The sequence below is a fragment of the Bifidobacterium lemurum genome (assembly GCF_014898175.1).
GTDB lineage: Bacteria > Actinomycetota > Actinomycetes > Actinomycetales > Bifidobacteriaceae > Bifidobacterium > Bifidobacterium lemurum.
The window spans coordinates 2,420,724-2,478,394 of sequence record NZ_CP062948.1 but is presented as its reverse complement, the minus strand read 5'-3'; the positions used below and the strand labels follow the sequence as shown (position 1 = coordinate 2,478,394).

Here is a 57,671-nt window from a genome sequence, read left to right as displayed (position 1 = left end):
ATCGTCAGGCCAAGAAGATGCAGGCCGTCTGACACGACTATCCGCGCGCTCCGGCTCGGTATACCACTTAGGGTCGTAGGGTTGAATCCTACGACCCGTTTTTACTTAGCCGACCATTACGTAGTATGGTGTGAATGCGAATGGAGGTGCATGATGGCGACTGCTGAGATCGAGCAACAATGGATCGACAAGTTCCAAGAGAACCTCGCCATCATCCGTAAGGTCGCAGGCTGGACCACGCAGGAGCTTGCCGATGAGATCGGCGTAGCGCGGCAGACGATATCCAATCTCGAAACCGGCAAAAGTCCGATGACCAAAGTCCAGTATCTTGCGCTTCGCACCGTATTCAACGCCGAAATCGTCAAACGCGAGGACCAAGATCTGGCCAAAGTCATCACCACGTTGGTCGACGAACCTTTCGAGCGTGATTTCGACAGCGACGACACGGCAGACAAACATTCAGATGACGGCCAAATCAACAAGGACAGGCAGCCGCTCAATCCTCTGAAGGAAAACGCGCTGGCCAAACGTCCCATCAGCATCGCCATGCAGGCACTCGCCATCATCACCGGAGCGTTGGCAAGCGGCACGGCGGCGGGTCTTATCACCTACCTGATGTTCCCGGATAAAGGTTCATCCGCGCGCTAAGGTCACAGGCCAAGGATTTCCTTCTTTTTGACGTCGAACTCTTCTTGGGTGAGGATGCCTGCATCCACAAGCTCCTTCAGTTTTTTCAGCGCTTCCATCTGCTCGTTCAACGACATGGACGGCGTTGCGGGCGAAGCCGGCGGAACAGCGGAAGCAGCCGCGGAGACATCCGGTAGGGGAGCCTGCGGTGAGGCGGTGAGGGGATTGAGATTCTGCGCCAGATTCGCACCGAACAGCATGCCTCCGACGTCGCCCAAACCATTGTCTTGAATACCTTGGGCGACCTTCTGCTGCGCCGCGACGTTCGCCGCATGCTGGGAGACATCCTCGTAGGCGCGCAAATCCATCTTGTTCTGAGAATAGCGTTTGACCAATTCGCGGGATTCGGGGGAAAACTCGATGTTCTCGATGGCAACCTTGACGATGTCGAATCCGAAGCGGTCATGCCAAGTGCCGGCATTGGCCGAATCTTCAGCAATTCGACGCGCCAGGCTATTTGCCTGAGCAGGCAGCTCAGAGATGCGGTGCTCTTTTGATAGCGAATTGACGGCGACGATGAACGACTGGAGGAATTCACTGGTGATCTGCGAGCGCACCTTGGGATCGTCAAACGTATACGACATGACGTTCGCCGGAACGAAATTACGCACGAAACGTAAGGCATCGGTCACTTTGATGGTGAACGAGCCATAGGAGTAGATTTCCAAATCGGTGCCGTAGTAAAGATCGTTGTACATCAGCGGCCCGCGCGTTCCGAACTTGATGTCCCTGATCTCACGCAGGTTCACGAAGGCGATTTGCTTGTAATCGTCGGTGATGCCGCCGTAGCCGATACGATCGCCGATCTGCTTGAAGATCGCCGATCCGATGCCGTCTCCGCTGAATACCGATTCCTGTCCGTCATGGTATTCGTAGCCGCCGGGCGTGGTGATGATGTTCTCGATGCCGGACTGGTCGAAGATGAATGCGGCGGTGTTCTCCGGAACAAAGATCTTCGAACCATTGGAGATCACCCCCTCCGAACCTTTGTAGTTCGTGCCGCGTCCGTTGTCGGTGCTTTTCTGAATTCCGGGGGATACCACGGTACGCTCGTTGAAAGGACCAGCCGTGATGATGTCCTTCCACTGGTCAGCAAAAGTGCCTCCAATGGCTCCGCCCAATGCAACGAGAATTCCCATGGTTCCTACTCCTTGAAATATTACGGTTTATTCCGACTTCACAGCACTTGATCGGTGTCGCAGTATTGGCAATGAGTTCGCTGTCCTTTGAAGCCGGTTAAAGGGGCTCTGCAGCCAACGCATCTTGTTGTTGTCGCATCAGCTGTGGATTCCGTTTTCGCAACACTTTCCCCAGCAAACGTCTGCGCGAAAATCCCAAGTGTGCCTTTGATTTTGTCTGCGACCAAGGCCAGCCCTGGAATCGATTTCCTAACCTGTTCCGCTTCCTGTGATGGCTGTCCGATCGCCTGCATGCTAATCGCATCCATCCATTCCGCGATGTGCTTCTTCTTCGAAGCTTCATCAGCATCCTGAAAACGGAAGGTCAGGTTCTCGTGATTCAGAAACACGCAAAGGCATGGTTCATCGCGTTTCTTCAACATCCGCGCCTGCACCTGTCCGCTGACGACGACAATGTCCGTAAGCGGATAACGATCAACACGTGCCGGCTCTTTAGAAAAAATCCGTTGTATGCGCCAAATATGGATAATGGCCTGATTGGTGAGCATAAGTTCAATCGTGGATTGTCCGCTGCTGTCGTTGACGATGGAAACTTCTTCTGTTCTCAGGATTATTGACTCGCCATTGCGAAGATGGTAATCGGGCATCGTTATCGTTCCATCCCTTCATAAGGTAAGCAGGATATCCACAATGCAATGTCGTGGATATCCTGCCTGGATTAAGTGAGACATCACTGTGCGACAGAAGCAATCTTCTGGTTACAGCGATTCATGACCTCGGTGTAGTAGGCAAGATCATCAACACTGAACGAGTTCTGGTCAAAACTGGCAAGCTGCTGGTTGTACTCGTTGAGACGTTGCATCATACTCCCGTAATCCGCAAGCATCGAAACGGAATCGCCAGATTCCTTATACTTCTGTATGAACGCTACATACTCGTCCACGAACTTTTCGTAACTATCCATGGTTGAGCGAAAATCCGCATTGCCTGAAGGCTGCTGCTCTGCAGGTGTCTGATCTTCCGTATTATTCTCTGTATTTTGCGACGGTTCCGTGGTCGAAGACTGCTCATCGCCAGATGTGTCGGAATCATCAGAATCAAAGTTGTAGATATCGATGTTCATGACATCATCTTCATCGTTATATCCGTAATAAATGCTCAGTGAATCACCTTCAGCATTCTCTGCAGAGAAATTATCGTCCGACTTGTAATAGTCCACCGTGAAGCCAGCGGTTTTGACCGACTCAACATAGGCGTTGAATTGATCTTTGCTCACATCGCAGATACTCACGTCGAAACTGTCAGAGCTGTCGACATTGATTGTTCCCGACAACGACTCCGGTGCCGGCAACTTTGATCCGATTCCCGCAGTCGGCCATATGATCGTTTCGCATTGAGTAGGTTCTGGCTCGGTTTGTTGGGTGGAAACATCTCCAGTGTCTGTTTTCTCCGATGCGTTCCTCACTGCGTCAATGCCAACACCGACACCACCAATTATTAATCCGAGGATAGTTAAAAGGACAGCAATCGAAGCAAGAAGCCTTCCTCCAACTGTGCCTGTGGGACGAGTCGCATAAAGAGCTGCCGCACAAAAAACAGCTGAAAGAAAAGTCATGGACAGCAGTGCTCCGAGATTCTCAAATCCAGAGAATCCGGCAAGGACGAACAAGGCGCTAAATACAATTGCGGTAATCGCCAGTTTGGATGTCTTTTTCCCTTGCTCGTCCTTCGGGGCGATGAACGCGAAAATGGTACCCACGATATCCGCTGTGTTAGGAGACGAATCTTCTCCCTTTTGTTTCTTTGCTGATGCTACGCCCAATGCGGCATCAATGGAGGCAAAGAACTCATCGAATCGGTTACTTCCAGAACCATCGGTCGATTGCAGGCGAACCGACGTTCCGGTTGTTTTGTGAGGATGAATCGAGGCGATGAATTGGAATCCATCAAACGAATGGAACGTGAACACGCCGGTTTGCGTGTTTTCGCTGTCCAACGCAAATGTGGCGCCTGTGGTTAATTGCGTGCGAATAGCCTGGTATAAGTGCTGTGGATCCACCGCGTAATCACGTTCCGCCGCAGTATCCTGCATGTCATCGGAAAGGCTATTGGATTCAGCGACTGATGGCAACGGCGTGGTGGCCGTTTCCGCGATGGGCTGCTCGTCCATCGGCTGCTTGACATCGTCGTCGTTTCCGTTGGGATGGTTGGACTGCGGTGTCCAATCCGAAGGTGAAGTCATCGGTGTCCCTTTCTCTCAGTGGCAAGCATCACCAAAGTGGAGACAATAAGGCTGACTATGGCGACGGCCAAGCCAATCGTGATGGCGAACCGACGGCGCTCGTTCATACGGTTGCCCTCCTCAAAGCCCTTTCGGCGTAATGCTGATGTTTAGTGTATGTCGATGTGAAAATGTATGCAAATTGGCGTTATGTACATAATATGGATGTTGGGTCGTCGCGACACGACGACCCAACACTATTTGACATCGACTGGATCAAAGCCAGTCCAAGTATCATTGCGTGATGGAGGCGAGCTTCTCATTGCAACGGTTCATGACCTCGGTGTAGTAAGTAAGATCGTCGGCGTCCAACGAGTCGCCGTCGAATTCGGAGAGATTCTGGCCATAGTCGTTCAGACGCTGCATCATATCGCCGTATTCGGCAAGCAACGATGTGGGGTCATCGGATTCGTTGTACCGTTGCATGAACGCCACATACTCGTCCACGAATCGTTCATAGTCATCCATCACGGTTTTGAAATCGCCTGACTGATTCTCCTGAACATCCGTCTGGGGCTGAGCGTCCGCATCCGTCGATTGCGATGACTGGTCAGAGCCGCCCTGTGTAATCTGCGACGACGAATTTCCGCACGCGCCAAGCGTCAACGTCAACGCCGAAGCCACCAGTAGCGCCGTGATTTTGGTTCGTGTTGTGCTGATCATCCGATTCTTCTTTCTTCTAAGCGAATTGCTTCGCGGGTGGGGTTATGGATAATTGTGGTGTGAGCACATTCGCGAATATTCAGTTGGTAACTGAACCGTGCCAGCAGTCGCATCTGGTAGCCTTGGCGGCCATGCCTGAAGAAGAGAAGGAACATCTGACCGAAGAGCTGCTGGATCGGCTCCTCGCCAGCTCCAACGTCGAGACCTACCTCGAGGAAGAACACGTCACGGACCGCAAACTCACCGACTACCTGTATGAGATCATGGATGAACGCGGTCTCAAACGAGCCGACGTCGTACGAGACTCGGGACTCAACCCCACCGTCGTCTACGACATCTTCTCGGGGAAAAGCAGGCCCGGTCGAGACAATGCGATCATGCTGTCATTCGGCCTCAACTGTTCGCTGCGTCAAACGCAACGTCTGCTACGGCTTGCGGGAGTATCGGAGTTATGGTGCAAGCAACGGCGAGACGCCATTCTCATCTGGTGCGTGCACCAAGGCTTCGATCGAACGGCAGCCGACGACGAACTGCGACGCATGGGAGAGAAGCCACTGCTGGCATAACCGCCGGGAGTGCGCCATGCACGCGGTCGAATACGCAACGGCGACAGACAGACGATACGGTTCGACGCCGCGCGCCATATCAGCGTCAGTCATGACTGCACATACCATGGCATAAGCTGAACACATCCGAACGAAACATCACGCGCAACGACGACGAGCAGGGGGAGAGGCATGGACGACAAGCAGACCATGCATGCGATGAGCATCGACGACTCCTATCATGTCGAACGTGTGCTCGCGCGAGGCGCGGCCGGCGTCACCGAACTGGTCAGCATCGCAGGGGCCGGCCCCTTCGTCCGTAAGAAGATTCCAACGCAGCTTGCCCGACGCCGCGTATGGTCGGCGCTCGCGGATTGTCGGAGCGCGCGGCTGCCGCAAGTCCAAGCCACATATGAGCTGCCCGACTGCTTCGTGGTGGTCTACGACTACGTCGAGGGGCCAACCCTTGATCAGGTCGTCAACGAACGGGGACGCATGCCCATTGAACAAGCCGTCCGCGTCATCGAACAAGTATGCGAAGCCGTACAGGAGCTGCATAAGCACGGCATCGTGCATCGCGACATCTCGCCGTCGAACATCATCCTCGCCGCCGACGGCGCGCATCTCATCGACCTAGGCATCGCCCGCATGAAAACGGAACAGGCGACTCATGACACCACCACGTTGGGCACTTGGGGCTTCGCATCCCCGGAGCAATACGGGTTCGCGCAGACGGACGCCCGTTCCGACGTGTATTCCATCGGACGTATGTTCGGATACCTGCTCACGGGCGTTTATCCCGACGATGCCGCATACGAAAAAACGCTCGCCGACGAATCGATCGTGCCGCCCCATCTCCGCGCCATCATCCTGAAATCATGCGCCTTCGAGCCGAGCGCGCGACAGCAAAGCGCCGAGGATCTGCGCCTGGAAGCACTCGGACTGCGGAATCCTCGCGCGGAAGCGCATACGAAAGTCAGCAATTCCCGGCACAGCGCGACACAACAACACGACAAGCGCAAACCTCGCTGGAGCATCCCGCGAATATTCGCGGCATCCGTTGCGCCGGTATTCATCGCATCCGTGATCGTCATCGTCGCCGCCGTCGCATTCTCCTTCTATGCCGCAGAACGTTTCGATGGCGGCAATGGCTCCGACGCGACACCGCAACACTCCGATTCCGCGACCACGGATGGCGGCGAAGCATCCGACAATGGAGAATCGCAAACCGCCAATGCGGAAAACCCTCTGAAAATCGTCGAATCGGGCTGGTCCGCCGAGAACGGTTACACCATCTACGCCTTCGGCATCACCAACACCAGCGACACATTACAGATCCTGTACCCATCGGTGTCCGTCACTGGCCGCGACGACAAAGGATTGGTGATCTTCTCCGACACCGCGACCCTCAACGTCATCTCACCAGGCCAGACCCTGCATATAAGCGGGCAGGCCGGCGACGGCGTGGCGCCCGACACCGTCGATTTCGCGACAATCGCCCCCGATGACTATCAGATAAGCGAATCGCAAGGCAGCATCACATTGACGCCTACGGGAGTGAACGCCGTGGCGTACGACGGCGGGGTCACGTTCGCGGGCGAAGTCAAGGCGCAGATCGAAGGAACGGTCGACACCGCGTTCACCATGGCCAACGTCACCGTCGTCCTACGTGACGACGACGGCACCATCATCTACGGCAAAAGCACATACGTCGACATGCCGGAGAATGGCGGCAGCACGCCGTTCTCCATCCCCATCCACGACCCTCCGCGTTACGCGTCCTACGAGGTGTATGCGCAGTCTTGGTGATGCCCGAATATACGGCAACACGCTCGAACAGGTGTTCGATTGATGGGACGGTGTGCGGTATCCTGTAAGTCGGTTATTTGACGAGCGGAGGATGACGTGGCAGCTCAGACGACAACGCACGCGGGTGCGAGCGGCGATACCCGAACCATCAGCAACACGGATTCGACGGCGACGGCGGAGCGCGTGCTCGACAGCGACTCCTTCCTCGCCAAGGAACTCGCCAAAGCGCCCCTGACCGAAACGAACGACGGGCGCTCGCTGGTCGCCGATATCTCGCATATTCCCAACGATCTCAAGGTCGTGATCCAAGGCGCCCGCGAGCACAATCTCAAGAACGTGGACCTTGCGGTGCCGCGCAACCGTATGGTCGTGTTCACCGGCCTGTCCGGCTCGGGCAAGTCCTCGCTCGCGTTCGACACCCTGTTCGCCGAGGGCCAGCGCCGCTATGTCGAATCGTTGTCCGCGTACGCCCGCCAGTTCCTTGGGCAGATGGACAAGCCGGATGTGGATTTCATCGAAGGTCTGTCGCCGGCCGTCTCCATCGACCAGAAGACCACGAATCGCAATCCGCGTTCGACCGTCGGCACCATCACCGAGGTGTACGACTATCTGCGTCTGCTGTTCGCGCGCACGGGCGTGCCGCATTGCCCCGAATGCGGCGGACTCGTCACCGCGCAGACCCCGCAGCAGATCGTCGACGCCCTGCTCGCCAAACCGGAGCGCACGCGGTTCCAGATCCTCGCGCCGGTGGCGAAGGGCCGCAAGGGCGAGTTCGTGGAGCTGCTTGAGGTGCTGCGATCCGACGGCTACGCCCGCGCGCTCATCGACGGCGAGATGCGCCAGCTGTCCGACGAGATCAAGCTCGCCAAGCAGAAGAAGCACACCATCGAAGTGGTAATCGACCGACTGGTCGTCAAGGACGGCATCCGCCAGCGTCTGACCGATTCGATCGAGACGGCGCTGCGCTTGGCAAACGGCGTGGTCGTGGCCGATTTCGTGGACGAGGCGGAGGATTCGTCCGAACGCCGCCAGCCGTTCTCCGAACACCGCAGCTGCCCCAACGGGCACCAGCTGGAACTCGACGAGATCGAGCCGCGCACCTTCTCCTTCAACGCGCCCTACGGCGCATGCCCGGTATGCACCGGTCTGGGATTCAAGCTGGAGATCGACCCGGAGCTCATCATCGCCGATCCGGAGAAATCCTTGGCCGACGGCGTGATCGAGCCGTGGTCGAGCACGAAAACCACCTCGCAGTACTACAGCCACGTGCTCGAAGGCCTCGCCGACGAGATGGGCTTCTCGATGCGCACGCCCTGGAAGGACCTGCCCGAGGAGGCGCGGCAAGCGGTGCTCTACGGACGCGACTTCAAGGTGAAGGTCTCCTACCGCAACCGGTGGGGGCGTCTGCGTGAGTATTCCACAGGCTTCGAGGGCGTGGTGCGCACGCTGATGCGCCGGCACGACGAAACCGACTCCGACGCGATGAAGCAGTACTACGAGTCGTATATGCGCGAGGTTCCGTGCCAGGAATGCCAAGGCCGGAGGCTGAAGCCCGAAGTGCTGGCCGTCACGGTGAACGACAAGTCGATTTTCGACGTGTGCGACATGCCCGTGGTGCGCGAGCTGGAATGGGTGAACGGGCTCAGGCTCGAAGGCGCCGCCGCGCAGATCGCTGGGGAGGTTCTGAAGGAGATCAAAGCGCGGTTGGGCTTCCTCAACGACGTGGGCCTCGACTATCTGACCCTGTCGCGCGCGGCCGCCACGCTGTCGGGAGGCGAGGCGCAGCGCATCCGACTGGCCACGCAGATCGGCTCCGGCCTGGTCGGCGTGATGTACGTGCTCGACGAGCCGTCCATCGGCCTGCACCAGCGCGACAACGAACGTCTGATCGAAACACTGCACCATCTGCGCGACCTCGGCAACACGCTGATCGTCGTCGAGCACGACGAGGAGACCATCAAGGAGGCCGACTGGCTGGTGGATATCGGCCCCGGCGCGGGCGAGCACGGCGGCGAGGTCATCTACTCCGGTCCGGCCGCGCATCTGACCGACGCGACGCGTTCGATCACCGGCGACTACATCGCCGGCCGCCGTGAGATCGCCGTGCCCGAACACCGCCGCAAGGTGCGCAAAACCAAAACGCTGAAAGTGGTGGGGGCGCGGGAGAACAATCTGAAGAACCTCACCGTGAGCTTCCCGCTCGGCGTGATGACCGTGGTCACCGGCGTCTCCGGTTCGGGCAAGTCCACGCTGGTGAATTCGATCCTCTACCCGGTGCTGGCGGACAAGCTCAACGGCGCGCGCATCGTGCCGGGCAAGCACACGCGCGTCGAAGGCGTCGACCAGGTGCGCAAGGTGATTCACGTCGATCAGAATCCGATCGGCCGCACGCCGCGTTCCAACCCCGCCACCTACACGGGCGTGTGGGACAAGATCCGCACGCTGTTCGCCAAAACGCCCGAGGCGCAGGTGCGCGGCTACGGGCCGGGCCGTTTCAGTTTCAACGTCAAAGGCGGACGGTGCGAGGCCTGCCATGGCGACGGCACCCTGAAAATCGAAATGAACTTCCTGCCGGACGTATATGTGGAATGCGAGACCTGCCACGGCAAACGTTACAACCGCGAGACCTTGGAGGTCAAATACAACGGCAAAACCGTCTCCGACATCCTCGACATGCCCATCGAGGAGGCGGCGGGATTCTTCAAGGCGTATCCGTCGATCGCGCGCTATCTGGACACTTTGGTGGACGTCGGCCTCGGCTACATCCGTCTCGGACAGCCCGCGCCCACGCTTTCGGGTGGTGAATCGCAGCGCGTCAAGCTCGCCACCGAACTGCAGAAGCGCTCCGACGGCAAAACCGTGTACATCCTCGACGAGCCGACCACCGGCCTGCATTTCGAGGATGTGAGGAAGCTTTTGAAGGTGCTGGACGGACTGACCGACAAGGGCAATACGGTGATTGTGATCGAACACAACCTCGACGTGATCAAAACCGCCGATTGGCTGATCGACCTCGGCCCCGAGGGCGGCGACGGCGGCGGCACCATCGTCACCGAAGGCACGCCCGAACAGGTGGCCGACTGCGCCGACTCCTGGACGGGCCGTTTCCTCAAGCCCATGCTCGGCTGACGGACTCACAAGCATAACGCAATGGCCCCGCCTAAGTTAGGCGAGGCCATTTTCGTTGACGTAAGGTTTTATTTTTACGTCATCCTGAGCGGAGCGAAGCGGAGTCGAAGGATCTCGCTGCATTGTCGCAGACGTGAGATCCTTCGACTCCGGCCTAGCGGCCTCCGCTCAGGAGGACGGGTGTCATACGCCGCTTTGCCGGGATAACGGATGCCATACGCCGCGCTCCGCTTGGGGTGGCGGCGCGGGGAGTCCGCTACTGGATGGCGGCGAGCGCCTGGTCGAGGTCGGCGATGATGTCGTCGGCGTTTTCGATGCCGCAGCTCAGACGCACGAGGTCGATGCCGACGCCGGCCTCCTCGAGCTGTTCCTCGCTCAGCTGGCGATGCGTGGTGCCGGCCGGGTAGAGGGTGCAGCTGCGCGCGTCGGCCACATGCGTGGCGATCGACACCATCTTCAGTCCGTCAAGGAAGGCGGAGACCTTCTCGCGGCCGCCGGGCACACCGAAGGAGATGACGCCGCAGGTGCCGTTCGGCATGTACTTCTCGGCCAGCGCATGGTACTTGTCGCCGGGCAGGCCGGGGAAGTTCACCCAGCTGACGCGCGGGTCGGCTGCGAGGAATTCCGCGACCTTCTGCGCGTTCTCGCAGTGGCGGGCCATACGCAGGGCGAGCGATTCCAGATGCATGCCCATGATCCACGAGTTGACGGGCGCGGGGGTGGAGCCGAAGTCGCGCATGAGCTGCGCGGTGGCTTTGGTGATGTAGGCGGCGGGGCCGAAGTCCTTCGCGTAGGTCACGCCGTGATAGGAGTCGTCGGGCGTGGTGAGCCCTGGGAACTTGTCGGCGTGGGCCATCCAGTCGAAGTTGCCGGAGTCGACGATCGCGCCGCCGACGCAGGAGCCGTGGCCGTCCATGTACTTGGTGGTGGCGTGGGTGACGATGTCGACGCCGAATTCGAACGGGCGGCAGTTGATCGGCGTGGGGAAGGTGTTGTCGACGATGAACGGCACGCCGTGCTTGTGGGCGGCGTCGGCGAACTTCTCGAAGTCGAGCACGATCAGCGCGGGGTTGGCGATGGATTCGCCGAACACGGCCTTGGTGTTCGGACGGAACGCGGCCTCAAGCTCCTCAGGCGTGCAGTCGGGGCTGACGAAGGTGCAGTCGATGCCCATTTTGCGCATGGTCACGTTGATGAGGTTGAAGGTGCCGCCGTAGATCGCGGAGGAGGCGACGATATGGTCGCCGTTGTTGCAGATGTTGAACAGGGCGAAGAAGTTCGCGGCCTGGCCGGAGCTGGTGAGCATCGCGGCAGCGCCGCCTTCGAGCTCGCAGATCTTCGCGGCGACGGTGTCGTTGGTGGGGTTCTGCAGGCGCGTGTAGAAATAGCCGGATTCGGACAGGTCGAACAGGCGGCTCATCTGTTCGCTGGACGTGTATTTGAACGTCGTGGCCTGGATGATCGGGGGAGTGCGGGATTCTCCGTTGCCCGGCTGATAGCCTCCCTGCACGCATGTGGTATCGATCGCGCTCATGTACGGCTCCTTTGCGTTTGCGACATCAAGATGTGGAACATGCATACTCTAGCACCACGAAGGGCTCACCGAGGCGTGATCCGCCGCGACAGGGCCCGTCATCCGCAGGCGGAACGCACGGCAGACGCTAGCATAGGCTTCATGGAATCCGCAATGATCGAACGACATGGCCCTGAAACGTGGAGGAAGACGGCCGAGGCGTTGCATGACGATATATCGGCCGGCAACGCGGAGGCAGGCCTCCGGAACGCCGCCGGCCACGTCCGGGCGGACGACGATCCCTCCGCCGGGGTGAACGCGAACGGCGCGCCGCTATTGGGGGACAGCCGCGACCTGTTCCGGCCGAAAACCTCCGATATTCCCGCCAAGCCGGGCGTCTACAAATGGCGCGACGGCGAGGGCCGTGTGATCTACGTGGGCAAGGCGAAGAACCTGCGCAATCGTCTGTCGAACTACTTCCAGCCTTTGTATCTGCTGCATCCGCGCACGCAGACCATGGTGCTCACCGCCCGAAGTCTCGAATGGACGGTGGTCGGCACCGAATTGGAGTCGCTCACCTTGGAGTACACGTGGATCAAGGAGTTCGATCCGCGGTTCAACGTGCAGTTCCGCGACGACAAGACCTACCCGTATCTGGCGGTCAGCGTGGGCGAGGAGATTCCCCGCGTGTGGGTGACGCGCAGCCGCAAACGCCGCGACACCCGCTATTTCGGACCGTATGCGAAGGTGTGGGATCTGCGGCATGGGTTGGACAGGCTGTTGAAGACTTTTCCGGTGCGCACCTGTTCGACGAATGTGTTCCATAAGGCGCAGCTGACCGGCCGGCCGTGTCTGCTCGCCTCGATCGGCAAATGCTCGGCGCCGTGCGTGGGCGGGATCGATCCGCGGGAGCATCGCCGCCAATGCGAACGTCTGGTCGGCGTGATGACCGGACGGCTCGGCAAATCGTATATCGCGCAGCTGACGCGCGAGATGAAGGAGGCGAGCGCCGAACTGGAGTTCGAAAGGGCCGCCCGACTGCGCGACGAGATCCAGATGCTCGCCACCGTGGTGGAGCAGAACGCGGTGGTGCTCGACAGCCAGGTGGACGCCGACGTGTTCGGCATGGATTCCGACGAGCTGGAGGCGTCGGTGCACGCGTTTTTCGTGCGGTCCGGCACGATCCGCGGCGAACGCAACTGGAGTGTGGAACGCGTGGAGGATATCGCCGACTCCGAGCTGATGGCCGATCTCATCATGCAGGTGTACGCGGAGGCCACCGGCACCACCTACGCCGATCACGACCTTCCGTCATCCGCCGACGGCGTGGGAGACGCGGATGTGGATGCGGGGGCGGAGGAGTCCGTGGAACAGGCGGCCGATTCCGCCTCGTCCACGCTTATCGCCACCAGCCGCGATGCGTTCGGTTCCACGCAACGGCTTACCGCCGTGGACGCGCAGGCCCGCGCTCAGGCCACCAAAACACGTAACGCCCGCCAGGAGCAGACGGGCCGGGACGACCTGCTGGCGCCGATCGCGCCCGTGCCGCGTGAGGTGATCGTGCCCGTGGAGCCCGCCCGTCGCGAGGAACTCGAACAGTGGCTGTCGGGATTGCGCGGGGGCGCGGTGACGATTCGGGTCGCCGAGCGCGGCGACAAGCGCGCGCTGATGGACCGCGCGGCGGAGAACGCCAAGCAGGCGTTGCAGCGCAGCAAGATGAGCCGCATATCCGATATGGGCGCGCGCACGCAGGCCATGAACGATGTGGCCAAGGCGTTGGGATTGGACGAAGCCCCGCTGCGCATCGAATGCTACGACATCTCCAACACGGTGGGGGGCGCGTTCCAGGTCGCCTCGATGGTGGTGTTCGAGGATGCGATGCCGAAGAAGTCTGAATACCGCCGTTTCGCGATCCGCGGCAAGGACGGCCAAGGCGCGGTGGACGATCTGAGCGCCCTGTATGAGACGCTGACCCGACGGTTCCGCCACGGCAACATCGCAGGAGACTCCGGCGAAAGCATGGAAGCGGAGCGCCGGGCCAAGGCGGCTGACGAAAGCGAAACGGCCGTGGTCCAGCAGAACACGGAACGCCACCGATTCGCCTACAAGCCGAATCTGGTGGTCGTCGACGGCGGCTATCCGCAGGTGCGGGCCGCGGCCAAGGCCTTGGAGGACTGCGGCGTCACGGATGTGGCGCTATGCGGTCTGGCCAAGCGGCTTGAAGAGGTGTGGGTGCCGGACGACGAGTATCCGATCATTCTCAAACGCCAGTCGCAGGGCATGTATCTGTTGCAGCGCGTGCGCGACGAATCGCATCGTTTCGCCATCACCTACCACCGTCAGACCCGACGCAAGGGAGCGCTTCGCAGCGCGCTCGACGAAATCCCCGGCATCGGCGAAACCCACCAGAAGAACCTGCTCAAACACTTCGGCTCCGTGCGGGCCATGCGCGAGGCGAGCGTCGAACAGCTCACCGAAGTGCCGGGCATCGGATTGAAGAAGGCGCGGACCATCTACGACGCGCTTCACGCCCGGTGAACAAACGACGATTCAACCGCCCGGCATGACTGGCGTCGAGGAAACCGCGCGATGGCGTCATCGCGTTGAAGCCGATGGTTCAATCGTCGTACGGTTCCGGCTAATGCATCGTTGTTCGCAACGTGGTCTCCGCAGCGTCGACCGGGTGGCGGTAGCATAGGGGGAGTGATGACAGGAGGGGTTATGACGACGACCAACCACCGTTGCGCCGTGCTGGGCAAGCCGATCGCCCATTCGCTTTCGCCGGTGCTGCACAACGCCGCCTACCGCGCGCTCGGATTCGACGATTGGGAATACACCAAACACGAGGTGGGGGAGGACGATCTCGACGCCTTCCTCGCCAGGCTCGACCCGTCATGGCATGGACTGAGCCTGACGATGCCGCTGAAGCAGACCATTCAACCCTACGGCACGCCTTCCAATCTGTGGGCGCGCGAACTCGGCGTGGCCAACACCGCGGTGTTCGACTGGAGCGGGACACGACCGGATTCGCCGACGATCAAGTTGTACAACACCGACGTGGTCGGCATCCAACTCGCCTTCGACCACGCCTCGCTCATGCACGGCATCGTCGACGCGGACGCCGGACAGGGCCATGCGGTGGTGATCGGCAACGGCAACACCGCGTCCTCCGCGGTGGCCGCATGCACGATGATGCCCGAAATCGGCCGTATCACCGTCATCGCCCGCAATCCGGACAAAAACCCGTCGCTGCGTCCGTTGGCCGAGAAATTCCTCCGCCATGGCAACGCCCTGCGCGCCATCGCCATGGCCGACACCGAGGCGGTGGCGCATGCGCTGGTCCAGGCGGATGTCGCCATCAACACCATTCCCGGCCTTGCCGCCGATCCGCTGGCCGGACTGCTTCTCGAATCGCACGCCACGTTGCGGACCGGCGCACGGCTGCTCGACGTGGTCTACGACCCGCGGCCGACCAAACTCATGACCGCCTGGCGGGAACGTGGGGGAGCCGCCATCGGCGGCGAGGAGATGCTGCTGTATCAGGCGCTGATCCAAGTGCTGCTGATGACCGGCATCTGGGACGGGGACCCGCCCAGCGACGCCGACGAACGTCTGCAGGACGTCACCACGGACGACGACCAGTTGGAGATCGCCATGAGACAGGCTCTTGAGGAGGCATTATGACGATTCGGAACGTTTCCGCGCAAGACTCCGCACCGGAGCCCGCCAACGAGTTCGAGGTGCTGCTCATCACCGGCATGAGCGGCGCCGGCCGTTCGCACGCCGCGGACAGCATCGAGGACATGGGCTGGTATGTGGTCGACAATATGCCGCCCAAACTGTTGATTCCGCTGGTCGATATGATGACCACTTCGGGCACGCACGACGGCGGCGTGCACAAACTCGCCGCGGTGATCGACGTGCGTTCGCGCGCCTATTTCGACGATTTGGCCGAAGTGTTCAGCCATCTGGACGATCTTGGGGTCAAAACCCGCATCCTTTTCCTCGACGCCAGCGACGAGGTGCTGATCAAACGCTACGAGTCGGTGCGCCGGCCGCATCCGCTCCAGCAGGGCAACCGCCTGATCGACGGCATCAGGGAGGAACGCGAGCTGCTCGCCAACCTCAAGGAACGCGCCGACATGATGATCGACACCTCGCTGTTGAGCATCCACCAATTGTCCACCAAACTCTATGAGGCGATGCTCGGTTCGGGACCGTCCACGGTGAGCGTGCACATCTTCAGTTTCGGATTCAAATACGGAACCCCCACCGACGCCGATTTCGTGGCGGACGTGCGTTTTCTGCCGAACCCGTTCTGGGTGCCGAACCTGCGCGAGCTGACCGGCATGGACAAGCCCGTCAGCGACTACGTGCTGTCCAGCCCGGGGGCCACGGCCTTCCTCGACGCCTACGAACAGGCCATCGCCACGGCGTTGGAGGGCTATGCCCAGGAGGACAAGCATTTCGTCACCATCGCCATCGGCTGCACGGGCGGCCAGCACCGTTCGGTCGCGATAAGCGAGGAGCTGGCGCGAAGGCTGCGTGCGCGCGGCCTGTCGGTCACGGTTTCCGCGCGGGAGTCGGCAAAGCATCATACGTGACGGCGCACGCCGGCCCAATGACCATATCGCGAACAGAATGTTTCCAAAAAGGCCATATGAGGCGGTAAGTTGTCCACTAGGTTAGGTATCACAGAAAGCCGGTGACTTCGTCGGCAAACCCAATGGGACCGCATCGGATCATTGGGAATAACGGGAACATAGGAGGTGTGCCCCTTGGCACTTCTGGATGACGTGAAAAGCGAATTGACCGCTCTGGAGGGCGATTCGCCGGCAGCCATCAAAGCGCAGGCTGCGGCCATGATCCGCTTCGGCGGCGGCCTCCGCCCGGTGCAGAACACCTACGTGATCCAAGCGTCCTTCACCTCCCCTGACGCCGCGCAATGGCTGCGCGACACCATCAGGGCGGTGTACGGCCATGAGGCGGACGTCAACCACATCACCCGACAGACCCCCAACGGCGTCATCGAGCAGTACGTGGTGCTCGTCACCCGCGGCGTGGCCGCTCTGGCGTTGCAGACCGGCCTGCTGGACCGCCGCAAGCAGCCCGTTCACGGTCTGCCCGCCGATATCGTCAACGGCAGCATCGCCCAGATCAAGGCGGCCTGGCGCGGCGCCTTCCTGACCCGCGGCTCGCTGTCCGACCCGGGCAAGGCCAGCTATATGGAGATCGTCTGTCCGACCGAGGAGGCCGCCATGGCCCTGTGCGGCGCCGCCCGCCGCCTCGGCATCTCGGCCAAGCACCGCCAGCTGCGCAGCTCCGAACGCGTCACGCTGAAGGATCCCGACGCCATCGAACGCATGCTCAAGCTGATGGGCGCCCCGCGTTCGGCCCGCGAGTGGACCGGCAAGCGTTCCGACGGCGAGGCGCGCGGCAAGGCCAACAGGCTCGCCAACTTCGACGACGCGAATATGCGCCGCAGCGCCAAGGCCGCGGCCGAAGCCAGCGAGAAGGTGCAGCACGCCTTCGAGGTGCTCGGCGACAACATTCCCGACAATCTGCGTCAGGCCGGCCAGCTGCGCATCGAGCATGTGGACAAGAGCCTTGAGGAGCTCGGCAAGCTCGCCGATCCTCAGATCACCAAGGACGCCATCGCCGGTCGTATCCGCCGCCTGCTGCAGCTTGCGGAGAAAACCGAGAAGGCGCGTGCGTTGAAGGGCTGAGCGCCCATCCGTTCCATCCGTGGACCCGGTCGGCTTCCCGACCGGGTTTTTCGTTGCCCGGGAAGCGAACATGCCCGCCAGCGCGCACGGTGAAAAGGCAGAAGGTGTTGTATGCTGTGAAGTGGCAAAAACGGCCACTTTCCCGCGTATCGCGGTCAAGGAAAGGATATTCATGAAGACACTCAAGGATCTTGGAGACCTCAAGGGCAAGCGCGTGCTGGTGCGTGCGGATTTCAACGTCCCGCTGGACGGCACCACCATCACCGACGACGGCCGCATCAAGGCCGCCCTGCCCACCATCACGGCGCTGCGCGACGAGGGTGCGAAGGTCATCCTGATGGCCCACCTCGGCCGTCCGAAGGGACAGGCCGTTCCCGAGTTGAGCCTGGCCCCCGTGGCCGCCCGCCTCGGCGAGCTGCTCGGCGTCGAGGTTCCGCTGGCCGCCGACACCTATGGCGAGGACGCCCAGGCCAAGGTCGCCGCGATGAACGACGGCGACGTGGTGCTGCTGCAGAACGTGCGCTACAACCCCGAGGAGACCAGCAAGGACGCCGCCGAGCGTTCCGCCTACGCCAAGAAGATCGCCGCCCTCGGCGACGCCTTCGTCTCCGACGGCTTCGGCGTGGTCCACCGCGCCCAGGGTTCCAACTTTGACGTGGCCGCCGATCTGCCGGCCGCCGCCGGCCTGCTGGTCGAGAAGGAGGTCACCGCCCTGTCCAAGGCCACCGTGAACCCGGAGCGTCCGCTCACCGTGGTGCTCGGCGGCTCCAAGGTCTCCGACAAGCTCGGCGTGATCGAGAACCTGCTCGACAAGGCCGACCGTCTGGTCATCGGCGGCGGCATGGTGTTCACCTTCCTCAAGGCCAAGGGCCTCGAGGTCGGCACCTCCCTGCTCGAAGAGGACCAGATCGACAAGGTCAAGGGCTATATCGCCACCGCCGAGGCCAACGGCGTCGAGCTGGTGCTCCCGACCGACATCGTCGTCAACCCCGGCTTCCCGGCCGGCGACACCCCGGTCGCCCCCGAGGTCGTGGCCGCCGACGCCATCCCGGCCGACAAGATGGGTCTTGACATCGGCCCCGACTCCCAGAAGCTGTTCCACGACAAGATCGTCGACTCCAAGACCGTCGTGTGGAACGGACCGATGGGCGTGTTCGAGATCGCCGAGTTCGCCGACGGCACCCGCGCCGTGGCCCAGGGCCTGGTCGACGCGACCGCCGCCGGCGCGTTCACCATCGTCGGTGGCGGCGATTCCGCCTCCGCCGTGCGCAACCTCGGCTTCCCGGAGGATGGCTTCTCGCACATCTCCACCGGTGGCGGCGCCTCCCTCGAGTTCCTCGAGGGCAAGGAACTGCCCGGTCTGACGGTGCTCGCCTGAACGATTCGATGATGTCATCCGCGAACGGCGTGGAACGGATTTTGTTCCATGCCGTTCGCGGATGACATTTTCACTTGTGCGACAAACGTCCGCATCTTAAGGAGGAACCCATGGCGTCCACGCGCATCCCACTGGTGGCCGGCAATTGGAAAATGAATTTCGACCATCTCGAAGCCACGTATTTCGTGCAGAAGCTCGCGTGGCTGCTGCGTGACGCCCGGTTCGAATACAAGCGCTGCGAGGTGGCGCTGTTCCCCGCCTTCACCGCCCTGCGCAGCGTGCAGGTGCTGGTCGAATCCGAAAAACTCAATATCACCTACGGCGCGCAATCCGTTTCGGTGACCACGCAGGGCGCGTTCACCGGCGATGTCTCCGCCGACATGCTCACGCGTCTGGGATGCTCCTATGTGATCGTCGGGCATTCCGAACGCCGCAAATACCATCCAGAGGACGATGCGAACATCGTCGACCAGGTCAGGGCCGTGCTCGCCGCGGATATGATTCCGATCCTGTGCGTCGGGGAAAGCTACGAGGAACGCCGCCAAGGCATCGAACTCGACTTCGCCGTAAGCCAGGTGCGCGACGTGACCCGCGATCTGAGCGACGAGGAGGCGGCCAAGCTCATCATCGCCTACGAGCCGGTCTGGGCGATCGGCACCGGCATGGTGGCGACTCCGCAATCCGCGCAGGAGGCGGCCAAGGCCATCCGCGACGACCTGACCGGCTCGTTCGGCGCGAAGGTCGGCAACGCCGTGCGCATCCTCTACGGCGGATCGGTCACCTCCGGCAACGCCGCCCAGCTCATCGGCGAGGCCGATGTGGACGGGTTCCTGATCGGAGGCGCCTCGCTCGACGTGGACGAACTGGCGAAGATCGCCCGTCTGACGGCCAAATCGGCGCGGTAGTTTTATAGCCAAAACGGTATTTCTTATAGATAATCCGGCAATTCTCAAAGCCTTGGACTATACTGGCCAGCAGTGTCATTCGAATCGGAGGTAACCCGTGACCGCTCTTAAGCTCGCCCTGGAGATCATCGTCGTCATACTCAGCTGCCTGCTGACCCTGCTCATCCTCATGCACCGAGGCAAGGGCGGCGGCCTGTCCGATATGTTCGGCGGCGGCCTGACCCAGAACGCCGGAACCTCCGGCGTGGCCGAGAAGAATCTGAACCGTTGGACCGTGATCATCGCACTGCTGTGGGTCGCGATCATCATCGCCCTCGGTCTGATGACGAAGTTCGATCTCGTCTGAGATATCGTAGAGCCAATCGCCCCATGATCGACACGGTCATGGGGCGATTGCTTTTGAACGGACGAATCCAACCGATCACGGAACCGCGAGTCCATACACGGTATCGAGGCGCATGCGCGGCCCACACAAGGAGATACGAGATGAGCGAAACCACCCGTCTATTGGTCGCCGATCTGGACGGCACCCTGCTGCACACCGCACCCACCTTCGAGGAGCGGTTCATCACCCAACGCACGGTGGACGTGATCAACCGCGCCCACGATGCGGGATACACCTTCGCCATCGCCACGGCCCGCCCGGTGAGCACCGGATACGAGTTCGCGCGGAAGCTTCCGGTGGACGCCTACATCTATCTCAACGGCGCGCTGATCGACTTTCGTCCCGGCGAATCCGACTATGATCTACTCACCAGCGGGCGGATTCCCGATGACGGGCATCTGCTGAAAATCGGCTTCTCCTCACGCCGCGCCTGCGAGGTGTGCCGGTTCCTGCTTGACGAACTGGGCGGCGACCTCAAACTCGGCATCGTCATGGATGACGTGCGATACACGAATTTCGACGTGAGCGTGTATTGGAAGACGCAGACCTGGCGGCTCACCGACTTCACCGACGTGCCCGACGGCGTGGCCGACAAGCTCATCATCTTTCCAGAACCCGAGCAATGGACCACCTTAAGGCGGCTGATCCCTCCGGATTTCGACGTGAGCATCTCCGAAGGGACGATGTGGATGCTGATGAATCCACTGGCCAACAAGGAGCACGCGCTACGCCTGCTATGCGAACGGATGGACGTGCCGCTGGAGGCCACCGCGAGTTTCGGCGACGATCTGATCGACATCGAGATGCTGCGCGCGTCTGGCAGGGGAGTGGCCGTGGCGAACGCCAATCCGAAGGTGTTGCAGGTGGCCGACGAGATCTGTCCGGCGAACGATGAGGACGGCGTCTCACAGTGGATTGAACATCATATACTGAACTAGTGCTACACTTTGAACCAGTGTTCAATTAAATTGAACTTTTGGGCGGAGGTGCGATGTCGAGTTCAATATTCGCGGAACGTTTGCGCGAGGCCATGGAGCGACGCGGCTTCAAACAGGTCGATATCGTACGGGCCGCGCAATCCTCGGGGCTCAGCCTCGGCAAAAGCCACGTCAGCCAGTACGTCGCGGGGAAGACCATGCCGCGCGAGGAGACGTTGAACTTTCTCGCCGACACGCTTGAGGTCGGCGCGGACTGGCTGCGTGGAGCGGATGCGGACTGGGTATCCGCGCAGTCGGATCCGGACGAGGACCAGACGGGCCCGGCCACATCAACAATATCGTCGAACCCAACGAACACCAACCAAACAACCCGATCCAATCCATCCCTCTCACTGCAAGGAGCGGCTCCCATGCGTACCTTCGGCAAATCCCACAAGCTCGACAACGTGCTGTACGACGTGCGAGGACCGGTCGCCGACGAGGCGATGCGCATGGAGGCCGCGGGCACGCATATCCTCAAATTGAACATCGGCAATCCCGCGCCATTCGGTTTCCGCACCCCGGACGAGGTGGTGTACGACATGGCGCAGCAGCTGATCGAAACCGAAGGCTATTCGCCGGCCAAAGGCCTGTTCTCCGCGCGCAAGGCCATCATGCAGTACGCGCAGCTCAAGCATATTCCCAACGTCTCCATCGAAGACATCTACACCGGCAACGGCGTGAGCGAGCTGATCAACCTGTCGCTGTCCGCCCTGCTCGACGACGGCGACGAGGTGCTCGTGCCGTCTCCCGACTATCCGCTGTGGACGGCGTGCGTGAACCTCGCCGGCGGCACCGCCGTGCATTACACCTGCGACGAGGAATCCGAATGGTTCCCCGACATCGAGGACATGCGTTCCAAGATCACCGACCTCACCAAGGCGATCGTCATCATCAATCCGAACAATCCGACCGGCGCGCTCTACCCCAAGGAGATCCTCGAGCAGATCGTGCAGTTGGCGCGTGAGCACCAGCTCATCATCTTCTCCGACGAGATCTACGACCGTCTCGTCATGGACGGACTGGAGCACATCTCCACGGCGTCGCTCGCCCCCGATCTGTTCTGCGTGACCTTCTCCGGCCTGTCGAAATCGCATATGATCGCCGGATGGCGTGTGGGATGGATGATTTTGTCGGGCAACAAACGCATCGCCAAGGACTATATCGAGGGACTGACCATGCTGGCCAACATGCGCATGTGCTCGAACGTGCCGGCGCAGTCCATCGTGCAGACCGCCTTGGGCGGCCACCAGAGCGTCAAGGACTATGTGGTGCCGGGAGGCCGCGTGCACGACCAGCGCGATCTGGTGTACGACATGCTCAACGAGATTCCCGGCGTCACGGCGGTCAAACCGAAGGCGGCCTTCTATATCTTCCCCAAGCTCGACGTGAAGAAGTTCAACATCCACTCCGACGAGCAGTTCGCGCTGGACCTGCTGCACGACAAGCATATTCTCATCAGCCATGGAAGGGCGTTCAATTGGAAGAGCCCCGACCACTTCCGTGTGGTCTATCTGCCGCGCATGGGCATGCTGCGCGAGACGATAGGGGAGATCGGCGACTTCCTCAGCTACTACCGGCAGGTATGAGTCCGATTGACAACGATTTAACCACCCGAACCAATCAGGTGACGCCATTATGCGTTTTTTGGAGAGGTCAGGCCCGAAAGTGGTTAAATCGTTGTACTTGACACACTGTTAATTACAACGCTTTAACCACCCAAGCCGATCAAACAACGCCATTATGCGGTTTTCGGGCCGATAACATCCGCAGATGGTTAAAGCGTTGTAATTCGAAGACGAGAATGGCCCCGCACCGTGAGGTGCGGGGCCATTCTCGTCTTATCCTAGCGTGAGACTAGCAGGCGGTCTCAGCCGTTGACGCGGTCGATGCCGGCCTGGACGTCGGCGAGCACCGAATCCCAGGACTTGATGAAGGCGGCGACGCCGTCGGCCTCAAGCTTGTCGGTGACGGCCTTGAAATCGATGCCCAGCTCGGCGAGCTTGTCCATGATGGCGTGGCTCTCCTCGTAGGTGCCGGCGATGGTCGGAGCGCCGTTGCCGTGATCGGCCAGGGCGTCCAGGGTCTTCTCCGGCATGGTGTTCACGATGAACGGGCCGACCAGCTCGTCCACGTACAGGCAGTCGGAGTAGGCCGGGTTCTTGGTGCCGGTGGAGGCCCACAGCGGACGCTGCTTCTTGGCGCCCTTGGCTTCGAGGGCGGCCCAATCGGCGGACTCGGCGAACTTCTTCTCGAACAGCTCGTAGGCGAGACGGGCGTTGGCGATGGCGGCCTTGCCTTCGAGGGCCTTGGCCTCATCGGTGCCGATCTCCTCGAGCTTGGCGTCGATGGCGGAATCCACGCGGGACACGAAGAAGGAGGCTACGGAGCCGATGTGCTTGAGGTCATGGCCGTTGGCGTCGGCCTGCTTGATGCCCTCGATGTAGGCGTCGATGACCTGCTCGTAACGCTCGAGCGAGAAAATCAGGGTGACGTTCACGGAGATGCCCTTGGCCAGAGTGGAGGTGATGGCCGGCAGGCCTTCGAGGGTGGCGGGGATCTTGATCATCGCGTTCGGGCGGTTGACCTTCTCCCACAGCTCCACGGCCTGGACCTCAGTGGCCTCGGTCTCGTGGGCCAGACGGGGATCGACCTCGATGGAGACGCGGCCGTCGACGAAGTCGGTGGCCTCGGCGATCTCGCGGAAGATGTCGGTGGCGTTGCGCACATCGGTGGTGGTGAGCTCGCGGATGGCGGTCTCGACGTCGACCTTGCCCAGTTCCTTGAGCTGCGCGTCGTACGGGCCGACCTGGCTCAGGGCCTTCTGGAAGATGGAGGGGTTGGTGGTCACGCCGACGACGTTCTTCTCGGCGATGAGCTCCTGCAGGTTGCCGGACTCGATGCGGGTGCGGGACAGGTCGTCCAGCCAGATCGAAACGCCGGAATCGGACGTGCGCTGAGTTGCTGCGGTCATTATTTCTCCTTAACTATTCCGTTATGGAATAAAACTGATGTGTGGACACGGGGGAGGGCGTCACCTTGCGATGACGCCCTCGATGAGGTCACTTGGCGGCGGCGATGGAGGCCTTGGCGGCTTCCACGACATGCTCGGCGGTGATGCCGAGGTCGATCATGTTCTGCGCGCCATCGCCCTGCAGACCGAACTGCTCGATGGAGACGGGCTTGCCGTAGGAGCCGAGGTACTTGTACCACGGCATCGCCAGACCGGCCTCGACGGAGACGCGGGCCTTGACGGCGGCGGGGAGCACGGACTCCTTGTACTCGTCGCTCTGCTCCTCGAACCATTCGACGGACGGCATGGAGACGACGCGGGCCTTGACGCCCTCATCGGCCAGGGTCTTGGCGGCGGCGACGGCCCACTGGACCTCGGAGCCGGTGGCCATGATGATCACATCCGGGGTGCCCTCGGTGTCGACCAGCACGTAGCCGCCCTTCTTGACGCCTTCCTTGGCCTTGGCGGCGGTTTCGGCGAGCACCGGAACGCCCTGGCGGGTCAGGATCATCGCGGCCGGCAGCGTGTTGTCCTTCTCGAAGAAGGCGCGGTACGCTTCGGCGGTTTCGATGGCGTCGGCCGGACGCACGACCTCGAGCTGCGGGATGGCGCGGAAGGAGGCCAGGTGCTCGATCGGCTGGTGGGTCGGACCGTCCTCGCCGACGGCGACGGAGTCGTGGGACCACACGTACAGGTTCGGGATCTCCATCAGGGCGGCAAGACGCACGGCCGGACGCTCGTAGTCGGAGAACATGAAGAAGGTGCCGCCGAACGGACGGGTGTGGGAGCCGAGCAGGATGCCGTTGGTGATGGCGCCCATGGCGAACTCGCGCACGCCGAAGTGCAGCTGACGGCCGTACTTGTTGCACACCGGCCACTGCTTGGTGGCGCACTCCTCGGGGGCGAAGGTGGCCGCGCCCTTGAGGTCGGTCTTGTTGGAACCGCCGAGGTCGGCGGAGCCGCCCCAGAGTTCCGGCATGACGGCAGCGATCGCGTTGAGCACGGTGCCGGAGGCGCCACGGGTGGCGACGCCCTTGCCGACCTCGAAGGAGGCGACGGCCTCGTCGATGGCCTTGTCGAAGCCTTCGGGCAGCTCGCCGGCCTTGATGCGGTCGTACAGGGCGGCCTTGTCCGGGTTGGCCTCACGCCAGGCGTTGTACTGCTCGTCCCAGGCCTTGTGGGCTTCCTGGCCGCGGTCGGCGACCTTACGGGCGTGGGCGAGGGCCTCCTCGTCGACATGGAAGTTCTCTTCGGGATCGTAGCCGAGGAGCTTCTTCATGCCGGCGACGGCCTCGGCGCCGAGCTTGGAGCCGTGGGCGGAGGGGTCGTTGGTCTTGCCCGGGGCCGGCCAGGCGATCAGGGTGTCGATCTTGATCAGCTTCGGCTGGTTCGGGGCGGCCTGCTGGGCCTTCTCGATCACGGCGGCCAGACCGTCGACGTCCTCCACGTAGGAGCCGTCGGGCTGGATGAAGCTGAACTCGTCGGTATACCAGCCGTAGGCCTCGTAGCGCTTGAGCACATCCTCGGCGAGCACCAGGTTGGTGTCGCCTTCGATCTGGATGCGGTTGGCGTCGAAGATCACGGTCACGTTGCCGAGCTGCTGGTTGGCGGCGAGGGAGGCGGCTTCGCCGGAGATGCCCTCTTCGATGTCGCCTTCACCGCAGATGACCCAGATGTTGTGGTCGAACGGGGAGGTGCCCTCCGGAGCCTCCGGATCGAGCAGGCCGCGCTCGAAGCGCTGGCCGTAGGCGAAACCGATGGCGGAGGCGACGCCCTGGCCCAGCGGGCCGGTGGTCATCTCGATGCCCGGGGTCAGGCCGTACTCGGGGTGGCCCGGGGTGCGGGTCTCGGCGCCGCCGCGGAAGTTCTTGAGGTCGTCCAGAGTCAGGCCGTAGCCGGACAGGTACAGCTGGACGTACTGCGTGAGGGAGGCGTGGCCGCCGGAAAGGATGAAGCGATCGCGGCCTTCCCAGTTGGGATCGGTCGGATCATGCTTGATGAAGTGCTGGTAGAGGGTGTAGGCGATGGGAGCCAGCGAGACGGGGGAGCCGGGGTGGCCGTGGCCCGCCTTCTCGACTGCATCGGCCGAGAGGACCTTGGCCATCGTGATGGCGCGCTTGTCCAGTTCGGTCTCCTTGAATTCAGTCATAGGTGTCAACTTTCCTTCCAATAATTCGGGCGGTCTGCCACCGGCTTGTGCCGGGCCACACTCGCCCTCACATTGCTCTATCATGCTACCCATTCGAGCAGACACCGTGTTGTATTTTGAGCGTGTTTTGGTAGCTTCTGTTTCGTTAGCGCTCACATTCGTTTGGCTTGATCGCCCACGCATTAATCCACAAGCGTACTTAGCACTCATACACTCCGAGTGCCAATACAATGGTCGAAAGACCAGGAGCGGGATCGACGGTACGAAGGAGGCGCGCATGACGCAATCACGACGCATGGTGGTGTTGCGCGCCGTGGTCGAGGATTACATCCGGTTCCAGGAGCCCGTCGGCTCGTCCGCGCTGACCAAGCAGCACGATCTGGGCGTCAGCTCGGCCACCGTCCGCAACGACATGGCCGCGCTCGAGGATGAGGGCTATCTGATCCAGCCGCATACCTCCGCCGGACGTGTGCCCACGGAGAAGGGATACCGTTATTTCGTGGACCGTCTGGCCACGGTGGTGCCGCTGTCCGCCGCGCAGCGACGCGGCATCGACAGCTTCCTCTCCGGCTCGGTCAGCCTGCAGGACACCCTGCAGCGCGCCGCACGCCTCCTGTCCGAAATCACCGGGCAGGTCGCCGTCGTCGCGGCCCCGTCCCTGGCGAAATCCACCCTGCGTCATGTCGAGCTTGTGCCGGTGGCGACGAACATCCTGCTGGCGGTCGTCATCACCGACACCGGGCGCGTGGCGCAGCATACGATCGTGGCAAATCCCATGCCCGAACAGGACGGCGCCGCGCGGTTCACCAATGCGGTGAACGCCGAAGCCGCGTCATTGCCTCTGACGTCGGCGGCCCGCAAGGTTCGCGCCATGGCCGCCGCGCCGCAATGGAAAGAGCTCGCCCCGCTTGCCGAATCGCTGGCCGTCGCCTTCGAGAACATGGCCGACAGCGAACGCACCAACGAACTGTATATGTCCGGCACATCCCGCCTGGCGCATCAACATGCCGCCATCGCCGACCTGGCGCCCTTGTTCGACGCGCTGGAGGAGCAGGTGATGCTGATGCGGCTGATGAGCGCGATGCCTCGGCATGACGGCGTCGGCGTGGCGATCGGCTCGGAAACGCACACGCCCGGGCTGATGCACGCCTCGGTGGTCGCCAGCGGATACGGACAGACCAAAACGCGAACCGGCGAGGGGGGAGAACTCGACATCCCCGGCTGGGGTTCCCCCGATTCACATGATTCGAATCCCTCGAGGACGTCGAAACATGGCGGCGATATGATCGACCGGCACGCGGCATACGACGAGCAGTCCGACCAGACGGACGATAGCGGACAGAACGACGCGGAACCGGTGGCGTTCGTGGGTTCCATCGGGCCGACCCACATGGACTACGCCGCCACCATAGCGGCCGTCCAAGCGGTCGCGCGCTATCTGACGGCATCGCTCGCCCATGAGGGGGATGGCGACTGACCCCGCCTTGTGGCACAATATCCCGCGGTACTTTACGGCACAACAGAACAAACAGAAGGACACGATCTGTGGCAGATTACTACGAGACGCTGGGCGTGGACCGCGCCGCGAGCGACGACGAGATCAAAAAGGCATATCGCAAGCTCAGCCGCAAATACCATCCCGACATCGCCGGTCCCGAATTCGAGGACAAGTTCAAAGAGGTGAACAACGCCTACGAGGTGCTGTCCGACCCCGACAAGCGGCGCATGTACGACCAGGGCGTCGACCCGAACAACCCCAACGCCGGCGGGTTCGGCGGATTCTCCAACATGGGGGATATGGGCGACATCTTCGGCCAGTTCTTCGGCGGGGCGTTCGGAGGAGGCGCGTCCGGCCCCGTTCCGCGCACCCAGCCCGGCCGCGACGCGCTGGCGAGCGCCAGCATCGACCTGAAGACGGCCGTGTTCGGCGGCACCGCGCATGTGAGGATCAACACCTTCTCCCTGTGCCAGGAATGCTCCGGCGCGGGCACGAGCAACGGCGCGCAGCCGACCACCTGCCCCGACTGCAACGGCCAGGGCTTCCGACAGAAGGTCGTGCGCACCATGCTCGGCCAGATGATGACCTCCGCCCCCTGCGAGCGCTGCGAGGGCCACGGCACCGTGATCAACAATCCCTGCCCGAGCTGCATGGGCCACGGCCGCGTGCGCACCACGCGCAACGTCGGCGTGACGGTGCCCGCGGGCATCAACGACAACTCCCGTCTGCGCCTGGCCAATCAGGGCGAAGTGGGTGAGGGCGGCGGCGCGGCCGGCGACCTGTACGTCGATGTGCGCATCCGCGCCGACAAGCAGTTCACGAGAGACGGCGACGACCTGCACTGCTGGATCCAGGTGCCGATGAGCTGGGCGGTGCTCGGCCATGACCTCACCATCGACACCTTCGACGGGCAGCAGACCATCTCCGTGCCCGCCGGATGCCAGCCCGAGGATACGGTCACGATCAAGGGCCTGGGTGTGACGCGCATGCGTCAGTCGGATGAGCGCGGCGATCTCGTGGCGCATGTGGCCGTGCAGGTGCCCACCAAGCTGTCCGATTCGGAACGCGCGCTGATGGAGCAGTTCGCCGCCAGCCACGACGCCGATGCCGCGCATGTGGCGCAATCCTCGCGTCCCTCCGTCACGGGATCCAAGAAGGGCTTCTTCTCCAAGCTCAAGGACGCCCTAAGCTGATTCCACCCACCCTGCACACATCAAACGTACTTCCCATTGATGATCTCAAGGTCCGCCGATAGACCCGTAACGGACCTTATTGCGAGTTTGGTGTGCCGGGGTTCTGAGCCTCGCTCAGTTAAAACGATTGATTCGCGAGTTTGGTGTGCGAAATCGGGCTCGTCGCGAGAACCCGACACACCAAACTCGCTTTCCTCTATTTTAAGGACGACCGAGCGCCGTGCCGCGTTATAGCAGGGAGCGGCACATGGCGCGGTATTCGCTCACGTAGCCGCCGCCGAAGAACACGCAGTGGCCGGCGATGGGGTAGAGCTGCCACAGGGTGGTGCGCTCCTGATAGCCGGCTTTGAGCGGATGCACGGACTGGTAGCCTTCGATGATCTGCGTCAGATAGCTCATGCCGAACAGATGCAGCATGGCGAGGTCCTCCTCGCGGTGGCCGCCGTGCGCGGCAGGGTCGATGAGCACGGCCTCGGTCTCGCCGGTATCGGCGGTCCACATCACGTTGCCGCTCCACAGGTCGCCGTGGATGCGGGCCGGTTTGTCGTCGGCGGCGCGCCCCATGATGTCCGGCAGCGCGTCGACCACACGCTGGGTGAGTTCCAGGTCTCCGCGGTCGAGCGTGCCGCGGCGGATGCCTATCTCGACCATGGGCAGCAGTCGTCCTTCGGCCAGATAACTGATCGGATCGGCCCATTCGCCGGTGTCCATCGGCACGGGATCCTGCAACGGGCCGAAATAGCACACGCCGTCGTACCCTTCGGGCGCGGAGCCGAAATACTCGGCGCCGGCGTCATGCATGCGGGCGAGCGCCGCGCCGAACGCGGTGGCTGCCTGCGCGGTGGGAGAGGTCGCCGCGATGCGTTCGATGTCGAGATGTCCGTCGCCCCAACCGTAGACCTCGGCCACACGGGGCCCTCCTCGCGCATGGGCCGCGCCCAGCCATTGCAGACCCTTGCCTTCGCATTCGAAGAACCCCGCCGGGGAAAACGCCCTGCTTTTGCGATATTTCACCATAAACGCTCCTTGCTTCCATCCGTAAAAACCGCTTTTATTGTGGGCATTGTGCAAGACAAGAAGTCCGGTGATTCCATTCTTAGACCCCCTTGAGTAGGCTGGGGTCGGCAAGAACATCATCGAGCACTTGAAGAGGGGCTATGAATTTCTTTCAGGCGATTATTCTGGGACTGGTGCAGGCGTTGACCGAATACCTGCCGGTCTCGTCGAGCGCGCATATCCGCATCATCGGCGATCTGATGATCGGCTCGGATCCGGGCGCCGCGTTCACCGCCATCATCCAGTTGGGCACCGAGCTGGCGGTGATCCTGTATTTCCGGCATGACATCATCCGTATTCTCACCCATTGGTTCGGCAGCCTGTTCGGCAAGGACGGCAAGGATTGGAAAAGCCGTCTGGGCGCGAAGGACCGCGACACGCAGATGGGCTGGTTCATCATCGTGGGCACGCTGCCGATTCTGGTGGCCGGCCTGCTGTTCAAGGATATGATCGAGACCTCGCTGCGCAACCTGTGGATCACGGTGACCGTGCTCGCCGTGTTCGGCGTGCTGCTGTGGGTGTTCGACGCGCGTTCCAAGCAGATCAAAACCATGAACCAGATGACCATGAAGGACGCGCTGCTGTTCGGCGTGGGCCAGATGCTCGCCCTGATTCCGGGCGTCTCGCGTTCCGGCGGCACCATCACCTTCGGCCGCGCGCTGGGATACACCCGTGAGGCCGCGGTGCGCGTGAGCTTCCTGATGGCCATTCCCGCCGTGTTCGGCGCGGGCATCCTTGAAACCGTCAGCGCCGTCAAGGACGTCGCCGCGGGCGAGGCCGGCATGTTCCCGGGCTGGGGCCCGACCATCGCCGCCGCCATCGTCGCCTTCATCGTGGGGTATATCGTGATCATCGGCTTCCTGAAGTTCGTGAGCACCTTCTCCTACAAGGCCTTCGCCATCTACCGCATCGGTCTGGCCGTGGTCGTGGCGCTGCTGCTCATCACAGGCGTGCTGCCCGCCATCGACCCCTCCGTGGCGTAGCGGATTCCGCCGGCGCCTTATACGCGAACGCCGCGTTCCCTCACCGATTCGTTTCGGCGGGAACGCGGCGTTTTCTTGAAGTGGAGGCGCGTCGGGCATGGACACGGCGATAGGTTTCGGTATACTCTGAGCCGATTCACGCACACATCCGTCCGCGAGCGAAAGGGGAGTCCGCATATGCGCCAGGGATTCGATAACGATAAGTACATCGAGCTGCAGGCCAAGCACATCCGCGAGCGGATCGAACAGTTCGGCGGCAAGCTCTACCTCGAGTTCGGCGGCAAGCTCTTCGACGACTACCATGCGAGCCGCGTGCTGCCCGGCTTCGCCCCCGACTCGAAGTTCCGCATGCTGGAGAGCATGACCGACGACGTGGAGATCGTCATCGCCATCAACGCGAACGACATCGAGAAAAGCAAGGTGCGCGGCGACCTGGGCATCACCTACGACGAGGATGTGCTGCGCCTGACGGACATCTTCCGCGGCTACGGATTCTATGTGGGATCCGTGGTGCTCACCCAGTACGCCGGACAGAGCGCGGCCGATGTGTTCCGCCGCCGCCTGGAGGAGTTGGGCATCACCTGCTACACGCACTATCCCATCAAGGGATATCCGCATGATATCGACCTGATCGTGTCCGACGAAGGCTATGGCAGGAACGACTACATCGCCACGACGCGGCCGCTTGTGGTGGTGACGGCCCCCGGCCCCGGTTCGGGCAAGCTCGCGACCTGCCTGTCGCAGCTCTACCATGAGCACCAGCGCGGCAGGACCGCCGGCTACGCCAAATTCGAGACCTTCCCCATCTGGAACCTGCCGCTGAACCATCCGGTCAACATCGCGTACGAGGCCGCCACGGTGGATCTCAGCGACGCGAACATCATCGACCCCTTCCATTTGGAGGCGTACGGCAAGACCACGGTGAACTACAACCGCGACGTCGAGGCGTTCCCGGTGCTGCGCGCCATGATGGAGAGGATCCAAGGGGAGAGCCCCTACCAGAGTCCCACCGACATGGGCGTGAACATGGCCGGATACGCCATCGTGGACGACGACGCCTGCCGCGAGGCCGCCAAAATGGAGATCGTGCGCCGCTACTTCCAGACCGCCGTGAACCTGAAGCGCACGGGTGTGGGCGGCGAGCAGGTCGACAAGCTCAAGCTGATCATGAAGAAAGCGGGCGTGGACAAGGATTTCTCGCCGGCCCGCTCCGCAGCCCTGCTCAAGGAGGAGACCACGGGCGCTCCGGCGGGCGCCATGATCCTGCCCGACGGCACCGTGGTGACGGGCAAGACGTCCACACGCCTGGGTGCCGCGAGCTCGCTGCTCATGAACGCCCTGAAGGCGGTCGCCGGCGTGGATATGGAGCTCGAGGTCATCTCGAACGACGCCATCGAGCCTATCAGCCGTTTGAAGACCCGCCAGCTGGGCAGCAAGAATCCGCGACTGCACTCCGACGAGACCCTGATCGCGCTGTCGATCACCAGCGCGACAAGCGAGGACGCGGCGCGCACCCTCGCCGCGCTTGAGCGGCTGCGCGGCTGCGACGCGTTCTTCTCGGTGATCATTTCGGCCATCGACGAGCAGATCTACCGCAAGCTGGGCATCAACGTGTGCTGCGAGCCCAAATACGAGCGCCACGCCCTGTACCACCGTTAAACGCGCGAACCACGCAGAACATATCCAACGCCATTCCTGGGCATATCGGAATAGGAATAGGCTTGCTCTTCCATCGGACGGCGACCGGTCGCGAGAAGTGACGGCGTCGCCGGACAGGTCCGGACAGGCCAGTGGTGTTGGCCCTATACTTGCGGGTATGGTTGAGCGAATTCGGGTGGCGGTGGCGGACGATGACGGCTGCGCGCTGATGGGGCTTATGGCGGTGCTGAGGCGGAGGCTGCCGCGGGTCACGCTCGCCTGGTCGGAGACGACGGGGCATGGGGCGGTTCGGCGTGCTTTGGATCCGATGAACGATGCCGATATTCTGCTTATGGATATGAGGATGGGTGATATGTCGGGTCTGATGGCCTGTCGTGCGATCCGGTCGCGCGACGGGAGTCTTCCGATATTGGCCGTCACGGCGTTTTCGCTGGCGTACTACGCGCGCCGTGCCGCCGAGGCGGGAGCTCAGGGCATCGTGGGAAAAAACGATTTCGATGGCATGGGCGCCGCGATCGGCGATATCCTCCATCACCAGGCGATGAGCGTTCGTTTGGACGCATCCGAGTCCGTCTCGTTCGATTCCGCGCGACGGGCGCATCTTCGGTTGGCGGGGGACATGGAGCCGACCGTCGTTGATCTTTCCGCGCGTGAGCGGGAGATCGTCGAACAGTACGCCCAGGCGAACAAGCCCGCCGTTATCGCGCGGAATCTCGGCATTTCGGCGGGGTCGGTCAAAACCTATCTCGATAGGGCGCAGAACCGTTTGGGATTGTCGTCTCGGGCGGATCTTGTGGAGTATTGGTGGCAGCGTTCATGACGGAGGGCCATATGGGGAATATCCCGAGGCGGCTTTTGCCTGATATGCGACGTTGGAGAGACCGCGGTCCGGGTTCGACCGCGGATTGGGTCATCGTCTGTCTGGCGATGGCAGTGCTGTGCTTGGCGATCGCCGATTGGGTGATCAATCCTCCCCGCACTTGGTTCGGTATGTTGTGTTCGCTGGGGTATTGCCTTGCCGTGGCGCTTTTGCCGTGTTGTGGATTCAAAGCGGCTTGGGCGGTCGTGGTTCTGGTGTCCGTCGGCAATCTCGGCGCGGGGCTCGACTCGTCCGGCCCAAACAGCACATGGGGACTGCTGCTGGCGATTGTGGCGTTGGGGCGGAACGCGCGGTATTGGGAGGGCGTGGTCGCGATCGCGTCCGTTGTCGCAACCGTGACCGTTGCGACGATTCGGTTCCCCGACGCTATGGGATTCAGCGTGCCCGATGGGATTGTGAACTTCGCCATCGGATTGTTCGCCACGTATTTGGTCGGGGTGGCGGTCCGACGGTCCGACGACAAACGGAAACGCGACGAGACGGAACGGCTGCTTGCCCGGACTCGTCGTGATATCGCTACGGCTTCATACTTCCACGATGCGGTTTCGGGAAGACTGACGCATATTCTCGTGGCGGCCGAAAAGGTCAGACGGGAACACCCCGACGAATACGATCGGATGGGATGGCGGGAAGTGGAGCGAGAGGCATCCGACGCCCTGCATGAGCTACACCGCGCAATCGACGCGATGAACCGCGAATCCTCATCCGTTGATGACGGGCTTTCCCTGCCATTGGCTGACGCCATCGAATCCGTCACTGCGGCATGCGACAAACGGCTCAAGGAGTTGGGATACACCGGCGATACACAGATCAGAGGAGTGTGTGCGGCCGTCCTTGACGAGCGTGCGGATGAGATCATCGCATTGTTGCGGGAGTTGTACATCAACATTGAGCGGCATTGCGAACCGTCCGGCACGACGTACCGCATGCGCATCGGCCTCCGGCCTGAGGCGGTGACCATCACGCAAAGCAACGATTGCCCGCGAGGGCCGTCTCGATGGGTTTCCCCTCCGGCGTCGGGCAGTGGTCTGAGGCTGCACCGCGCTCGGATCGAATCCTTCGGAGGTGAGATGCGAACGAATCGGGACGACGGGCAGTGGCACGTGTTCTGCAGAATGCCTCTGGCATAGATGCCCGATGGTTAACGACCGCAAAGCCACCAAAGAAATGTAGGGCAGAGGAAATTACTTTACGCATAAACGGGTTTCTCCTCTGAAGGCCCACTTTCTTAGGTGCCCACAGTATTGACCAATAACGGAATCATTAATGCCGTCCCCTAAACAGGGGACAAAGATGGCGGCGGCCTTGCCGAATTTGGACAATGAGTGAGGCTTTCAACTCCACAGTTGAACGCCGGCGACATCAGGAATGATACGCTACGGCACTGGTGCTGGTGCATTGTTCCGCCGTACAAACTATCTCGAAGAGGAGATGTATCATGGCCAAGAGTAGGAGTCTCATGACGCTTGCTGGCGAAGAAGCCGGCACGCATCCAAACGCGTAAGAGGATGATTATGTACAGGTCAAGGCGAAATCTGGTGAGTTGCTGGCTTGATATCCACAGTGTGCTGCGTCGTATGGCCGCGGTGGTGTGCGCTGTGGTGTTGTCGGTGGGGTTGTGTGGTTGCGCGGGGTCGTCTGATGGGGCGGATGGCGGTGGCGATTCCGGTGGTGCGAGGTTGGCGTCGTCGTTGCGTGCGTATGCGGCGCAGTTGTTGGAGGAGGATGATGGTTCGATGGGCGCGGAGCAGCGGGACATCTTGCAGCGGGCGGCTGAGAGCGGTGAGGTGTCCGTGTCGGATTACGAGGCGGCGTGGCAGCGGTATCAGACCTGCGTGGTCGACAAGGGGTACGACCGGCCGGAATTGGCGACCTACACCAACGGCATCCATCATACGATTGGGAGTACTTTGACAGAAGAGCAATCCACTGATCAGGCATACCTCGAGAAAATGGGTAGAGATGATGGTTCGTGCCGGGATACCTATGTGAGAGCGGTGAATGAGATATATATGGCCCAGGTCGGCAATCCGAACCTGTATGCCGATCATGACGAGGGTGCCGTGGATTGTCTGCGGCGTGGCGGTCTGGCACCGAAATCGTACACGGTTGAGGATTATCGCGAGGATCAGGATAAAGCGGCGCATAAAAGCGATGGGGAAGAGCTCGATACCGGCATCGACATGGATGATCCGGAGGTGATGGCCTGTATGGCCGCCAACGGGTACATGTTCATCGATCCGTCGGCCATTGGAGGCGCGTCGTGAGCCGGCGGAATCGTGGGGCTGGTTCCGCGGATCATCCCGTGGCGGGTCGTCGGGTTGGTTCGTGGACGTGGATGTTGGTCACGGTGGTGATTGCGGCGTGTGTGTCGGTGGGCGCGTGCGCGTTGTGGTTGCCGGATCGGGCGCCCGCGTTGTTGGATGCGCCCGCCGAGACGACGAGCGCTCCCGCGAGTGTGCAGGAGTATGCGGGCGGTCAGCAGGTGACGTTGGTGCCGTCGATGTCGCAGGCGCGCGACCTGTTGTCGAACACGTCGGGCCTGGTGACGGCGGACTGGTCGGCGCAGGGGCTTTCGTCCGGCCGTGGCGTGATGCGGGTGGGCGAGCGTTCCGTGGTGGCGTTGGCCACGGCCACGCCCCTGTACCGCGATCTGAGGACCGGCGACCGCGGGCAGGATGTGCTGGCGTTGAACAACGAGCTGAACCGTTTGGGATACAACAGCGCGCCGGAGTCCGACGTGTTCTCCTGGGCCACGTCCGACGGGTGGCGGCAGTTGATGGTCGACAACGGCAACGAGTCGGATGGGTCCCTGTCTTTGGCGGACACGTTGTGGATCCCGCAGGAATCCGTGGCGGTGGGGTCGTGGACGGCGGTCCAGGGCGCGCAGGTCACGGCCGGAACCGCCGTGGGCGTGGTGCCGGGCGCGATGACCCGGCTTTCGATCAAAGGCGGCCAGGCGTCCGAGCGGGACCGCGCGCTCACCGTGGCCGGCGTGAGCGTGACGCTGCCGGCCGGGGCGACCGAGATCACGGACGCGGGATTCCTCTCGCAGGTCGCGGCCGTTCCCGAAATCGCGTCGTTGGACGGGGATCAGTTGGCGGTCGGTCTTGATGGCACGCTGTCGTTGGCCGAGCCGGTCGAGGTGTTGCGCGTGCCGGCGGGCGCGGTGTTCGGCATCGCGGACGGAATCGGATGCGTCGCCCCCGCCGACGGCGATTCCGAAGGAGAGCCGGTGAGGGTGTCGATCATCGGCGGCGAGTTGGGTGTGAGCCTGGTCGTTCCTGAGGATATGGCTCCCGGCGACATCTCCAGCGTGCTGTTGGGCAGCCGGCTCGACGGCCTGACCTGCGGGTAGGGAGACGGGCATGGCTGAGGCTTGCGTGCGCGCCGTCGGTTTGGCGCACCGGTTCCTGGGCACCGACGTGCTGTTCGAACGGTTGGATGCCGCTTTCGTGCCCGGCGAGACGGTCGCCGTGTGCGGGCCGAGCGGTTCGGGCAAAAGCACACTGCTGTCGATTCTGGCGGGATGGGAGAAACCGTATGCGGGCCATGTGGAGCGGGAGAACATCGAACGCGTCGGCTGGGTGTTCCAGAACCCGTACGGGGTGGCCGAGCGCAGCGCGTTGGACCATGTCGTGTTCCCGCTGCTGGCCAAGGGCCTGACGCGCCGCGAGGCCGAGCCGCGGGCGTTGGAGACGATGGGCCTGTTCGACTTGGGGTACGCGGCCGGCCGCCGGTTCTCCGACCTGTCGGGCGGCGAGGCGCAACGGCTGATGCTGGCCCGTGCGGTGTGCTCACGGCCGGACCTGCTGTTGGTGGACGAGCCGACCGCGCAGTTGGACACGCGCACCGCGCATTCGGTCAGCCACGTGTTGGGACGGCTCGCCGGACAGGGCATGATCGTCGTGATCGCCACGCATGACCCGGACACGCGCGACGCCTGCGACCGGGTGATCGACTTGGCCGACTACGCGCCGGCGGACGCCGACGGAGGGGGCGAGCGGCTATGAGATTGCGTTCCATCATCTCGGAAAGCCTGCGTAACATCTCGTGCGGCGCCTCACGCGCGTTCGCGCTCATGCTCGCGGTGGCATTGGCGGGGGCTCTGCTGGGCGGGGCGGAAGCCGTGTCCGTGGTCGCGTTGGAGAACGAGGCCGTAACCCGCATCCGCGCCAACGCGGACGTCGCCACCATCGTCGGCGGTGTTGTCGACGGCGTGGCCTGCGAACGGCTGTCCGAGGCCGGGGGAGGGCCGTCGATATCCGGCGCGATGCGCGATGGATCCGAAGTCGAGTTTCTCGCCACGCCTGGCAAAACCCTGGGCTCCTACGAGGTGACCGGCGGCGTCATCGACCTGCTCGCCTCGGGAACCACCGGCATGCGATCCGACACGTCCGGCGCGTGGGTGTCCCGGGAAGTGGCGCAGGACTTCGGGCTGACGGTCGGCAGCCGGATCCAAACCGACCAAGGGGATATCTCCATCGCGGGAGTGTTCGACTGGCCCAACGACGGACGCGACACCCGTTTCGCCTACGCGCTCGTCATCCCCACCTCCGCGTCCGACGGCGACTATCAGGAATGCTGGGCCAAACAATGGCCGACAAGCGACGGACTGGACACGCTGCTGTACACCACGGCCGGCTCCGCCACCGCGTCCGACGGCACGCGGTCGCAGCCCGGCGTGACCCGGCTCAACAAAGGCTTCGACACGCATTACGACGCTCAAGCGACCTACCTAACGCGCATAACCCGGATCATGCCCTACCTCGCATTGGCGGTCGGCATGCTGATCGGCGTCGTGGCCGTGAGACGCCGACGGCTCGAATACGCCGGCGCTTTGCATTCGGGGCAATTCAAAGGCGCGCAACTGCTCGGCATGCTCACCGAAACCCTGATCTGGTGCGGGGCGGGCAACATATGCTCATGCGCGCTACTCACCGCCTACTGCGCGCGCGCCGTACCCGCCGACACCGCCACGGTGCTGATGGGATCCATACGCATGCCGCTGGCGTTGCTCGCCGGCACGGTCGCCGCCGTATTCGCCACCGGCCTGACCATCCGCGAATCCCAACTCTTCCGCCTCTTCAAACACCGGTGAATTACACCTACAAGTGTCTCCGATGAGGTATGGAAGCAGTCCGTCGTATTGGCCAATAACGGAACCATCACGCGCTGTCCCCTAAATGGGGGACAAAAATATCGGATGCCTTGCTAAATTAGGATGATAGAAAAGGTTTTCGATTCAACAGTCGAAGGCCAGTGTTGTCAGGGAGAGTGCGCCGCGGCACTGATACCGGTGTATTTATTCTGCCGCTACGAGCTATCTCGAAGAGAGACTACGGCAAGTCCAAGAGTCAAAATGAGATGAAAGATGGGATTGACTCCATGAAGAGAGGAGCGAATATGCACGGCATCATCGCACATACGCAACGCAGCGCGTATCGCACTGCGTTCAAAGGAAGCGCCGCCCTACTGGCGAGTCTGTGGATGGTCGCGGCGTTGTCCGGCTGCGGTGGCGGCGATGGTACCGCCAGTCCGGCAGGGGAGCAGACATTCGAGGAGGAGGTGGCTTCGGCGGAGCGGTATGGTCCGCTGGTCGATGATTGGAAAGCTGAGCTTGAATCGGGGGATTTGAGCGATTTCGAACGCGGGGTGTTGCAGCGGGCGGTCGAAACCGGCCGGATCTCGCAGGATGATTACGAGCAGGCCCAGGCGTTGTACGTGCGGTGCATGGAGACCAGCGGATACGACCATCTGGTGTTCGACAAGCTGCCCAACGGGTTGTATTCGTTGTCCGACGAGTCGCAGACCGATGACGGGTATTTCGACGCGGTGATGACATGCTCGCAGGGCACCACTTCCGTCATCGAGGCGGAATACCGCGACCAGCAGGACAATCCTGATCGATACAAGGACAGAGGAATCGTGGCGGTGCAGTGCCTGCGCGAGGCCGGAATCGTGGATGATTCCTATACCGCGGCCCAGTTCAACAGCGGTTTGGACCGTCTGTCATCGTCACGTTCCTCGGGATCGGGAGGAAATCCGTCGGCGGCGTTCGGCTTCCCCGTGGATTCGGATGACGAGCAGACGCTGTTCTGCATTTCGTTGGGCGGATTGAGTCTCGGCGGCGATTTCGGCTCCGACTCCGACGAATAGGGGGAATTCATGGTGGGGAAGAAAGAAGGACGGTCCGCAAAGTTCGGTGGGGATTCGCGGCTCCGGGTTCGGAATCGCCCGGCGTTTCTGGCGTTGTTATGCGTGGCGTGTCTGGTCGTCGGACTGGCGGTCGGTTATGCGCTGGTTCCGTCTCCCGTGCCGGACGCGCTTCGCGCGCCGTCTGATTCGGGGAGCGTGCCCGTTGTGGAGGAGTCGTTCGATGACGAGCGGACGGTCGTGGCCGTTCCCCAAGTGAATCAGGGACAGAGTCTTGCCTGGCAGGGCGGCGGCACGGTGACGTCGCTTTCCGTGGGCGATGGATCGACGATCGAATCGGGGTCGTCCCCGTTCGCGGTCGATGGAACGCCGGTGGTCGCCTTGTACACCGAGGTGCCCTTGTACCGCGATCTGCAGGCCGGCATGTCCGGCGGGGACGTCGGCGCGCTGCGTGACGAATTGGTCCGTCTGGGCTATGCCGCGCAGGTGGACGGCGCGTCGCACGACGTGTTCGATTCCTCGCTGTGGTGGGCGGTGGCCGCGTTGCAGGAGGCCCACGGGCTGGAACAGACCGGTGTGGTGTCGTTGCAGGGCGTGCTGTGGTTGCCGCGGCAGTCCGTGGTGTTGGAGGATTGCATGCTGGTCCGGGGCCAGGCCGCGCCGCAGGAGATCGGCGTGATGGCATCGTCCATCCAATCCATCGACGTCACCTTGCCGGACACGCTGGCGCAGGGGGAGCGTGTCATCACGATCGCGGGGGAGGAGACCGCTCTGCCTGAGGACGGTCGGATTGTGGACGAGGCGTTCCTCGACAAGGTCGAGGGGACTTCGCAGTTCGCCGTATGGCTGATGACGGACGAAGGGCAGCGTTCGGGTCTGGATGCGACCATACGACTCAAAGAGCCGATAACGGCGTTGAAGGTGCCCGCAGGTTCGGTGTTCTCGATTCTCGACGGGGTCGGTTGCGTCAGGCATGACGGCGAGGCGGTACCCGTCCGGCTGTACGGTTCGCAGAACGGATATGCGATGGTCGGACTATTGGACGGTTCCGATGCGTCCGGACTGCGGTCGGTGGATGTTTCCGACGGGAGCTCCGACATCACCTGTCCCGCGACGGTGGGGGAGACGGATGACAAGGGCGACGCCGCCGGGGAGGAAACCTGATGGCGGGCGGTGGCGAGGCGACCCGCGGAGTCGAGGTCGACGATCTGGGGCACCGGTTCGCGGGCTCGCCGTTCCTGTGGCGGCATGTGTCGTTCGCTGTGCGCGACGGCGAGATACTGGCGTTGTGCGGACGGTCGGGCTGCGGCAAATCGACGATGCTGTCGATTATCGCCGGTTGGGAGAATCCGACGGAGGGCGTGGTGCGCAGGGGAGAGCCGTGCCGGATCTCCTGGGTGTTCCAGAACCCGTATGGGGCGGCGTGGCGCACGGTGCTCGACATCGCGGCCTATCCGCTGCTCGCGGCCGGACACACGCGCTCATATGCCGAGGAGCAGGCCAGAAGCATATTGGATTCCTTCGGCCTGTCGGCGCTGGAGAACCGTCTGTTCCAGGAATTGTCGGGTGGTGAGGCGCAGCGGCTGATGCTGGTGCGAGCCATCAACGCGCAGCCAAACGTGTTGCTGGTGGACGAGCCGACCGCGCAGTTGGACACGCGTACGGCTGATTTGGTCAACTCCACGTTGTCGCAGCTCGCGCGCTCCGGAGCCGCGGTCATCATCGCCACACACGACCCGCGCACCCGCGAAGCATGCGACCGCGTCATCGACCTTGACCTGTACGCCAGATCGGAGTGAGCGATGAGGCTGAGAGAGATCATACGCGAGGCGTGGAGGGATATGACCTCCGGCATGGCCGGTGCCGTGCCGCTGGTGTTGCTGTCGTTTCTTCTGGTGTTGTGCTGCGCGGGATTGGATGTCTGGCAGATACTCGACGTGGAGAGTCAGGCGATCGAATACCGGGAGGCCAAAGGGAACGTCACGCTTATCAAGAACGAGGATGGCGTCGATGGGAGGGCCTGCGCGCAGCTGACGTCGCAAGACGGCATCGAGGCGTCCGGCGCGTTGCGTCAGGCCGGGGAGATGACCCTGAACGTGCTGCCCGACAATCGGTTCGTCATCTATGAGGTCACGGACGGTCTGCTCGACGTGGTGGACGCCGGCAACGACGACCATCAGGGGGTGTGGCTGCCGCGAGCGGTGGCCGAGAAGCTAGCGGTGTCGCAGGGCGCGGTGTTGGAGACGACGCAGGGTGAGATTCGGGTGGCCGGCGTGTACGACTGGGCCGAGGACGGGCGCGACTCCCGCATCGGCTATGCGGTGCTGATGCCGGTGGCGTCGTATGGTGCCTTCGACGAATGTTGGGCGTCGGTGTGGCCGTCCTCGGATATGACCGACACGCTGCGTCTGAGCGTGTTCTACAGCATGGACCCGTCGCATTCCCAGACCGGTCAGGTGAACTACACCTTGGGGGACACGATGGATGCGTATGGGATGTTCTCGTCCCGTCTGACCAGATTCGCCGTGCCCGCGGCCGGCGTGCTGATGGCGTTGGCCGCCGCCGCGTTCTGCCGAAGAAGGAAGCTGGAATTATCGGGCAATATGCATGCCGGTGCGGGCAAATCGGCCGTGGTGCTGCAGATGGTGGTGGAGCATCTGGTTCCCGTCCTGATCGGCTGGGCCAGCGCATACGCCGCGCTGTACGTCATGATCCGCCTGCAGGGCATGACAAGCGCTCCCGACGTGTTCATGATCGAACTCAAGGAAGGCCTATGGGTGCTCTTCGGCGCATGGGCCGGAACCATGGCCGCCGCGCTGACCATCCGGGAACGAGACCTGTTCACCCACTTCAAAACCCGCTAGCGGTCATGAATTCGCTTCAACCATCTTTCTCGCGTCCCTGTTGGCCACCAATACGGGCGGTTACCTTATCGTCCGGGCGGTCAGCAACCCATTCGGGCGGTTACCTTATCACTTGGGCGGTTTCATCGGTCTACGGGCGGTTTGTTCTCCTGCTGAATTAAAGCCGATACGGCTGGAATGAGAATGCTGGATTCGTAGAAACGGCTATTTTCCAACGATTTGATGATTATGCTCATCGTACGCGGGATGACTACACCACAAACGGCTACCGCCCGAGACCTGATAAAACCGCCCGAAGCTTGACGAAACCGCCCGAACGTGCGTGCAGCCGCCCGTTGGATCTCTTGTATCCTGACCAACATGGCGGAAATGATAGATATACGAAAAAACCTCGCCGTTCGGCGAGGCCTCATGGAGCGGACAACGGGACTCGAACCCGCGGTCTCAACCTTGGCAAGGTTGCGCTTTACCAACTAAGCTATGTCCGCGAAGGATTCCCGCCGTGAGAAGCGGGATTCCGGTGGGCGATGTAGGAATCGAACCTACGACCCCTTCGGTGTGAACGAAGTGCGCTAGCCGCTGCGCCAATCGCCCGTAATAATACGGTATTCAGTTATCACCGGCCGGATTGCTCCGACCTGAGTGGGCGATACAAGATTCGAACTTGTGACCCCTTCCGTGTCAGGGAAGTGCGCTACCACTGCGCCAACCGCCCGGGTCTGCGTCTCAGTCGACTGGTTGCCCAGTCACCTGAGAGGTGGGTACGAGAGTCGAACTCGTCTATACGGCTTTGCAGGCCGCTGCCTAACCGCTTGGCTAACCCACCATATAGGTTCGTCAACTCTTCGGACCTAGAGCGGACAACGGGACTCGAACCCGCGGTCTCAACCTTGGCAAGGTTGCGCTTTACCAACTAAGCTATGTCCGCATGTGTTCCCAGCGGTTTGTACCCGCCGAAGCACGAGTCACTACTATAACCACATCGGCGTAATTTGCAAAACAGGGCGTGTCGCGCAGCCGATACAGTGGGTTTTCCGCATCGTTCCGCCATTCCTCGCTTACGGCTGAAGCGGATGCGCAAGCGGAAAAACCGCTACTGTAGAAAACATGACAGAAGATACGAAGCAGCGGTCCGGCCTGGTGATGGTGGCCGCGTTCGATGGCTGGAACGACGCGTGCCAGGCGGCCACCAATGTGATCCGCCATCTGGTCAAACACTATGAGTCGCGCGAGATTCGCCATATCAGCTGCGACGGGTTCTACGATTACCAGGTGTCGCGTCCCATGATGTGCCATGTCACCGGCCGCGCCCGCATCATCTGGCCTCAGACGACGTTCTATGAGATCGCGCTTTCGCGCAGGCAACGCATCATCGCGCAGATCGCACCGGAACCCAACTACCGTTGGAGGGAATACTGTCGGCAGAGCCTGCATATCGCCGAGGAGCTGGACGTCGACCATGTGGTCACTTTGGGCGCCATGTTCGCCGACTGTCCGCATACGCGTCCGTTGCCGATAAGCATCAGCAGCGGAAGCCGCGCCTGCGAGGACGACCGGCAATACAACGGTCCGATCGGCATTCCGACGGTATTGGACGCGATGGCCGACGAAGCGGGCTTCGCCACGACCTCGATGTGGGTGTCCCTTCCGCAGTATCTCGGCAGCGAGGAATGCGCGCAGGGCACTTTGGAACTGATGCGTGGACTCTCATGCCTCACCGGCATCGAATTCGACGAGAGCGGCTTGGCGGAGAAAACCAGACGATGGGAGGCGCAGGCCTCCATGCTGCTTCGCTGCAACGACCATCTCGCCGATTACGTGCGTCATCTGGAGCGTGAATACGACCTCAACGCCGAAGCCGAACGCGACGCCTCCATCGGCGCGCCGCAGGCCGAGCAACTCGTGAAGGAAACCGAGGATTTCCTGCGCAGCATGGGGTGATAGCAGCTTACCTTTTAGCGTCCTAAGAGAAGGAAGTCAAGAGGGAGTATCGATAGATGGCGTTATGCGCAGGATTGTCTCCGCACGACTTTATCCTTGCCTCTGTTGCATATAACCAGTCCAGGTCTGTTTTAGTAACGCGGACCCCGAAAGATAGGACATTATCATGGCTGCAAGCCCCATCTCCATTACGGTCAACGGCGAAGCGAAGGAGGTGGAGGCAACCACCACCGGCACCGAGCTGTTCGCGGACGACAAGAACATCATCGCCGTGCGTCTCAACGGCGAACTGCGCGACCTCTACACTCCGCTGAGCGACGGCGACACGGTCGAATCGGTGGCCCTCGACTCCGAAGACGGCCTGAACATCATGCGCCACTCGGCCACGCACGTCATGGCGCAGGCCGTGCAGGAGATCTACCCGAACGCCAAGCTGGGCGTCGGACCGGTTATCGAGAACGGCTTCTACTACGACTTCGACGTGGATACGCCCTTCACTCCGGAGGATCTCAAGGACATCGAGAAGCGCATGCAGCGCATCATCAAGTCCTCCCAGTCGTTCCGCCGCCGCGTGGTGACTAAGGAAGAGGCTTTGGCCGAGGAGGCCGACCAGCCGTACAAGATCGAGCTCATCAACGACAAGCAGGCGCATCTCGACCCCGAGGCCGCCACCGAAATCGATGAGAAGGAGCTGAGCTTCTACGACAACGTGGACCGCGACGGCAATGTGGTGTGGAAGGACCTGTGCCGCGGCCCCCACCTGCCGAACACCCGTTTCATCAAGGCGTTCAAAATCGAGCGTTCCGCCGCGGCCTACTGGCGCGGCAGCGAGAAGAACCCGATGCTGCAGCGCATCTACGGCGTGGCGTTCTTCACCAAGGATGATCTGAAGGCCTATCAGACCCGTCTCGAGGAGGCCGCCAAGCGCGACCACCGAAAGCTCGGCGCGTCCATGGACCTGTTCTCCTTCCCGGACGACATCGGTCCCGGCCTGGCCGTGTTCCACCCCAAGGGCGCCGCGATCATCAACGCCATGGAGGACTATTCGCGCGAGATGCACCGCAAGCACCACTACAGCTTCGTGCAGACCCCGCACATCACCAAGGGTGGCCTGTACGAGACCTCCGGCCACCTGCACTGGTACAAGGACGGCATGTATCCGGCCATGCACCTCGACGAGGAGCGCGACGCGGAAGGCAACATCACCAAGCCGGGCGCGGACTACTACCTGAAGCCGATGAACTGCCCGATGCACAACCTGATCTTCAAGGCGCGCCAGCGTTCCTACCGTGAACTGCCGCTGCGCCTGTTCGAGTTCGGCACCGTGTACCGCTACGAGAAGTCGGGCGAGGTGCACGGCCTGACCCGCGTGCGCGGCCTGACGCAGGACGATTCCCACATCTACTGCACCCGCGAGCAGATGAAGGACGAGCTGGCCAACCTGCTCACCTTCGTGCTGAACCTGCTCAAGGACTTCGGCCTGACCGACTTCTATCTGGAGCTGAGCACCAAGGACGAGCACAAGTACGTCGGCTCCGACGAGATCTGGGAGGAGGCCACCAACACGTTGCGCGAAGTGGCCGAGGCGTCCCATCTCGACCTCGTGGCCGATCCGGGCGGCGCCGCGTTCTACGGTCCGAAGATCTCCGTGCAGGCCCGCGACGCGATCGGCCGCACCTGGCAGGTCTCGACCATCCAGCTCGACTTCAACCTGCCGGAGCGCTTCGACCTCGAATACATCGCGGCCGACGGCACGCACCAGCGTCCGGTGATGATCCACCGCGCCCTGTTCGGTTCCATCGAACGTTTCTTCGCCGTGCTGCTCGAACACTATGCGGGCGCGTTCCCGGCGTGGCTCGCCCCCGTGCAGGTGCTCGGCGTGCCGGTGACGGACGAGGTCGCACCGCATCTGGCCGGTTTCGTCAAGTCCCTCGAGGACGAGATGGTGCGCTGCGAGGTGGATTACTCCGCCGACCGCTTCGGCAAGAAGATCCGCAACGCATCCAAGTCCAAGGTGCCGTTCATCCTCATCGTGGGCGACGAGGACATGGCCAACAACGCGGTGAGCTTCCGCTTCCGCGATGGCAGCCAGCTCAACGGCGTGCCGGTGGACGAGGCCCGCGCCAAGATCCTCAAGGCGATCGCCAAGCGCGTGCAGGTCAACTCCGCCGACGATTTCACCGCCGCCACAGCGGAATAAACACCCATTATTCCGTCATTCCGAGCGGGACTTCGTTTCGCCCGTCATCCCGAGCGGGGTTTCGTCTCACCCGTCATCCCGAGCGGAGGCCGAAGGACGAAGTCGAGGGATCTCCTCGCGTGATCATGAGAAGAGATCCCTCGACTCCACTTCGTTCCGCTCGGGATGACGGGTGAACGAAGCTGAGCTCGGGATGACGGAATAATTCGTATAAGCACACAGCACGAAGGAGCGAATATGACCGACGAACACGTGCGTGTCGATGATCCGGCGGGGTTCCCTCCGCAGGAGGACACGGTGGAACGGCTGTGGACGCCGCAGCGCATGACCTATGTGCTGCGTGATTCCTCCGACCGCCCCGCCAAGCCGAAAGCCAAGGAGTGCCCGTTCTGCGCGGGACCTGCCAAGTCCGACGAGGACGGCCTGATCGCGTGGCGCGGCACGCACGTGTTCGCCATCATGAACCTCTACCCATATAACGTGGGTCATCTTATGATCTGCCCGTACCGTCATGTGGGGCTTCTCACCGATTTGGACGACGCCGAGCTCTTCGAGTTCGAGAAGGCGACCACGCTGTCCATGAAGGTGATGGAGACCGTCTCGCATCCCGACGGATACAACATCGGCATCAACCAAGGCGAGGTGGCCGGCGCGGGCGTGGCCGCGCACCTGCACCAGCATGTGGTGCCGCGGTGGAACGGCGACGCCAACTTCATGCCGATCGTCGCACAGACCCGCACCATGCCGATTCTGCTCTCCGACCAGCGGACCGCCTACGCGGCGGCCTTCGCGGATCTCGCGCCGCGGTTCGACCTGCCCGCGTCTTCCACTATCTGAGGAAACGCCGGCGTTTGTCGGCGAACCGCTTTAAAATCAATTCGTTTGTCTTATCGTCTAGCCTGAACGGAGCAATATGTCAGGGCATTCCAAGTGGGCGACCACCAAGCACAAGAAGGCCGCCATCGACGCCAAGCGCGGCAAGCTCTTCGCCAAGCTCATCAAGAACATCGAGATCGCGGCCCGTATGGGCGGCGGCGATCCGGACGGCAACCCGAGCCTTGCCGACGCCATCTACAAGGCGAAGAAGGCCTCCATGCCGGCCGACAACATCAAGCGCGCCGTCAAGCGCGGCTCCGGTGAGGAAGCCGGCGGCGCCAACTATGAGGACATCGTCTACGAGGGCTACGCTCCCGCCGGCGTGGGCCTGATCATCGAATGCCTGACCGACAACCGCAACCGCGCGGCCGCCGACGTGCGCTCCACCCTGACCAAGGGCAACGGCTCGCTGGCCACCACCGGTTCCGTGAGCTTCAACTTCGAGCGCAAGGGCCAGATCGCCATCCCGTCCGAGGGTGTGGACTTCGACGACCTGTTCGAGAAGGCCGCCGAGGCCGGTGCAGAGGATGTGGCCGACGAGGGCGAGATGTTCGTCGTCACCACCGACCCCTCCGATATGCACACGGTGCGTCAGGCCCTGCTGGACGCCGGCTACGAGTACGACTCCGCCGATCTGGTCATGGCCCCGAAGAACGAGGTGGAGCTCAGCCTCGAGGACGCCCGCAAGGTCTCCAAGCTCATCGACAATCTGGACGACCTTGACGACGTGCAGAATATCTACTCCAACTGGACCGCCTCCGACGAGGTGATGGCCCAGCTCGACGAGGAGTAATCCTCGTGATCATCCTTGGCGTCGACCCCGGGCTCACACGCTGCGGGGTCGGCGTGATCGAAGCCGGCGCGCACCGCCGGCTTTCGTTTATCCACGTCGACGTCGTGCGTTCCTCGCCGGATATCTCGCAGGATCTGCGATTGTTGGCGGTGTACAACGGGCTGGCGGAGAAGATGGAGCGATTCGCGCCCGACGCGGTGTCCATCGAGCGCGTGTTCGCCCAGTCGAACCGCAACACCGTGCTCGGCACCGCGCAGGCGGCCGGCATGGCGATGCTGGCCGCGGCGCAACGCGGCATTCCTGTGGCCCTGCATACGCCCACCGAGGCGAAGCTGGCGATCACCGGCAACGGCCAGGCGGAGAAGATCCAGGTGGAGCGCATGGTCACACGCATCCTCAACCTGTCGAAGATGCCGACTCCGGCCGATGCGGCCGACGCGTTGGCGTTGGCGATCTGCCATGCGCTGCGCCCCTCCGGCGCGTTGCAGGGCGGCGAACGCGAACAGCATCTGACTCCCGCGCAACGCCAATGGGCCGAAGCCGCGCAAAAGTCCTCCCGCCGCCGCATCAACGCAGACCGTGGAATGTGACCGGCCGCAATTCCTTCGGAATTGCATAAGCCGGTCACGCGAGCCGGAAACAGTGAAAGCCCAGTGGGCTTTCACCCGGCGGAGCCATCCATATAACAAAACCCACACCCGAATAACCCGGTCACACATTCTCCATCCGCCCCCATATGATACACTTCGAACAGTTGTTCGACTTTGGAGGACGCATATGATTGGAATGCTGACCGGGCGGGTGGAATCCGTGGATGCCGATTCCGCGCTGATCGACGTCGGGGGAGTGGGATACGAGGTGCGTATGCCTGCCGCCGATCTGGGCCGCATCCACATGGGCCAGGAGGTGCGCGTCCACACCTATCTCAATGTGTCGCAGGACGCCATCACCCTGCACGGTTTCCTCGACGCCGCCGCGAAGAAAACCTTCCTGCAGCTGATCAAGGTCTCCGGCATCGGCCCCAAGGTCGCCCAGTCGCTGCTTTCCACGCTCACGCCCGGCCAGCTGGCCCGCGCGATCGCGGACAACGACGCCACGGCCCTCGCCAAAGCGCCCGGTTTGGGCAAGAAGGGCGCGCAGAAGATCATCCTCGAGCTCAAGGGATCAATCGATTTGAGCCAGGTCGAGGGAGCCGCCGCGTCCGCGAACGCCCAGACAGCCGAAGAGGACGCCGGCACGCATCAGGTGGTCGAAGGCCTGATGTCGCTCGGCTGGCGTCAGCAGGACGCCGAACAGGCGGTGGCCGAAGCGTGCCGAGACAACGCCATCGACACGCCGCTCGCAGCCGAGGATGTGCCGCGCGTGCTGCGGCTCGCTTTGACTCTTATGGATAGGGGACGCTGATGAACAACGCATCGACGCCGCTGGACGAAACCCCCGCATACGGCCAGTCGAACACCGGAGCGAACGAGGAATCCCTGCGCATGGTCTCCTCCCAGCCCATCGGCAACGAGCCGGTGAGCGACGAGGAGTTGCGCCCCCACGCGCTCGACGGCTTCATCGGACAACCGACCCTCAAAGCGCAGCTGCAGCTGTTTTTGGATGCCGCGCGCAAACGCGACGTTCCGCCCGACCATATCCTGCTCGCGGGCCCTCCCGGATTGGGCAAAACCACATTGGCGATGATCGTGGCCAACGAGTTGGGCGTGCCTATCCGCGTCACCTCCGGCCCCGCCATCCAGCATGCCGGTGATCTCGCTTCAATCCTGAGCTCGCTCGATACCGGCGAGGTGCTGTTCATCGACGAAATCCACCGTCTGCCGCGCGCGGCCGAGGAACTGTTGTATATCGCGATGGAGGATTTCCGCGTGGATGTGATGGTGGGCAAGGGACCCGGCGCCACGTCCATTCCGCTCACCCTGCCGCGGTTCACGGTGATCGGCGCCACCACGCGCGAAGGCATGCTGCCCTCGCCTCTGCGCGCGCGTTTCGGTTTCACCGCGCATCTCGACTTCTATCCGATCGACGAGCTGGAGCGGCTGATCGATCGCTCGGCCGGCGTGTTGGGCGTCAATCTCGACGAGGGCGCGGCCGCCCAGCTGGCCATGCGTTCGCGGGGCACGCCGCGTATCGCCAACCGTCTGCTGCGCCGCGTGCGCGACTGGGCCATCGTGCACGATCTCATCGTGGTGCGCTCCGCGGACGTCAAGGAGGCGTTGGATCTCTATCAGATCGACGCGGAGGGTCTGGATCGTCTGGACATCGCCGTGCTCAAGGCAATCGTGACCAATTTCAACGGCGGACCGGTGGGATTGAACAATCTCGCGGCCATGGTGGGGGAGGAGTCCGAAACCGTGGAGACGGTGTGCGAGCCGTATCTGGTGCGCGAGGGATTCCTCGCCCGCACGCCGCGCGGCCGCATCGCAACCGAGAAGGCGTGGAGGCATCTGGGATTGGTTCCCCAGGATGATGTCAGCAAGCTCTTTTAGAATCTTCAAGGCCAGATAGTCCGTTTTCCATCATCAAGGAGTTTCTCTTGGGTAGTTCGCTTTTCCTCATCGTCATCATGGTCGCTATGATCGGCATGATGTGGTGGCAGTCCCGCAAGGCCAAGCAGCAGCAGGCGGAGCGTCAGGACTTCCGCGCCAACCTGCAGCCGGGCACCGAGATCATCACCATCGGCGGCGTGATCGGCAAGGTCGTCTCCGTGGACGTCCAGTACGAGGAGATCGTCATCGACTCCGAAGGCTCGCTGATGCGTTTCTCCTTCAACGCGATCAGCAAGGAATACGTGCGTCCCGCCTACGTCTCCGACGATGAGGTGGATGAAAACGGCAACCCGATCGAGCAGAACGACGACGAGGCGCAGGTGCCGATGGACCAGGCGCTCGAATCGGCGGAGAACGCGGCCGAGACGACCGAAACCGTCGAAGCCAAGGTCGTGGACACCGAGGTTGCCGACGAGCAGCCGCAGGAAGCCGCCAAGTAACCCGCGCCTCACACCGCGCATTGTTTTTTCGCCCGCCAATCGTCATATGGAGAGCCATATCGCCATGCCGAACACCGATATCGCCATCGCTGATCTGGGCAAGATCGGGGCCGAGGACGCCTCGTATCTCGTCTCACTGATTCGTTCGATTCCCGGATTTCCCAAAGAGGGCATCATCTTCCGCGACTTCATGCCGGTGCTGGCCGATGCCAAAGGCCTGCACTTGATGATGCAGGCGCTGGAGGCGGCACTGCCCGTGCCCGCCGAGGATTTCGACGCCGTCGCCGGTCTGGAAGCCCGTGGTTTCCTGTTCGGCCCCGCCTTGGCCGCGCATCTGGGCAAAGGCTTCATCGCCGTCCGAAAAGCGGGCAAACTGCCGCCCCAGACCATTCGCGAATCCTATGATTTGGAATACGGCAGCGAAAGCGTCGAAATCGAAGCCGAAGCCGTCAAACCCGGCGAACGCGTGCTTATCGTGGACGATCTGATCGCCACCGGAGGCACCGCGGCGGCGGGCGCGGAACTCATCGAACGCGCCGGCGGCAAGGTTGTGGGATTCAGCTTCGTGATGGGCCTCGACGGCTTGAACGGCACCGCCAAACTCGGCGGCCGACCCACCAGCGTGCTGGTCACCATGCCGGCCTGACCTGCAAAGGTTCCATACCCACCCATTCCAAGGAAGCATCCATGGATCTTTACGAATACCAAGCCAGAACGTTGCTTGAAGAACAGGGCATACCGACTCCCAAAGCCGTGTTCGCGCAGAATTCCCATGAGGTGGCCGAAGCCGTCGAGACGGTCGGCCTGCCCTGCGTGATCAAAGCCCAGGTCAAAATCGGCCACCGAGGCCAGGCAGGCGGCGTCAAGCTCGCCAAAACCCTCGACGAGGCCATTCTCGCCTCCGAGGCGATTCTGCCCATGAGCATCCACGGACACAAGGTGTCCGGCGTGCTGGTGGCCGAAGCCAAGAACATCCTGCATGAGTATTACGTGTCCATTTCGGTGGACCGTTCCTCCCGCGACTACGATGTGCTGGCCACCGCCGCGGGCGGCACCGAGGTCGAGGAGATCGCCAGGGAGCATCCCGAATCGGTGAAGCGCCTGCATATCAACGCGCTGGATGAGTTCGACATCGAAGCCGCCACCCGTATGGCCGAGAGCATCGGCTTCTACCATGCCGACGTCGACCAGGCGGCGCAGATCCTGCTCAAGATGTGGCGATGCTTCAAGGAGAACGACGCCACGCTGGTGGAGATCAATCCTTTGGCGAAGATCGGCGACCCCGACGACGAATCCTCGAAGACGCTGTGCGCGCTCGACGCCAAAATCTCCTTGGACGACAACGCGGCCTTCCGCCACGACGGATGGAAGCGTTTCGAAGACGCCGTCCAGGCCGACCCGTTCGAGCAGCGCGCCCGCGAATACGGACTGCATTACGTGCATCTCGACGGTGAGGTCGGCGTGATCGGCAACGGCGCGGGACTGGTGATGAGCTCGCTCGACGCCGTCTCCGGCGCCGGAGAGGAGCAAGGCACCGGCATCAAGCCGGCGAACTTCCTCGACATCGGCGGCGGCGCGTCGGCGCAGGTGATGGCCACCAGTTTGGACATCGTGCTTTCCGACCCGCAAGTCGAATCGGTGTTCATCAACGTGTACGGAGGCCTGACCTCCTGCGAGCAGGTGGCCGAAGGCATCCTCGAAGCGGTGGCCGCCCGCGGCGGCTCCAAGCCGCTGGTGGTGCGTTTCGACGGCAACGCGGCCGACGAGGGGCTGAGCACGCTCGCCAAGGCGAACAATCCGAACGTCCATGTGGCACAGACCATGGAGGAGGCCGCCAGCCAGGCCGCGCGCATCGCGGCCGAGGCGGTCCAGTCGAAGGAGGCGCGCTGATGACGCTGTTCATTGAAGACGGGGCCCCGGTGATCGTCCAAGGCATGACGGGGCACCAGGGTATGACCCACACCGCGCGCATGCTCAAGGCCGGCACCAACATCGTCGGCGGCGTGAACCCCCGTAAGGCCGGCACCACCGTCGATTTCCCCTCGGCAAGCGACGGCCGGGACGCGCACGTTCCCGTGTTCGCCACCTGCGAGGAGGCACAACAGGCCACAGGAGCCAAAGCCAGCGTCGTGTTCGTGCCCCCGCGATTCGCCAAGGGCGCGGTGGTCGAAGCCATCGAAGCGGGCATCGAGCTGATCGTGGTGATCACCGAAGGCATCCCGGTGGCGGACTCCGCCTACTTCGTCGCCCTCGCGCGCCGCAAGGGCGTGCGTCTGGTCGGCCCCAACTGCCCGGGCCTGGTCACGTTGGGCGAGCCGGGTGTGAATCTCGGCATCATCCCAGACGGCATCGTGTCGCGCGGACCGCTGGGATTGGTGTCGAAGTCCGGCACGCTGACCTACCAGCTGATGGGGGAGCTGAGCGATATCGGATTCACCGCATGTCTGGGTGCCGGCGGCGACCCGATCGTCGGCACCACCCTGCAGGAGGCGCTGGAGGCGTTCGAAGCCGATGAGCGAACCAAGGCCGTGATGATGATCGGCGAGATCGGCGGCAATGCGGAACAGGACGCGGCCCAATGGGCCAGCGAGCACATGACCAAGCCCATCGTCGCCTACATCGCCGGATTCACCGCTCCGGAGGGCAAGCAGATGGGGCACGCCGGCGCCATCGTCTCCGGTGGCAAAGGCACCGCGCAGGATAAGAAGGAAGCGCTTGAGGCCGTCGGCATTCCGGTGGGCAAAACCCCGGGCCAGGCCGCCGCTCTGATGCGCGAGGTGCTCGCCAAACAGTCGCTGCTATGATCGACACCCTCAAACAGTGGGGCAGGGGACTGCTGCTTTCCATTCTCGCCATGGCCATCTTCGCGATATCGCTGGGATGCTGCATCGCGCTGATCCTGCTGGTCGTCTCGATGGAGGAGGGCGGGGACAACCTCTCCGCCCATACGGTGCCGCTCACGCAGGCCGTGGTGCTGCTCAGCCAAGGCATCGGTTTCACCACATCGTCCATCACGCTGACGATCATGCCGCTTGGTCTGACCATGCTGCTGATCGCGCTCATCGTCTCGCTGATCAAGCGTATGCGAGCCACTTCCCCGCATGCGTTGGCCGCGGGATTGGTGGGTTGGCTGGCGATCAACACCATGTTCAGGCAAGGCGTCGAAGTGGGGTTGACGGACGGTTTGGGAGTATCCCTGCTCAAATGCGCGGGGCTGTATGCGGTCGCCGCCGTCTGCGCCGTCTGCGCCAACGCTCAACTGCGGCACGGCGTGGCCAAGCTCATCCGGGACCATCTTTCCGCGTCCGTCCGCCATTGTCTGACGTGCGGCCTGATCCTGGCCGCCGTATTGCTGGGCGTGTACGCGCTCTGCGCCATAGGCACCGTGGTCTCGTGGGTGTGGATGAACCATGACGCGATGGCCGCGGTGTTCGATATGGCGGGCATGCAGACCGGATCGCGCGTGCTCACCACCATCGCCTCGCTGATCTGGCTGCCCAATCTATGCGTCTGGGCGTGCTCCTGGCTGTTCGGCGCCGGATTCGCGATCGGCGAGCTCGGCAGTTTCACCCTGTGGATCGGACAATCCAGTGGACTTCCAGCCGTCCCGATCTTCGGGCTGTTTCCGAACCCGGTCGAGAACGACATCCTGCGTACGGCATTGATGATGATTCCTCTGGCGACGGCCCTCATACTTGGATTGCTGGTCGTTTTTCTGCCGAGTGGTTTCGCGTATCGACCGATGCGGATGATGCATGAGCGAACCGATAAGCGTATGGTGCTCGATCTGGTGTATCCGGCGGCGGCCTTCTGCCTGGCCGGCGCGCTGGTGGCCGTCTGCTCCGCGGCCGTATTCGCCCTGTCCAACGGTTCGCTGGGGGAGCACAGGCTCGCCCATGTGGGCGTCGACGTGGTGCAATCCACTCAATCCGTCGGACGTCCCACCGCCATCGGACTGTTCGCCGCATGGCTGACGGCGCTTGTTGCCACCGCCGCGTTTTTCGGGATAGGCTGGATATCACGCCGTGTCTCGCAAACCCGCGACACGCACAGGCCGCCCCGCGCCGCCGCCGTCGCACGCACCGCCAGCGGCACCACGGACGCGAACGCGTCCGGTCAATCAACCGACTTGCAACCTTCAGATTCACAACCCAAGGAGGAACAGGATGACAAACACGAACCGACCGATTCGCCGAGCACTGGTATCGGTCTTCCATAAGGAAGGAATCGAGGTGCTCGCCGACGCGTTCGTGAAAGCCGGCACCGAGGTCGTCTCCACTGGGTCGACCGCCAAAACGCTCGCCGCGCTGGGCGTGAGCGTCACCGAAGTCAGTGAGGTCACAGGGTTCCCCGAAAGCCTGGACGGCCGTGTGAAAACCCTCGATCCGCATATCCACGCGGGCATCCTGGCCGACATGACCAACGCCGACCATGTGGCGCAGCTCGAGCAGCTGGGCATCAAACCCTTCGATCTGGTGGTCGTGAATCTGTATCCCTTCGCCGATACCGTGCGTTCCGGCGCCGAAACCGACGCCATCATTGAAAAAATCGATATCGGCGGCCCCTCCATGGTGCGCGGTGCGGCGAAGAACCATGCCACCGTTGCCATCGTCACCGACCCGCAGGACTACGCGCTGGTCGCCTCCCGCGTGGCCGACGGCACCGGCTTCTCGTTGGACGAGCGCCGTTGGCTCGCCGCCAAGGCCTTCGCGCACACCGCCGCCTATGACGCGACCATCAACGAGTGGACCGCCAAGCAGTGGCCCAAGCCCGCCACCGTGGCGGCCGACGACGAACAGGCCGACACGGCCAAGTTCCCCGCCCAGTTCACCCGCACGTGGGATCGCGCCAACACGCTGCGCTACGGCGAGAACTCGCACCAGCAGGCCGCGCTGTATCTCGATCCGCTCAACCAGACCGGCTTCGCGCATGCCGAGCAGCTCGGCGGCAAGCCGATGAGCTACAACAACTACGTGGACGCCGACGCCGCATGGCGCGCCGTGTGGGATATGGCCCCCTCCATCGCCGTGGCCATCGTCAAGCACAACAATCCGTGCGGTCTGGCCATCGGCGCCACCGCGGCCGAAGCCCACAAGAAGGCCCACGCCTGCGATCCGGTGAGCGCCTACGGCGGCGTGGTGGCCTGCAACACCACCGTCACGCTCGACATGGCCGAAAGCGTGCGTCCGATCTTCACCGAGGTGATCGTGGCCCCCGCCTACGAGCCCGAGGCTCTTGAGCTGCTGCAGACCAAGAAGAAGAACCTGCGTATCCTCAAGGTGGCCGAGCCGCCGAAGGGACACGAGCAGATCCGCGCCATCGACGGCGGACTGCTGGTGCAGGACACCGACCTGATCGACGCTCCCGGCGACGATCCGAACGGCTGGAAGCTCGTTTCCGGTGAAGCCGCGGACGCCGAGACCCTGAAGGATCTCGTGTTCGCATGGCGCGCCATCCGCTGCGTCAAGTCGAACGCCATTCTGCTGGCGCACGACCAAGCCACGGTCGGCATCGGCATGGGCCAGGTCAACCGCGTGGATTCCTGCCATCTGGCCGTCGAGCGCGCCAACACGCTGGCGGACAACGCCGATCGCGCCACCGGCGCGGTGGCCGCGTCCGACGCGTTCTTCCCCTTCGCCGACGGTGCCGAAATCCTGATCAAGGCCGGCGTCAAGGCGATCGTGCAGCCCGGCGGGTCCATCCGCGACGAGGAAGTGATCGAGGCGGCCAAGCAGGCAGGCGTGACCATGTACCTCACCGGCACGCGTCACTTCTTCCACTGATCGGCGAGTCATACGACAAAGGCCGGCCGGAGGAGATTCCGTTCCCTCCGGCCGGCCTTCGCATATCGCGACCGGCGTCGATTCGCCGCTTCGGACGTGACGCCTCTATAATGCAACAGTCGGCCGTTGAGCCGACCGCATATCGCAAACCCACGTGTAAGGACCGCCATGAAGAACCATCCGACCGTTTCCGAAACGAATGAGGGCAAGCCTTGGTTCGAATGGATCGTGCTCGCCATGGTGGCGCTTGCCGTCGTCGTGGCCTTCTTCGGATACACGATGGCCGCCACGGCGGTGCTCGCCGTGACGGCCATCGTCACCGGTGTTCTGCGTTTGGCGTTACGCGAACGCAGCCCCTGGAAAGTGCGCTCAGTGGCGTTCGACTCCTTCATCGGCATCGCGCTGGGCATCGGACTGCTCGTCACGTACTTCAGCATCAGCCTCATCATGTGAGTCCTCGGCCTCGACGAAATCCGCCTCGCCCGACAGGGTTTCGACGTC

Annotated in this window: 51 protein-coding genes and 5 tRNA genes (2 of these 56 cut by a window edge); 42 read left to right on the top strand and 14 right to left on the bottom strand. The window is 62.5% G+C overall.

All coding sequences use genetic code 11. From position 1 onward, the window contains the following. Both BL8807_RS09840 and BL8807_RS09835 read left to right on the top strand, forming a co-directional pair. Positions 1–32: the 3' end of a hypothetical protein gene (locus BL8807_RS09840; RefSeq protein ID WP_072725960.1), read on the top strand. The gene continues 478 nt to the left of window position 1, outside the view; the window shows 32 of its 510 coding nt (coding positions 479–510); the start codon falls outside the window, past its left edge; the stop codon is at positions 30–32. 121 nt (positions 33–153) lie between these two features. Beyond that, complete coding sequence (locus tag BL8807_RS09835; protein WP_072726222.1) at positions 154–648, top strand: helix-turn-helix transcriptional regulator; 495 nt, start codon at positions 154–156, stop codon at positions 646–648. A gap of 2 nt (positions 649–650) precedes the next feature. On the opposite strand, the gene BL8807_RS09830 is transcribed toward BL8807_RS09835, so the two are convergent. From BL8807_RS09830 to BL8807_RS09815, 4 genes are all read right to left on the bottom strand, one after another. Next, entirely contained in the window at positions 651–1,826 is a 1,176-nt protein-coding gene (locus BL8807_RS09830; RefSeq protein ID WP_072725962.1) for an SPFH domain-containing protein, read from the bottom strand. Positions 1,827–1,864: 38 nt separating this feature from the next. Beyond that, on the bottom strand, positions 1,865–2,473 hold the full coding sequence (locus BL8807_RS09825; protein ID WP_072725964.1) for a hypothetical protein: 609 nt from the start codon (positions 2,471–2,473) through the stop codon (positions 1,865–1,867). 83 nt (positions 2,474–2,556) lie between these two features. Next, the gene (locus BL8807_RS09820) at positions 2,557–4,068 is read right to left on the bottom strand and encodes a DUF6591 domain-containing protein (protein WP_072725966.1); all 1,512 of its coding nucleotides are present in this window, start codon (positions 4,066–4,068) and stop codon (positions 2,557–2,559) included. A gap of 273 nt (positions 4,069–4,341) precedes the next feature. Beyond that, positions 4,342–4,770 carry a DUF6591 domain-containing protein gene (locus BL8807_RS09815; protein ID WP_072725968.1) on the bottom strand — a complete coding sequence of 143 codons (429 nt, stop codon included), beginning with the start codon at positions 4,768–4,770 and terminating at the stop codon, positions 4,342–4,344. A 131-nt stretch (positions 4,771–4,901) separates the two neighbouring features. Here BL8807_RS09815 and BL8807_RS09810 point away from each other — a divergent pair, with 131 nt between their 5' ends. The 3 genes from BL8807_RS09810 to uvrA all read left to right on the top strand — a co-directional run bounded on the left by BL8807_RS09810 (position 4,902) and on the right by uvrA (position 10,253). Further along, entirely contained in the window at positions 4,902–5,336 is a 435-nt protein-coding gene (locus BL8807_RS09810; protein WP_072726224.1) for a helix-turn-helix domain-containing protein, read from the top strand. 171 nt (positions 5,337–5,507) lie between these two features. Then, a complete protein-coding gene (locus tag BL8807_RS09805) occupies positions 5,508–7,124 on the top strand; it encodes a serine/threonine protein kinase (RefSeq protein ID WP_072725970.1) in 1,617 nt (538 codons plus the stop codon). 147 nt (positions 7,125–7,271) lie between these two features. Beyond that, a complete protein-coding gene (uvrA, locus tag BL8807_RS09800; protein ID WP_072726226.1) occupies positions 7,272–10,253 on the top strand; it encodes an excinuclease ABC subunit UvrA in 2,982 nt (993 codons plus the stop codon). Between the two features lie 256 nt (positions 10,254–10,509). Here the strand turns inward: uvrA and BL8807_RS09795 are convergent, their stop codons facing one another. Further along, positions 10,510–11,787, bottom strand: coding sequence for an O-acetylhomoserine aminocarboxypropyltransferase/cysteine synthase family protein (locus BL8807_RS09795; RefSeq protein ID WP_072725972.1), 1,278 nt, complete (start codon positions 11,785–11,787; stop codon positions 10,510–10,512). Positions 11,788–11,940: 153 nt separating this feature from the next. Here BL8807_RS09795 and uvrC point away from each other — a divergent pair, with 153 nt between their 5' ends. The 9 genes from uvrC to BL8807_RS09750 all read left to right on the top strand — a co-directional run bounded on the left by uvrC (position 11,941) and on the right by BL8807_RS09750 (position 22,726). Further along, positions 11,941–14,304, top strand: a complete 2,364-nt coding sequence (uvrC, locus tag BL8807_RS09790) for an excinuclease ABC subunit UvrC (RefSeq protein WP_072725975.1) — start codon at positions 11,941–11,943, stop codon at positions 14,302–14,304. Positions 14,305–14,487: 183 nt separating this feature from the next. Next, positions 14,488–15,450, top strand: a complete 963-nt coding sequence (locus BL8807_RS09785; RefSeq protein WP_072725978.1) for a shikimate dehydrogenase family protein — start codon at positions 14,488–14,490, stop codon at positions 15,448–15,450. Beyond that, entirely contained in the window at positions 15,447–16,370 is a 924-nt protein-coding gene (rapZ, locus tag BL8807_RS09780) for an RNase adapter RapZ (RefSeq protein WP_072725980.1), read from the top strand. The genes BL8807_RS09785 and rapZ overlap by 4 nt, the downstream gene beginning before the upstream one ends. Positions 16,371–16,544: 174 nt before the next feature. After that, positions 16,545–17,492: a DNA-binding protein WhiA gene (gene whiA, locus BL8807_RS09775; protein WP_072725982.1), complete on the top strand. Its 948-nt coding sequence runs from the start codon at positions 16,545–16,547 to the stop codon at positions 17,490–17,492. Between the two features lie 172 nt (positions 17,493–17,664). Then, a complete protein-coding gene (locus BL8807_RS09770; RefSeq protein WP_072725985.1) occupies positions 17,665–18,870 on the top strand; it encodes a phosphoglycerate kinase in 1,206 nt (401 codons plus the stop codon). Positions 18,871–18,980: 110 nt separating this feature from the next. After that, on the top strand, positions 18,981–19,775 hold the full coding sequence (tpiA, locus tag BL8807_RS09765; RefSeq protein ID WP_072725987.1) for a triose-phosphate isomerase: 795 nt from the start codon (positions 18,981–18,983) through the stop codon (positions 19,773–19,775). Positions 19,776–19,872: 97 nt separating this feature from the next. After that, positions 19,873–20,121, top strand: a complete 249-nt coding sequence (gene secG, locus BL8807_RS09760; RefSeq protein ID WP_072725989.1) for a preprotein translocase subunit SecG — start codon at positions 19,873–19,875, stop codon at positions 20,119–20,121. Between the two features lie 140 nt (positions 20,122–20,261). Then, on the top strand, positions 20,262–21,098 hold the full coding sequence (locus tag BL8807_RS09755; RefSeq protein WP_072725991.1) for an HAD family hydrolase: 837 nt from the start codon (positions 20,262–20,264) through the stop codon (positions 21,096–21,098). 53 nt (positions 21,099–21,151) lie between these two features. After that, on the top strand, positions 21,152–22,726 hold the full coding sequence (locus BL8807_RS09750; RefSeq protein ID WP_072725993.1) for an aminotransferase class I/II-fold pyridoxal phosphate-dependent enzyme: 1,575 nt from the start codon (positions 21,152–21,154) through the stop codon (positions 22,724–22,726). A 281-nt stretch (positions 22,727–23,007) separates the two neighbouring features. Here the strand turns inward: BL8807_RS09750 and tal are convergent, their stop codons facing one another. Next, on the bottom strand, positions 23,008–24,111 hold the full coding sequence (gene tal, locus BL8807_RS09745) for a transaldolase (RefSeq protein WP_072725995.1): 1,104 nt from the start codon (positions 24,109–24,111) through the stop codon (positions 23,008–23,010). Positions 24,112–24,199: 88 nt separating this feature from the next. Beyond that, positions 24,200–26,299: a transketolase gene (gene tkt, locus BL8807_RS09740; RefSeq protein ID WP_072725997.1), complete on the bottom strand. Its 2,100-nt coding sequence runs from the start codon at positions 26,297–26,299 to the stop codon at positions 24,200–24,202. A gap of 277 nt (positions 26,300–26,576) precedes the next feature. On the opposite strand from tkt, the gene hrcA reads away from it, so the two are divergent. Then, a complete protein-coding gene (gene hrcA / locus BL8807_RS09735) occupies positions 26,577–27,776 on the top strand; it encodes a heat-inducible transcriptional repressor HrcA (protein ID WP_072725999.1) in 1,200 nt (399 codons plus the stop codon). Positions 27,777–27,844: 68 nt separating this feature from the next. Then, positions 27,845–28,990 carry a molecular chaperone DnaJ gene (gene dnaJ, locus BL8807_RS09730; protein WP_072726002.1) on the top strand — a complete coding sequence of 382 codons (1,146 nt, stop codon included), beginning with the start codon at positions 27,845–27,847 and terminating at the stop codon, positions 28,988–28,990. Between the two features lie 228 nt (positions 28,991–29,218). Here the strand turns inward: dnaJ and BL8807_RS09725 are convergent, their stop codons facing one another. Further along, a complete protein-coding gene (locus BL8807_RS09725) occupies positions 29,219–30,007 on the bottom strand; it encodes a fructosamine kinase family protein (RefSeq protein ID WP_072726004.1) in 789 nt (262 codons plus the stop codon). A 140-nt stretch (positions 30,008–30,147) separates the two neighbouring features. On the opposite strand from BL8807_RS09725, the gene BL8807_RS09720 reads away from it, so the two are divergent. The 12 genes from BL8807_RS09720 (at position 30,148) to BL8807_RS09665 (ending at position 42,588) form a co-directional block, all read left to right on the top strand. Then, positions 30,148–31,029 (top strand): undecaprenyl-diphosphate phosphatase, encoded by an 882-nt coding sequence (locus BL8807_RS09720; protein WP_072726006.1) that lies wholly within the window; start codon positions 30,148–30,150, stop codon positions 31,027–31,029. A gap of 177 nt (positions 31,030–31,206) precedes the next feature. After that, complete coding sequence (locus tag BL8807_RS09715; RefSeq protein WP_072726008.1) at positions 31,207–32,688, top strand: DUF1846 domain-containing protein; 1,482 nt, start codon at positions 31,207–31,209, stop codon at positions 32,686–32,688. Between the two features lie 157 nt (positions 32,689–32,845). Continuing rightward, positions 32,846–33,508 (top strand): response regulator transcription factor, encoded by a 663-nt coding sequence (locus BL8807_RS09710; protein WP_072726010.1) that lies wholly within the window; start codon positions 32,846–32,848, stop codon positions 33,506–33,508. A gap of 44 nt (positions 33,509–33,552) precedes the next feature. Next, a complete protein-coding gene (locus tag BL8807_RS09705) occupies positions 33,553–34,698 on the top strand; it encodes a sensor histidine kinase (RefSeq protein ID WP_143147990.1) in 1,146 nt (381 codons plus the stop codon). Positions 34,699–35,034: 336 nt separating this feature from the next. Beyond that, positions 35,035–35,835 (top strand): hypothetical protein, encoded by an 801-nt coding sequence (locus BL8807_RS09700; protein ID WP_226847331.1) that lies wholly within the window; start codon positions 35,035–35,037, stop codon positions 35,833–35,835. 71 nt (positions 35,836–35,906) lie between these two features. Further along, positions 35,907–36,926: a peptidoglycan-binding domain-containing protein gene (locus BL8807_RS09695; protein ID WP_094725455.1), complete on the top strand. Its 1,020-nt coding sequence runs from the start codon at positions 35,907–35,909 to the stop codon at positions 36,924–36,926. Positions 36,927–36,936: 10 nt separating this feature from the next. Continuing rightward, positions 36,937–37,581, top strand: coding sequence for an ABC transporter ATP-binding protein (locus BL8807_RS09690; protein WP_083570225.1), 645 nt, complete (start codon positions 36,937–36,939; stop codon positions 37,579–37,581). After that, entirely contained in the window at positions 37,578–38,669 is a 1,092-nt protein-coding gene (locus tag BL8807_RS09685; protein ID WP_083570226.1) for a hypothetical protein, read from the top strand. Before BL8807_RS09690 ends, BL8807_RS09685 begins: the two co-directional genes overlap by 4 nt. A 305-nt stretch (positions 38,670–38,974) precedes the next feature. Beyond that, positions 38,975–39,727: a hypothetical protein gene (locus BL8807_RS09680; RefSeq protein ID WP_072726018.1), complete on the top strand. Its 753-nt coding sequence runs from the start codon at positions 38,975–38,977 to the stop codon at positions 39,725–39,727. A gap of 102 nt (positions 39,728–39,829) precedes the next feature. Continuing rightward, on the top strand, positions 39,830–40,888 hold the full coding sequence (locus tag BL8807_RS09675; RefSeq protein WP_158217139.1) for a peptidoglycan-binding protein: 1,059 nt from the start codon (positions 39,830–39,832) through the stop codon (positions 40,886–40,888). Beyond that, positions 40,888–41,523, top strand: coding sequence for an ATP-binding cassette domain-containing protein (locus tag BL8807_RS09670; protein ID WP_072726022.1), 636 nt, complete (start codon positions 40,888–40,890; stop codon positions 41,521–41,523). The genes BL8807_RS09675 and BL8807_RS09670 overlap by 1 nt, the downstream gene beginning before the upstream one ends. Positions 41,524–41,526: 3 nt before the next feature. Continuing rightward, the gene (locus tag BL8807_RS09665; RefSeq protein WP_143147991.1) at positions 41,527–42,588 is read left to right on the top strand and encodes a hypothetical protein; all 1,062 of its coding nucleotides are present in this window, start codon (positions 41,527–41,529) and stop codon (positions 42,586–42,588) included. A 412-nt stretch (positions 42,589–43,000) separates the two neighbouring features. Here BL8807_RS09665 and BL8807_RS09660 read toward each other — a convergent pair. The 5 genes from BL8807_RS09660 to BL8807_RS09640 all read right to left on the bottom strand — a co-directional run bounded on the left by BL8807_RS09660 (position 43,001) and on the right by BL8807_RS09640 (position 43,516). Next, positions 43,001–43,076: transfer RNA gene (locus BL8807_RS09660), tRNA-Gly, on the bottom strand. A gap of 33 nt (positions 43,077–43,109) precedes the next feature. Beyond that, positions 43,110–43,182 (bottom strand) — tRNA-Val (locus BL8807_RS09655). 49 nt (positions 43,183–43,231) lie between these two features. Further along, positions 43,232–43,303 (bottom strand) — tRNA-Val (locus tag BL8807_RS09650). 40 nt (positions 43,304–43,343) lie between these two features. Continuing rightward, a tRNA-Cys gene (locus BL8807_RS09645) sits at positions 43,344–43,414 on the bottom strand. A gap of 29 nt (positions 43,415–43,443) precedes the next feature. Then, positions 43,444–43,516, bottom strand: a tRNA-Gly gene (locus BL8807_RS09640). Between the two features lie 179 nt (positions 43,517–43,695). Here BL8807_RS09640 and BL8807_RS09635 point away from each other — a divergent pair. The 14 genes from BL8807_RS09635 to BL8807_RS09570 all read left to right on the top strand — a co-directional run bounded on the left by BL8807_RS09635 (position 43,696) and on the right by BL8807_RS09570 (position 57,623). Next, a complete protein-coding gene (locus BL8807_RS09635) occupies positions 43,696–44,529 on the top strand; it encodes a PAC2 family protein (protein WP_072726026.1) in 834 nt (277 codons plus the stop codon). A gap of 166 nt (positions 44,530–44,695) precedes the next feature. After that, a complete protein-coding gene (gene thrS / locus BL8807_RS09630) occupies positions 44,696–46,729 on the top strand; it encodes a threonine--tRNA ligase (RefSeq protein ID WP_072726028.1) in 2,034 nt (677 codons plus the stop codon). 237 nt (positions 46,730–46,966) lie between these two features. After that, entirely contained in the window at positions 46,967–47,566 is a 600-nt protein-coding gene (locus tag BL8807_RS09625) for an HIT family protein (RefSeq protein WP_072726031.1), read from the top strand. 76 nt (positions 47,567–47,642) lie between these two features. Continuing rightward, positions 47,643–48,398: a YebC/PmpR family DNA-binding transcriptional regulator gene (locus BL8807_RS09620; RefSeq protein WP_072726034.1), complete on the top strand. Its 756-nt coding sequence runs from the start codon at positions 47,643–47,645 to the stop codon at positions 48,396–48,398. 5 nt (positions 48,399–48,403) lie between these two features. Continuing rightward, positions 48,404–48,988, top strand: a complete 585-nt coding sequence (gene ruvC, locus BL8807_RS09615) for a crossover junction endodeoxyribonuclease RuvC (protein WP_072726036.1) — start codon at positions 48,404–48,406, stop codon at positions 48,986–48,988. A gap of 187 nt (positions 48,989–49,175) precedes the next feature. Next, a complete protein-coding gene (ruvA, locus tag BL8807_RS09610) occupies positions 49,176–49,802 on the top strand; it encodes a Holliday junction branch migration protein RuvA (RefSeq protein ID WP_072726038.1) in 627 nt (208 codons plus the stop codon). A 20-nt stretch (positions 49,803–49,822) separates the two neighbouring features. Next, positions 49,823–50,887: a Holliday junction branch migration DNA helicase RuvB gene (gene ruvB, locus BL8807_RS09605; RefSeq protein ID WP_094725465.1), complete on the top strand. Its 1,065-nt coding sequence runs from the start codon at positions 49,823–49,825 to the stop codon at positions 50,885–50,887. A gap of 77 nt (positions 50,888–50,964) precedes the next feature. Then, complete coding sequence (gene yajC / locus BL8807_RS09600; RefSeq protein WP_072726229.1) at positions 50,965–51,387, top strand: preprotein translocase subunit YajC; 423 nt, start codon at positions 50,965–50,967, stop codon at positions 51,385–51,387. A gap of 64 nt (positions 51,388–51,451) precedes the next feature. Then, the gene (locus BL8807_RS09595; protein WP_072726042.1) at positions 51,452–52,033 is read left to right on the top strand and encodes an adenine phosphoribosyltransferase; all 582 of its coding nucleotides are present in this window, start codon (positions 51,452–51,454) and stop codon (positions 52,031–52,033) included. 41 nt (positions 52,034–52,074) lie between these two features. Then, the gene (gene sucC / locus BL8807_RS09590) at positions 52,075–53,277 is read left to right on the top strand and encodes an ADP-forming succinate--CoA ligase subunit beta (protein ID WP_072726044.1); all 1,203 of its coding nucleotides are present in this window, start codon (positions 52,075–52,077) and stop codon (positions 53,275–53,277) included. Beyond that, positions 53,277–54,191 carry a succinate--CoA ligase subunit alpha gene (gene sucD / locus BL8807_RS09585; protein WP_072726045.1) on the top strand — a complete coding sequence of 305 codons (915 nt, stop codon included), beginning with the start codon at positions 53,277–53,279 and terminating at the stop codon, positions 54,189–54,191. The genes sucC and sucD overlap by 1 nt, the downstream gene beginning before the upstream one ends. Continuing rightward, positions 54,188–55,606 (top strand): cell division protein PerM, encoded by a 1,419-nt coding sequence (locus tag BL8807_RS09580; RefSeq protein WP_072726047.1) that lies wholly within the window; start codon positions 54,188–54,190, stop codon positions 55,604–55,606. Before sucD ends, BL8807_RS09580 begins: the two co-directional genes overlap by 4 nt. Further along, entirely contained in the window at positions 55,554–57,170 is a 1,617-nt protein-coding gene (purH, locus tag BL8807_RS09575; protein WP_072726049.1) for a bifunctional phosphoribosylaminoimidazolecarboxamide formyltransferase/IMP cyclohydrolase, read from the top strand. Before BL8807_RS09580 ends, purH begins: the two co-directional genes overlap by 53 nt. Positions 57,171–57,338: 168 nt before the next feature. After that, on the top strand, positions 57,339–57,623 hold the full coding sequence (locus tag BL8807_RS09570) for a DUF3017 domain-containing protein (RefSeq protein ID WP_072726051.1): 285 nt from the start codon (positions 57,339–57,341) through the stop codon (positions 57,621–57,623). Here BL8807_RS09570 and BL8807_RS09565 read toward each other — a convergent pair. Beyond that, positions 57,540–57,671, bottom strand: partial view of an MIP/aquaporin family protein gene (locus BL8807_RS09565; protein WP_072726053.1) — the 3' portion only. It continues 801 nt past the right edge of the window; 132 of the gene's 933 nt are visible here — the last part of the coding sequence; the start codon falls outside the window, past its right edge; it ends in the stop codon at positions 57,540–57,542. The genes BL8807_RS09570 and BL8807_RS09565 overlap by 84 nt on opposite strands.

What these genes read in the sequence shown, in the direction of transcription:
- BL8807_RS09835 (WP_072726222.1), top strand. Translation starts at nt 154, where the DNA reads ATGGCGACTGCTGAGATCGAGCAACAATGGATCGACAAGTTCCAAGAG.
- BL8807_RS09830 (WP_072725962.1), bottom strand. Translation starts at nt 1,826, where the DNA reads ATGGGAATTCTCGTTGCATTGGGCGGAGCCATTGGAGGCACTTTTGCT.
- BL8807_RS09825 (WP_072725964.1), bottom strand. Translation starts at nt 2,473, where the DNA reads ATGCCCGATTACCATCTTCGCAATGGCGAGTCAATAATCCTGAGAACA.
- BL8807_RS09820 (WP_072725966.1), bottom strand. Translation starts at nt 4,068, where the DNA reads ATGACTTCACCTTCGGATTGGACACCGCAGTCCAACCATCCCAACGGA.
- BL8807_RS09815 (WP_072725968.1), bottom strand. Translation starts at nt 4,770, where the DNA reads ATGATCAGCACAACACGAACCAAAATCACGGCGCTACTGGTGGCTTCG.
- BL8807_RS09810 (WP_072726224.1), top strand. Translation starts at nt 4,902, where the DNA reads ATGCCTGAAGAAGAGAAGGAACATCTGACCGAAGAGCTGCTGGATCGG.
- BL8807_RS09805 (WP_072725970.1), top strand. Translation starts at nt 5,508, where the DNA reads ATGGACGACAAGCAGACCATGCATGCGATGAGCATCGACGACTCCTAT.
- BL8807_RS09795 (WP_072725972.1), bottom strand. Translation starts at nt 11,787, where the DNA reads ATGAGCGCGATCGATACCACATGCGTGCAGGGAGGCTATCAGCCGGGC.
- uvrC (WP_072725975.1), top strand. Translation starts at nt 11,941, where the DNA reads ATGATCGAACGACATGGCCCTGAAACGTGGAGGAAGACGGCCGAGGCG.
- BL8807_RS09785 (WP_072725978.1), top strand. Translation starts at nt 14,488, where the DNA reads ATGACGACGACCAACCACCGTTGCGCCGTGCTGGGCAAGCCGATCGCC.
- rapZ (WP_072725980.1), top strand. Translation starts at nt 15,447, where the DNA reads ATGACGATTCGGAACGTTTCCGCGCAAGACTCCGCACCGGAGCCCGCC.
- BL8807_RS09770 (WP_072725985.1), top strand. Translation starts at nt 17,665, where the DNA reads ATGAAGACACTCAAGGATCTTGGAGACCTCAAGGGCAAGCGCGTGCTG.
- tpiA (WP_072725987.1), top strand. Translation starts at nt 18,981, where the DNA reads ATGGCGTCCACGCGCATCCCACTGGTGGCCGGCAATTGGAAAATGAAT.
- BL8807_RS09755 (WP_072725991.1), top strand. Translation starts at nt 20,262, where the DNA reads ATGAGCGAAACCACCCGTCTATTGGTCGCCGATCTGGACGGCACCCTG.
- BL8807_RS09750 (WP_072725993.1), top strand. Translation starts at nt 21,152, where the DNA reads ATGTCGAGTTCAATATTCGCGGAACGTTTGCGCGAGGCCATGGAGCGA.
- tal (WP_072725995.1), bottom strand. Translation starts at nt 24,111, where the DNA reads ATGACCGCAGCAACTCAGCGCACGTCCGATTCCGGCGTTTCGATCTGG.
- tkt (WP_072725997.1), bottom strand. Translation starts at nt 26,299, where the DNA reads ATGACTGAATTCAAGGAGACCGAACTGGACAAGCGCGCCATCACGATG.
- hrcA (WP_072725999.1), top strand. Translation starts at nt 26,577, where the DNA reads ATGACGCAATCACGACGCATGGTGGTGTTGCGCGCCGTGGTCGAGGAT.
- BL8807_RS09725 (WP_072726004.1), bottom strand. Translation starts at nt 30,007, where the DNA reads ATGGTGAAATATCGCAAAAGCAGGGCGTTTTCCCCGGCGGGGTTCTTC.
- BL8807_RS09720 (WP_072726006.1), top strand. Translation starts at nt 30,148, where the DNA reads ATGAATTTCTTTCAGGCGATTATTCTGGGACTGGTGCAGGCGTTGACC.
- BL8807_RS09715 (WP_072726008.1), top strand. Translation starts at nt 31,207, where the DNA reads ATGCGCCAGGGATTCGATAACGATAAGTACATCGAGCTGCAGGCCAAG.
- BL8807_RS09710 (WP_072726010.1), top strand. Translation starts at nt 32,846, where the DNA reads ATGGTTGAGCGAATTCGGGTGGCGGTGGCGGACGATGACGGCTGCGCG.
- BL8807_RS09705 (WP_143147990.1), top strand. Translation starts at nt 33,553, where the DNA reads ATGCGACGTTGGAGAGACCGCGGTCCGGGTTCGACCGCGGATTGGGTC.
- BL8807_RS09695 (WP_094725455.1), top strand. Translation starts at nt 35,907, where the DNA reads ATGTTGGTCACGGTGGTGATTGCGGCGTGTGTGTCGGTGGGCGCGTGC.
- BL8807_RS09690 (WP_083570225.1), top strand. Translation starts at nt 36,937, where the DNA reads ATGGCTGAGGCTTGCGTGCGCGCCGTCGGTTTGGCGCACCGGTTCCTG.
- BL8807_RS09685 (WP_083570226.1), top strand. Translation starts at nt 37,578, where the DNA reads ATGAGATTGCGTTCCATCATCTCGGAAAGCCTGCGTAACATCTCGTGC.
- BL8807_RS09680 (WP_072726018.1), top strand. Translation starts at nt 38,975, where the DNA reads ATGCACGGCATCATCGCACATACGCAACGCAGCGCGTATCGCACTGCG.
- BL8807_RS09670 (WP_072726022.1), top strand. Translation starts at nt 40,888, where the DNA reads ATGGCGGGCGGTGGCGAGGCGACCCGCGGAGTCGAGGTCGACGATCTG.
- BL8807_RS09665 (WP_143147991.1), top strand. Translation starts at nt 41,527, where the DNA reads ATGAGGCTGAGAGAGATCATACGCGAGGCGTGGAGGGATATGACCTCC.
- BL8807_RS09635 (WP_072726026.1), top strand. Translation starts at nt 43,696, where the DNA reads ATGACAGAAGATACGAAGCAGCGGTCCGGCCTGGTGATGGTGGCCGCG.
- thrS (WP_072726028.1), top strand. Translation starts at nt 44,696, where the DNA reads ATGGCTGCAAGCCCCATCTCCATTACGGTCAACGGCGAAGCGAAGGAG.
- BL8807_RS09625 (WP_072726031.1), top strand. Translation starts at nt 46,967, where the DNA reads ATGACCGACGAACACGTGCGTGTCGATGATCCGGCGGGGTTCCCTCCG.
- BL8807_RS09620 (WP_072726034.1), top strand. Translation starts at nt 47,643, where the DNA reads ATGTCAGGGCATTCCAAGTGGGCGACCACCAAGCACAAGAAGGCCGCC.
- ruvA (WP_072726038.1), top strand. Translation starts at nt 49,176, where the DNA reads ATGATTGGAATGCTGACCGGGCGGGTGGAATCCGTGGATGCCGATTCC.
- yajC (WP_072726229.1), top strand. Translation starts at nt 50,965, where the DNA reads ATGGTCGCTATGATCGGCATGATGTGGTGGCAGTCCCGCAAGGCCAAG.
- BL8807_RS09595 (WP_072726042.1), top strand. Translation starts at nt 51,452, where the DNA reads ATGCCGAACACCGATATCGCCATCGCTGATCTGGGCAAGATCGGGGCC.
- sucC (WP_072726044.1), top strand. Translation starts at nt 52,075, where the DNA reads ATGGATCTTTACGAATACCAAGCCAGAACGTTGCTTGAAGAACAGGGC.
- sucD (WP_072726045.1), top strand. Translation starts at nt 53,277, where the DNA reads ATGACGCTGTTCATTGAAGACGGGGCCCCGGTGATCGTCCAAGGCATG.
- BL8807_RS09580 (WP_072726047.1), top strand. Translation starts at nt 54,188, where the DNA reads ATGATCGACACCCTCAAACAGTGGGGCAGGGGACTGCTGCTTTCCATT.
- purH (WP_072726049.1), top strand. Translation starts at nt 55,554, where the DNA reads ATGACAAACACGAACCGACCGATTCGCCGAGCACTGGTATCGGTCTTC.
- BL8807_RS09570 (WP_072726051.1), top strand. Translation starts at nt 57,339, where the DNA reads ATGAAGAACCATCCGACCGTTTCCGAAACGAATGAGGGCAAGCCTTGG.